At 47.0% G+C, this 44,037-nt stretch carries 36 protein-coding genes, 1 tRNA gene and 1 pseudogene; 24 read left to right on the forward strand and 14 right to left on the reverse strand.

The genetic code is table 11. The annotated features are described in order from the left end of the window. From B3K42_RS13720 to B3K42_RS03470, 6 genes and pseudogenes are all read left to right on the forward strand, one after another. Positions 1-129, forward strand: a pseudogene (locus B3K42_RS13720) (group II intron reverse transcriptase/maturase); the annotation flags it as partial. Positions 130-1,025: 896 nt separating this feature from the next. Continuing rightward, complete coding sequence (locus B3K42_RS03450; RefSeq protein WP_292596859.1) at positions 1,026-2,675, forward strand: ABC transporter substrate-binding protein; 1,650 nt, start codon at positions 1,026-1,028, stop codon at positions 2,673-2,675. A 110-nt stretch (positions 2,676-2,785) separates the two neighbouring features. Next, positions 2,786-3,766, forward strand: coding sequence for an ABC transporter permease (locus B3K42_RS03455; RefSeq protein ID WP_110990865.1), 981 nt, complete (start codon positions 2,786-2,788; stop codon positions 3,764-3,766). After that, positions 3,766-4,743 (forward strand): ABC transporter permease, encoded by a 978-nt coding sequence (locus B3K42_RS03460; protein WP_110990864.1) that lies wholly within the window; start codon positions 3,766-3,768, stop codon positions 4,741-4,743. Before B3K42_RS03455 ends, B3K42_RS03460 begins: the two co-directional genes overlap by 1 nt. Before the next feature lie 5 nt (positions 4,744-4,748). Continuing rightward, a complete protein-coding gene (locus B3K42_RS03465) occupies positions 4,749-5,735 on the forward strand; it encodes an ABC transporter ATP-binding protein (RefSeq protein WP_292596862.1) in 987 nt (328 codons plus the stop codon). Then, positions 5,732-6,700 carry an ABC transporter ATP-binding protein gene (locus B3K42_RS03470; RefSeq protein WP_292596864.1) on the forward strand — a complete coding sequence of 323 codons (969 nt, stop codon included), beginning with the start codon at positions 5,732-5,734 and terminating at the stop codon, positions 6,698-6,700. The genes B3K42_RS03465 and B3K42_RS03470 overlap by 4 nt, the downstream gene beginning before the upstream one ends. 182 nt (positions 6,701-6,882) lie before the next feature. On the opposite strand, the gene B3K42_RS03475 is transcribed toward B3K42_RS03470, so the two are convergent. Continuing rightward, positions 6,883-8,997: a tetratricopeptide repeat protein gene (locus B3K42_RS03475; RefSeq protein ID WP_292596865.1), complete on the reverse strand. Its 2,115-nt coding sequence runs from the start codon at positions 8,995-8,997 to the stop codon at positions 6,883-6,885. A 595-nt stretch (positions 8,998-9,592) separates the two neighbouring features. Here B3K42_RS03475 and B3K42_RS03480 point away from each other — a divergent pair. From B3K42_RS03480 to B3K42_RS03515, 8 genes are all read left to right on the forward strand, one after another. After that, positions 9,593-10,591: a LacI family DNA-binding transcriptional regulator gene (locus B3K42_RS03480; RefSeq protein ID WP_292596867.1), complete on the forward strand. Its 999-nt coding sequence runs from the start codon at positions 9,593-9,595 to the stop codon at positions 10,589-10,591. Continuing rightward, a complete protein-coding gene (locus tag B3K42_RS03485) occupies positions 10,591-11,268 on the forward strand; it encodes a hypothetical protein (RefSeq protein WP_292596869.1) in 678 nt (225 codons plus the stop codon). The genes B3K42_RS03480 and B3K42_RS03485 overlap by 1 nt, the downstream gene beginning before the upstream one ends. A gap of 15 nt (positions 11,269-11,283) precedes the next feature. Next, entirely contained in the window at positions 11,284-12,516 is a 1,233-nt protein-coding gene (locus tag B3K42_RS03490; protein WP_292596872.1) for an ABC transporter substrate-binding protein, read from the forward strand. A 62-nt stretch (positions 12,517-12,578) separates the two neighbouring features. Beyond that, positions 12,579-13,460 (forward strand): carbohydrate ABC transporter permease, encoded by an 882-nt coding sequence (locus tag B3K42_RS03495; RefSeq protein ID WP_292596874.1) that lies wholly within the window; start codon positions 12,579-12,581, stop codon positions 13,458-13,460. Between the two features lie 2 nt (positions 13,461-13,462). Beyond that, positions 13,463-14,317 carry a carbohydrate ABC transporter permease gene (locus tag B3K42_RS03500; protein WP_292596875.1) on the forward strand — a complete coding sequence of 285 codons (855 nt, stop codon included), beginning with the start codon at positions 13,463-13,465 and terminating at the stop codon, positions 14,315-14,317. 16 nt (positions 14,318-14,333) lie between these two features. Continuing rightward, complete coding sequence (locus tag B3K42_RS03505) at positions 14,334-15,662, forward strand: FAD-dependent oxidoreductase (protein ID WP_292596877.1); 1,329 nt, start codon at positions 14,334-14,336, stop codon at positions 15,660-15,662. Beyond that, positions 15,659-17,080, forward strand: coding sequence for a DUF4127 family protein (locus tag B3K42_RS03510; protein WP_292596879.1), 1,422 nt, complete (start codon positions 15,659-15,661; stop codon positions 17,078-17,080). The genes B3K42_RS03505 and B3K42_RS03510 overlap by 4 nt, the downstream gene beginning before the upstream one ends. A gap of 39 nt (positions 17,081-17,119) precedes the next feature. Then, on the forward strand, positions 17,120-18,154 hold the full coding sequence (locus tag B3K42_RS03515; RefSeq protein ID WP_292596881.1) for a Gfo/Idh/MocA family protein: 1,035 nt from the start codon (positions 17,120-17,122) through the stop codon (positions 18,152-18,154). Between the two features lie 491 nt (positions 18,155-18,645). Here the strand turns inward: B3K42_RS03515 and B3K42_RS03520 are convergent, their stop codons facing one another. Then, positions 18,646-18,867: a hypothetical protein gene (locus B3K42_RS03520; RefSeq protein ID WP_110991303.1), complete on the reverse strand. Its 222-nt coding sequence runs from the start codon at positions 18,865-18,867 to the stop codon at positions 18,646-18,648. 422 nt (positions 18,868-19,289) lie between these two features. On the opposite strand from B3K42_RS03520, the gene B3K42_RS03525 reads away from it, so the two are divergent. The 4 genes from B3K42_RS03525 (at position 19,290) to B3K42_RS03540 (ending at position 22,205) form a co-directional block, all read left to right on the forward strand. Continuing rightward, on the forward strand, positions 19,290-20,498 hold the full coding sequence (locus B3K42_RS03525) for a GNAT family N-acetyltransferase (protein WP_292596883.1): 1,209 nt from the start codon (positions 19,290-19,292) through the stop codon (positions 20,496-20,498). 37 nt (positions 20,499-20,535) lie between these two features. Further along, positions 20,536-21,048 (forward strand): GrpB family protein, encoded by a 513-nt coding sequence (locus tag B3K42_RS03530; RefSeq protein ID WP_110991034.1) that lies wholly within the window; start codon positions 20,536-20,538, stop codon positions 21,046-21,048. 471 nt (positions 21,049-21,519) lie between these two features. After that, entirely contained in the window at positions 21,520-21,951 is a 432-nt protein-coding gene (locus B3K42_RS03535) for a hypothetical protein (protein ID WP_110991035.1), read from the forward strand. A gap of 71 nt (positions 21,952-22,022) precedes the next feature. Further along, positions 22,023-22,205: a hypothetical protein gene (locus B3K42_RS03540; RefSeq protein ID WP_146227071.1), complete on the forward strand. Its 183-nt coding sequence runs from the start codon at positions 22,023-22,025 to the stop codon at positions 22,203-22,205. Positions 22,206-22,373: 168 nt separating this feature from the next. On the opposite strand, the gene B3K42_RS03545 is transcribed toward B3K42_RS03540, so the two are convergent. Further along, on the reverse strand, positions 22,374-24,560 hold the full coding sequence (locus B3K42_RS03545; protein ID WP_292596887.1) for a site-specific DNA-methyltransferase: 2,187 nt from the start codon (positions 24,558-24,560) through the stop codon (positions 22,374-22,376). A 112-nt stretch (positions 24,561-24,672) separates the two neighbouring features. Beyond that, positions 24,673-27,321, reverse strand: a complete 2,649-nt coding sequence (locus B3K42_RS03550; protein WP_292596889.1) for a DEAD/DEAH box helicase family protein — start codon at positions 27,319-27,321, stop codon at positions 24,673-24,675. 560 nt (positions 27,322-27,881) lie between these two features. Here B3K42_RS03550 and B3K42_RS03555 point away from each other — a divergent pair. After that, positions 27,882-29,435, forward strand: coding sequence for an SUMF1/EgtB/PvdO family nonheme iron enzyme (locus B3K42_RS03555; protein ID WP_292596893.1), 1,554 nt, complete (start codon positions 27,882-27,884; stop codon positions 29,433-29,435). Positions 29,436-29,648: 213 nt separating this feature from the next. Here the strand turns inward: B3K42_RS03555 and B3K42_RS03560 are convergent. Together B3K42_RS03560 and B3K42_RS03565 are read right to left on the reverse strand one after the other, a co-directional pair. Further along, positions 29,649-29,724 (reverse strand) — tRNA-Pro (locus B3K42_RS03560). A gap of 91 nt (positions 29,725-29,815) precedes the next feature. Next, the gene (locus B3K42_RS03565) at positions 29,816-30,280 is read right to left on the reverse strand and encodes a hypothetical protein (protein WP_292596895.1); all 465 of its coding nucleotides are present in this window, start codon (positions 30,278-30,280) and stop codon (positions 29,816-29,818) included. Positions 30,281-30,550: 270 nt separating this feature from the next. Between B3K42_RS03565 and B3K42_RS03570 the strand changes: the two genes are divergently transcribed. Continuing rightward, positions 30,551-30,922, forward strand: a complete 372-nt coding sequence (locus B3K42_RS03570) for a NifB/NifX family molybdenum-iron cluster-binding protein (protein WP_292596897.1) — start codon at positions 30,551-30,553, stop codon at positions 30,920-30,922. A 21-nt stretch (positions 30,923-30,943) separates the two neighbouring features. Continuing rightward, entirely contained in the window at positions 30,944-31,306 is a 363-nt protein-coding gene (locus tag B3K42_RS03575) for a PadR family transcriptional regulator (protein ID WP_110991041.1), read from the forward strand. A gap of 19 nt (positions 31,307-31,325) precedes the next feature. Here B3K42_RS03575 and B3K42_RS03580 read toward each other — a convergent pair whose 3' ends face one another. Genes B3K42_RS03580 through B3K42_RS03590 form a run of 3 tightly spaced genes read right to left on the reverse strand, consistent with a single transcriptional unit; the run spans position 31,326 to position 33,994 of the window. After that, positions 31,326-32,315, reverse strand: a complete 990-nt coding sequence (locus B3K42_RS03580; RefSeq protein ID WP_110991042.1) for a 1-aminocyclopropane-1-carboxylate deaminase/D-cysteine desulfhydrase — start codon at positions 32,313-32,315, stop codon at positions 31,326-31,328. Next, positions 32,293-33,555: a M48 family metallopeptidase gene (locus tag B3K42_RS03585; protein WP_292596900.1), complete on the reverse strand. Its 1,263-nt coding sequence runs from the start codon at positions 33,553-33,555 to the stop codon at positions 32,293-32,295. The genes B3K42_RS03580 and B3K42_RS03585 overlap by 23 nt, the downstream gene beginning before the upstream one ends. After that, positions 33,548-33,994 carry a hypothetical protein gene (locus B3K42_RS03590; protein WP_110991043.1) on the reverse strand — a complete coding sequence of 149 codons (447 nt, stop codon included), beginning with the start codon at positions 33,992-33,994 and terminating at the stop codon, positions 33,548-33,550. Before B3K42_RS03590 ends, B3K42_RS03585 begins: the two co-directional genes overlap by 8 nt. A 176-nt stretch (positions 33,995-34,170) precedes the next feature. Between B3K42_RS03590 and B3K42_RS03595 the strand changes: the two genes are divergently transcribed. Next, positions 34,171-35,493: a mechanosensitive ion channel family protein gene (locus tag B3K42_RS03595; protein ID WP_292596903.1), complete on the forward strand. Its 1,323-nt coding sequence runs from the start codon at positions 34,171-34,173 to the stop codon at positions 35,491-35,493. Between the two features lie 15 nt (positions 35,494-35,508). Here B3K42_RS03595 and B3K42_RS03600 read toward each other — a convergent pair whose 3' ends face one another. The 5 genes from B3K42_RS03600 to B3K42_RS03620 form a co-directional block, all read right to left on the reverse strand. Beyond that, positions 35,509-36,252: an ABC transporter permease gene (locus B3K42_RS03600; RefSeq protein ID WP_110991045.1), complete on the reverse strand. Its 744-nt coding sequence runs from the start codon at positions 36,250-36,252 to the stop codon at positions 35,509-35,511. Further along, positions 36,233-37,330, reverse strand: coding sequence for an ABC transporter ATP-binding protein (locus B3K42_RS03605; protein WP_110991046.1), 1,098 nt, complete (start codon positions 37,328-37,330; stop codon positions 36,233-36,235). Before B3K42_RS03605 ends, B3K42_RS03600 begins: the two co-directional genes overlap by 20 nt. Further along, entirely contained in the window at positions 37,323-38,510 is a 1,188-nt protein-coding gene (locus B3K42_RS03610) for an ABC transporter permease (RefSeq protein ID WP_292596905.1), read from the reverse strand. The genes B3K42_RS03605 and B3K42_RS03610 overlap by 8 nt, the downstream gene beginning before the upstream one ends. Next, positions 38,503-39,408 (reverse strand): glycine betaine ABC transporter substrate-binding protein OsmF, encoded by a 906-nt coding sequence (osmF, locus tag B3K42_RS03615; RefSeq protein WP_292596907.1) that lies wholly within the window; start codon positions 39,406-39,408, stop codon positions 38,503-38,505. Before osmF ends, B3K42_RS03610 begins: the two co-directional genes overlap by 8 nt. Before the next feature lie 200 nt (positions 39,409-39,608). Further along, a complete protein-coding gene (locus B3K42_RS03620; protein WP_349680951.1) occupies positions 39,609-41,006 on the reverse strand; it encodes a mercuric reductase in 1,398 nt (465 codons plus the stop codon). 426 nt (positions 41,007-41,432) lie between these two features. Between B3K42_RS03620 and B3K42_RS03625 the strand changes: the two genes are divergently transcribed. After that, positions 41,433-42,413 carry a 4Fe-4S dicluster domain-containing protein gene (locus B3K42_RS03625; protein ID WP_292596911.1) on the forward strand — a complete coding sequence of 327 codons (981 nt, stop codon included), beginning with the start codon at positions 41,433-41,435 and terminating at the stop codon, positions 42,411-42,413. 126 nt (positions 42,414-42,539) lie between these two features. Then, on the forward strand, positions 42,540-43,379 hold the full coding sequence (locus B3K42_RS03630; protein ID WP_292596913.1) for a mechanosensitive ion channel family protein: 840 nt from the start codon (positions 42,540-42,542) through the stop codon (positions 43,377-43,379). The last annotated feature ends 658 nt before the right edge of the window (positions 43,380-44,037 follow it).

Here is a 44,037-nt window from a genome sequence, read left to right on the forward strand (position 1 = left end):
TGGGTAAGAAACAAGTACAAGAAAAGGAGAGGCCTCACAAAAGCGGGTAAATGGCTCCAAGCTCTTGCTCGCAGGGAGCCTCATCTATTTGTACACTGGACAATGGGGATATTCTATATGGCTGGATAATGGGAGCCGGATGAATCGAGAGGTTCAAGTCCGGTTCTGAGAGAGCCTGGGGGTGAAACCCCCCTGGGCTACTCACCGGTTGGTGGCCGGAAAGAGCAAAGGAACAGTTCCAAGCTGCAAGTTGTCAGTTGCAAGAATGCGAACCAAACTCACAATGCAAGAACTGGATTCTGAAACAAGTTCACGACGGGATGCGGCGTTTTCGACCATTACTCTCAATCGTGTTAAGAAGGGTGCCCAATCTGAGCTACAGGCTCTAAGCCTAAGAATGACGACTGGCTACTCCCTCTACCCTCATTCTATACTCTCTCTCTTATGACAATACACGAGAATGACGGAATTAAGAGTAGGGTATCGAGTACGGGGTCTGGGGTCTGGCGAACAGAAGCAACTGGCACATTAACAATTATAAGTGTTACTGATGAAATTATCCCGATAGTGGCTTTTCGAAGACTTCTTGTATCATTATCACGAAGAGGCTTTTCGGAAGTGCCTCGCTTCGTCATCCCGTAGAGCCTGCCCTGAAGTGCTCCTGTTAAGGGTTCCTATATGGGATCTGGTTCATGATCTCGATAACGGACAACGATAATCAATCTCGTCCTCTCGGTGAGCACAGCGAACTCTCGACAATGCTCTTTCTCGACTCGTCTTATTGAAGGATCGAGATGCTAAAACAATTTCAGATGACGGCATTTGTCGTTTTCTTACTCTAGGCAACTTGGAACAGACAACTTGCAACTGCTCTTCGAAGGACTGGTTCATGATCTGATGCGGTCAACGAAGGACGGCTCTTCAAAGCATGGCGCTGCATCTGAAGGGCTATGTTTGACTTTGGAATTTGACACCTTACTGTCTATAATAATGATGTGTCAAAATCTGTAAAAGGGGTGAAACTCATGAAAAAGGTTCTTGTAATCTTGACTATTGTTTCACTAGTGATTTCAGCGAGTCTATTCGCCGCCGAGATCAAGAGAGGAGGTACCCTTAGAATTACCTCGATCAAACAGGGGATTCTGATCGAGAACTTCAACCCCTTCTCGCCGAACACCAATGAGATGGCAATTGGTGGTTTCTACGAGACTCTCATATACTTCAACCCGATGACGGGAAGGATCATGAACTGGCTTGCAGAAAGCTATGACTGGTCCGACGACCTTCTGGAGCTGACTTTCAATCTGAGAGAGGGAGTTTTGTGGAATGACGGGATGCTCTTCACGGAGAAAGACGTTCTATTCACAGTCGGACTGGGGAAAGACAACAGGGCATTAGACGTCGCAAATCTCTGGTCAACGGGAGTCACCGGAGTTCGATCTGACGAGCCGATGACTGTGACTTTCACATTTTCATCTGTAGACACAACTATCATCCAGAGATTCTCGAGTCTCTTCATAGTTCCCGAGCACATCTGGTCGAAAGTCGATGATCCTCTAACCTGGATCGGCGAAGGAATTCCCGTAGGCACCGGACCATTTATTCTGAAGGAAGGCTCATTCAGCGAACAATCGTTTAGTGTGGTCAGAAATCCAAATTACTGGCAAATTGGTGAAGACGGCAAACCTCTTCCTTACATAGACGAAGTCCTGACACTAACTACAACCAACGAGCAGGTTTCTCTAAGACTCGCCAGGGGCGAATTCGACTGGGCGGGCTACTTTGTTGCCAATATCGATGAGGTATTCGTAAAGGCCGACCCCGAGCACTTCAAATACTGGCTCCCCGAAGGGAACCTGGTCTTCTTGAATCTTAACAATCTTAAGTGGCCATTCGATAGCTACAATTTGAGGGCGGCTATAGCCGCAGCGATAGACCCATTCGAGATAACCAGGATAATGGCCAGTGGAGCTGTCCCCGCCTCGTTAGCCGGTGTAAAGGCAAGTTACCTTAGGCTGGCCGAGAAGGGTCTCAGTGAATACGGCATAGAATACGATCCAGACTACGCAAGATATCTCATTGAAAATGAAGGCTACAAGCTTAATAGAAGTGGAATTTACGAGAAGGATGGCAAGGCTCTCTCACTGAATCTCTATGTGCCTACAGGCTGGACCGACTGGATAATGGGAGCCGAAGAGGTTGCAAGGCAACTGAAAGAGGTCGGAATCGAGGCTATCGTTACTCTCGCCGCTTGGCCTTCTCCTTACAAAGACATGATGTTCAACGGAAACTACGAAATACTTTTCGGAATCTCCGTCACTGGAACCAGCCCTTATTACCAGTTCGACAACTGGGTACATTCCAAGCATTGGGCGCCAATAGGAGAAAACGCGGGCAATTACTACGGAATGCGTTACAAAAACGACAAGATCGACGAACTGCTCGATAGTTATAAGAAGCAGACAGATCCACAAGCCCAGGATGAGATAATGGAAGAGGTTATAACGATCTTCCTGAGAGATCTTCCCTCCGTACCTATGTTCTTCAACCCCGTTTGGTTCGAGTACAGCACAAGGAATTTCGTTGGCTGGCCGAGTGCAGAGAACCCATACGCAGAGCCAAGACCGACCGGGATGGACAAGATGCCGATCTTGCTTTCTGTACACCTGAGGTAGTTTTTTTGTGCAACCTCGCGGGCGGCAGTTGCCCGCGAGGTTCATCCACATTCACGAGAGGGGGTAAGGAAGGCTGCTTCCCGCATAAGGAAGAAGCTTTCTGAACAGTATTGGCTTACTTCGCAAGAAAGATCGGACTGTTGCTATTTGCCCTGTTTGTTGCAATTACTCTTAATTTTTTCATTCCGAGAATGATGCCCGGTGATCCTGCACAGGATCTGATCGACAAGATGCAAGGTATTCCTCTGGAATCGCTCGAAGCAATTAGGGCTGCCTTTGGTGTCGATTCTACCGACCCGCTGCTTCTCCAATACGGAAAGTATCTTCTCAACCTCCTAAAGGGCGATCTGGGAATATCTATCTCCAGATTCCCGACTCCAGTTTGGAGAGTCTTGCAGGTCGCCGTTCCCTGGACCGTTGGGCTTATGGGTACGGCAACGATCATCAGTTTCTTTCTGGGCACAGTGATTGGAGTAGGCGTTGCATGGAAACGCAACACGAAACTCGCTTCCTTTACTGTCGGGCTCTTCATTTTCGTGCGTTCCTTCCCGTATTTTTGGCTCGGGTTGCTTCTTATATATTTTCTGGCTTTCAGACTGCCTGTATTTCCCCTAGGAAATGCCTATACGCCTCAGCTTCAGAGGGGAACAATGGAATTTTATCTTTCCGTTCTCAAGCACGCCATACTTCCGGCTCTGACTATCGTAATCTCGTCGATGGGCGCATGGATACTCACTATGAGGAACAACATGATCAACGTACTGGCCGAAGACTACATCACAGTTGCCGAAGCTAAGGGACTCCCACTGAGTAGGATAAAGACTCTCTACGCTGCAAAAAATGCCATACTGCCATCTATAACGGGTTTTGCGATGTCTCTGGGATTTGTCGTTGGAGGAGGTTTATTGACTGAAATGGTATTTGCCTACCCGGGAGTGGGACTGATGCTTTATCAGGCAGTTCAAAGCAAGGATTATCCTCTAATGCAGGCTATTTTCCTTTTCATCTCTGTGGCCGTTCTCGTCGCAAATTTCATCGCGGATATCGCTATTCTGATTCTCGATCCCCGTGTCCGGGACGGTGGCAGGTGATGTTAAGAGACACTTTTTCTCTCTTCGTAGAGAATCGAAAGGCCTTGTTCGGGCTTATGATACTCGTCTTTTTCTCCGGAGTTGCGATCTTCGCCCCGCTTATCGCTCCTTACGATCCAAAGACGAACAAGGTCGATGTCCTCAGGATAGTAGACGAAGAGATGGGCAGAACCACAACGGTTGAAAGGGAGCAGATCGATGAGTTCACAGAACGAAGAGTCTACACTCAGTCGATCACGACCACATATGAAAAAGTCACAACGAAACTCCCGCTAAATGCCAGGCCTTCAGGACAGCATTTGCTGGGGACGACAAAGGCCGGGCAGGATCTCTTCTCTCAGATGGTTTACGGGACGAGAATCACGCTTTCCGTAGGGCTTGTAACTGGACTGTTCACTACGGTTCTTGCCCTCACACTTGCGCTTGTAGCCGGATATTTCGGGGGCGTTGTGGATGACATCATATCTCTGTTTACGAACGTTTTCCTCGTTATCCCAAGTCTCCCCCTGATGATCGTCATTGCCGCATACATAACCGTAAAGGGAGTAATCCCGATAGTCCTTATACTTGGACTCACCAGCTGGCCCTGGCCTACGAGAATACTACGTTCTCAGGTCGTCAGTCTCAAGAACAGAGATTTCGTAAGAGTATCCAGAATTCTTGGTGAGAAACCGCTATACATAGTATTCAGGGAGATACTACCGAATATGATCTCACTGGTAATGGCGTCCTTCTTCACATCGACGATGGCAGCAATCATGGGAGAGGCTACCCTTGAGTTCTTGGGATTGGGCAATGTATCGATAGTGAGCTGGGGAACAATCCTTTACTGGGCCCAGAACAGCGGAGCTCTGCTGTCGGGAGCATGGTGGTGGTTCCTTCCTCCAGGTATCTGCATAGCCTTGATCGGCACTTCCTTTGCGCTCATGAACTTTGCCATCGACGAGATTTCAAATCCCAAGCTTAGAAAGAGATGATTCAGTTGGAAAGACTCGAGAAGACTCAATTACTTCAATGCAAGAATCTAGTAGCGGGTTACAGGATCAAAAGCGGCTTCGTCCACGCTGTGGACGACGTCTCATTTGACCTGGATAGAGGTGGCTTCCTCGGCATAGCGGGTGAATCGGGATGTGGAAAATCAACGCTGGCATATGCAATTATGCGGCTTCTCAAAGACAACGCTACAATCGAAGGCGGAAGCCTCTTGTTCAAAGGCATCGATCTAGTGGGACTTAGCGAAGAACAGATGAAGAAGATACGCTGGGTAGATATTTCGATGGCCTTTCAATCAGCCATGAATGCGCTCAATCCAGTTCTTTCAGTCGGTGAGCAGCTAACTGATGTTATACACGCTCACGAAGAAGTTACACAGTCCGACGCTCGCGAGAGGGCGATTGAAGTACTGAAACTGGTAGATATTTCCACGGACAGATTCAACTCTTACCCACATCAGCTTTCGGGTGGAATGAAACAGAGGGTCATGATAGCGATGGCCTTGATTCTGGACCCCGAGTTGATCATAATGGACGAGCCGACGACAGCGCTGGATGTTGTAGTGCAGCGAACGATAATCGAGAAGATACAGGAACTGAGGAAGGCTCTGGGCTTCTCAGTTATATTCATCACTCACGATCTCTCTTTACTCGTGGAGATCAGTGATACTTTGGCAATAATGTATGCGGGCAAGATAGTGGAGTATGGAGCCTCCGAATCTCTTTTCAATCGGCCTCTGCACCCATACACGAGAGGGCTTATGAACTCCTTCCCATCCCTCACAGGTAAGATAAAACGGATGGGCGGTATCGAGGGAAAGCCTCCCGATCTTTTGAAGCCGCCTGAGGGCTGTAGATTTCACCCTCGTTGTCCGCAGGCAATGCCTATTTGCAGAGAGTCCTGTCCCGTTTTGGAGAGAATAGACGATCGCCATAGTGTCGCTTGTTTTCTTCACAAAGGAGCTGAGATCCTGTGAACGAGAATATCCTGGTTCTTGAAGGAGTCAACAAACACTTTCCCCTGAACTCTTTCAGAATGCGTGGAAAGGTTGTTCATGCTATGGACGACGTTTCTTTTTCTCTGCGAAAAGGAGAAGTGCTCGCGATAGTTGGAGAGTCCGGCAGCGGAAAAACCACAACGGCAAACGTAATAAGCAGGATCTACAGACAAACGGCAGGCAGAGTGGCGTTTGAAGGAAGAGAATTAAGCGGCACCATGTCACGAAAAGAAGAGCTGAAACATCACAAGAGGGTCCAAATGATATTTCAGGACCCTTTCGGGGCCTTGAATCCGACCAGAACGGTTGGCGGAATTATGGAACGGCCCTTCATTATTCACAGGATTGCGAAAGAAAAGAGATCGGTACAGGAAATGGTAGACAACATCCTCGTTCAGGTAGGCCTTGAGCCACCCGAGCAGTTCACTCGGAAGTTTCCTCATGAACTATCTGGCGGTCAGAGACAAAGGGTAAATATCGCCAGAGCCTTCTCTGTCGAGCCCGACCTTATTCTGGCTGATGAGCCCACTTCAATGCTCGACGTATCAAACAGGATGAGCATTATGAACATGATGCTGAACCTCAAAGAACGACATGGAGTATCTTTCATATACATAACTCATGATCTAGCAGGCGCCCGTTATATGAGCGACAGGATAATCGTTATGTATGCCGGCATGATCATGGAGATCGGTCCTGTAGAAGAGGTAATAAACAACTCTTTTCATCCGTACACGAGACTGTTGAAGTCTGCTGCTCCCTCTCCTGAAATTGGACTCAAGCGGAATCCGCTGACAACCGGAGGAGACATCCCCTCGCTGATCGATCCGCCAGGTGGCTGCCGTTTCCATCCACGTTGCCCGTTCGCCAAAGAGGCGTGTTATCTCGAGATACCGCCAATGAAGAAAATCGGTGAGAATCACTATGCAAGGTGCATTCTCTAGTCCAGGTATGTCTCTTTTTTTCTTTGGTGACTCCATTTTTAACATTGATGAAACAAAGACCGAATTCCTTCTATTGATTCTGAGCTGCAAACGATGGAAATCTCCACGAGTCCTTTGAGAGAAGCAAAGGCCAGCCGGTGCAGGCTCTTACCGGCCAAGCAAACCGAGCAGGAGTGCCCTGCTCAGTCGGGTATCCTGCGAGACTTTAGCCAGTTGTATGCCTTCGGACTGGATTCCCAGATCCTACGATAGTCTAGGGCATACATCAAAGCTTCCCGCTCTTCGTCTCTGTCCAGGGATTCTTCGAACTTTTCGGGTCCGATCTCTCTGTAAAGCATCTCAACAATTTCAGGATTCATTTTTGTTGCGCGAAGAAGGTACAAATTGGCATCCTGCTTTCTGTTTCTTATAATGCTAATGAACGCACGCCCCATTAGAAAATCTACGTCTTCCTCTCTAGAATGGCGTTCTAGCAACTTCTCGGCTTTCATGAAGTTTTTCTGTCTGAATAAGCTGTTAAGAAGGCCGTGCTTTGCGTGCACTCTGTCTTCCCGGTCTATATCGAGTAGCATTTCATAGATTTCTATCGCTCGCGCCTGGTCACCTACTCTAATTCTCAGAAAGTCAGCATAGTCAACTAGTAGATCCAGCAGGGGCCTGTTGTTCATACGATCATACTCGAGCGAGTAAGACTCCGATTCAATTTCATCTAATAGATTTTCCACTTTTGAATAACCGGCTTCCAGAGTGTATTGGCATTGATTGTTTAAACCTATCTCAGAGTAACTATTAGCCAGCATTGAGTAGAGTTGAAATTCGTATGGGTCTCTCTCAAGTGCGTTCTCCATCCGAACAACCCTTTCAGAATTATCACGTATAGAAGCGAGTCTCATCAATTTGTAATTTCCTGGTGGGAGGTTGTACTCGATTGTGGGAGAATCCCCGGAATGCAGAACGGTTAAGCCGGGAAGAAGTGCTTCTCTTTCCTCAAGAATGATCTTGTGTAGATACTTTGTTGAATGATAGGCCTTTTCAAGAAGAGGAGCGATTTTCATGCTCAACGATAGATCTATCGGGAGTACCGGTGGAGCTTTCGAATCGGAAAGAAATCGATCATAACGCTTCCGATCAGACTTCGAAAGCATTTCTTGAAGAGCTGTTGCTCTGGATGAGTAGCCCGCCTTCTGTGCAACAAGAGCCACAGCTAACTTGGTATTTGAGTCGGTTTTCAGTTCAGTAACAAATGTGATCAGATCCTCGAGGGGTTTAGACTTGGGGAGAAGTTCACTTTCGAGGAGGACAGAGCACAATCCGCACACTATATCTGTCACTTCTTTCTTTTCCTTGCTTCCCAGAAGCATTCTAAGAAAATTCAGAATCGGTCTTCCTGAATGAGAGAAATCTGTATTACGCACAATTTCGCCAATAATCATTGTAAGAGAATCGTCAACGATCGAATTCTTTGCAATGATATACAGAGGGCTGATCTGGTCTTCACTCCACTCAAGCAGATTTTCTGCGACAGCGGCGGTGTTCCTCCTTATTTGCTGATCCTCATTCGCCAGAAGACATACAAGTGCAAGTGCAGACGCACCATATCCTGCCATCGACCCGGCAGGAGTATCTTCGAAAATATATTGCAGGAGAGGAACTTCCACATCTTTGTTCAGACCAAGGGCATAGTGCGCCATCACAGGCTCAATAAGCCCGAACACAACATCGGAATAAGGATTCACGTACTGCAAGTAGAACCTTGGACAGTATTTCGCCAGCCTCACTGCTTCATACTCAAGTTCTTTCTGTTCAGCATCTTCAATCTCCGAATCAATTTTCCCAGTATGATGAAGGAAATATGAAAGCACGCTGAGACCTGCAAGATAATACCATCGGGCCATTTCAGGTCCTCTGAATTCATTTACCCCCATTGCTTCGTAGACTGACTCTTCAACATCTAAACCCGCAGAAGCCTTATCAGGCAAATTATTCAGATTCTCATGTCGGAGCTTGTTGCCAATACTGACGATCTCTTTCGCCGCAGCGAACCTCGTGTCGAATGGTGTGGTTTCGTCCCAGATAAAAACACTCCAGTAGTAAAGTACAAAGAATTCGCTCTCCTTAACGATTTCATAGTCCAGAGCAAATACTTCGGACAAGAGCTTCGAAAGTTTATCGAAAGTGCCCGAACAAGACTCGTTCAGAAGCTTCTCGCGATCAAAATCAGGTCCAGTGTATTCTATACCCATCTCCAAGAGATCCCGAAGATAGACAATTCTACTCTTCTGATAGTTACTCCACATAATGCCCTCCTTTGTTGCGCGATCTTAGAGGATCAACCAAGCTTTAAATGCAACTTTAGTTTATTGCAAGCTGTTCACAAGAACCTCCCAACAAGTATGATATCCAAATCTTCAAGACAAGACGCCATTATTGGCATTATCGCACACTTCATTTCTATTCATAGAATTTGAGCTGAGCCCTTTATCAATTGGGAACTAAATTTAGTAGACATTCGTTATTCACAGTTATTAGTAGCCTTTGGCAATTAGGTGAATACGCTGGAGATTTGAACCTGTAATGCAATAAAGAGCATCAGGGACGCATACACCTAAAGAAAACCGAGTTTTGAGACACTATACAGAGAGGTGCCTTGTAATCCTTCTGGTCAACGCATTTCGATTGCTTTGCATCTTTTGCACAAACCAATTTCCCTTCCTTGCAACGAAATCTTGAGAATATCCACAGTAATCACAAATAACAAGGAATAGGCGGCGGAAGGGTTCTCTGAAGGAATTCTTTGACATTAGTTTATTTTTCCCGCAATTGATAGAATGACTTGAAGTTTCCAAGTTTGCATAATTTGCATAAGACATTCAATCAATGGAGGTAATTACTGTGGCGACTCTAAGAGAGATCTCTGAAGCGTCTGGCGTATCCATTTCGACCGTATCAAGAGTACTTAACAATGACGGACGAATCAGCGAAGCCACAAAGAAGAAGGTCTTGAGAATTGCAAAGAAGCTCGGATACTCAGGTGAGATAGCCAATTGGCCTGGGAGTAAGGTTGTCATGTTCTTTGTTAGCAATCCTCACAGATCAATCGAAAGCGACGAATTCTTCTCTGGAGTCCAGCGAGGAATATTGAGAGGAGCTGGAGGGTCGGATATTCACTGCCTGGTTCAGTCAATTAGAAGCAGAAAGAGCTTCGATGAATCGCTTATTCCACTTGATCTTGTCGAAGGCTTGATCGTTGGAGGCATCCCCATGCCTGACGATCTAAAAACGTTCCTATCGGCGGTAAAGATTCCGGTAGTCTTAATAGGCAAATATGCAGGTCTGGAATACTTAGCTTCTGTAAACAATGACAATGCGAGAGGTGGCTATCTCGCCGCAAATGAGATTATCAAACATGACTACTCCTCAATTACCATTATCACAGGACCAAGAAACGTCTCGACATTCGCCGACAGACTGGAAGGCTTCTTCAAATGTTTGAGCGAAAACAGCTTCCCATTTGACCAGGTGAAAATTATTGAATGCAACTCCTTCGAAGAGAGAGACGGAAGACAAGCCATCGAAAGTCATTCCATAACACCGGGAAAGAAGGAAGTCATTTTCTGCACGACCGATTGGCTTGCAAAAGGTGTGATCGAGGCTCTGCAAGAAAGGAAGGTCTCTATTCCTTCAGAGATAGGCGTTATTGGATTTGGAGGACTAGATTTCTGCAAAATGATCTCACCAAGAATAACTACCGTCGCACTGAATCCCTATCTTCTTGGAAGAATCGCCGTAACCCTGCTTCAGGAATTGATGGATGGCAATTCCGAATCAAAGGGAGTTGTGTTTGTGGAACCGTTCTTGATGGAAGGTGAAACTCTAAGGGGGGAGAAGTAATGCATTTCAGAGAGCTAATGGGTTCTAAAGACAGACTCTTGGTAGTCAGTCTTCCCGAAAACAGTCTCGAGTACGCAAGAGCTGCCGTTGAGAACGGGGCCGACGCAATTAAGCTTCACATAAATGTGAAGCACAGAGTAACGGGAAAGGCTCATGTTACATGGACCGATGTTAGAGAGACGGTGAAGTACATTTATTCCACTCTTGGCTGCTGCATGGGAATCGTTCCAGGAGCGGAGGCAATGGCGTCAGAAGATGAGTTAAGGGAAATGGGTGAATTCGGTCTGAGTTTCTTTGATGTCTATGTCGACTACGCCCCGCTCTACATTTTGAAAAACGATCTCTGCAAGATGCTTGCTCTTAATCATACATATTGCAGATCGATGGCCTCACATCTAAGAAGATCGGGGGCAGATGCGGTAGAGATATCGATCATCGACCCAAAAGACTACGGGAAAGACCTTTCTTTGGAGGACCTTCTCAAATACCTGGAAGTACTAGAGCTTTCAGGACTGCCTTCCTTTATCCCGACCCAAAAAAGGATTACCGTTGACGATGCAGACAGAATTCTCAGTCTTGGCTTCAAGGGCCTGATAATCGGCCCAATAGTAACTGGAACCGATATAGGAAGTTTTTCGCGGACTGTCAGGGAGTTCAGCGAGATTGCCAGAGAATGACAAGGAGGTGTGGCAATGAAAAAATGGTTATTGATTATGATCATCTGTCTTGCTCTGGGTTTCACAGCTCTTGGCAAGACGAAGGTCACAGTTTGGTTTGCAGGTACACCGGAGGCCTTGATGGAGGCCGTGGACGATCGACTAGTTCCTGCCTTTGAGAAAGGCAACCCTGATATTGAACTCGCTGTAGAGTACATACCGTGGGGCGAGCTTTCCACGAAACTGACCACCGCCTTTGCTGGCGGCATAGGACCCGACATATTCATGCATGGTCAGGCCGCCATTGCAGGATTTGCGGAAACGGGTGTAATAATGAGCATCGACAGCCTCATCGACAAGCTCGAGGATCCAGAGGATTTTGGGGGTACTCTGAGTGTTGGTCTTTACCGAGGCAAGAACTTTATGGTTCCAGTGTTCGGCTCTGGCAGACTTCTCGCCTACAGGGAAGACTTCTTCGTTGAGAGCGGTCTCGACCCCGATGAACCGCCGTTAACCTGGGAACAGCTAAGAGCCTATGCCGAGGCACTGACGATTTATGAGTCGGGAAGGCTAGTTAGGGCAGGTTTGGACATTCCTGTATCGGGGATTGATCTTCAGCAAGTATGGACAGGCTTCCTCATTGCGAACAACGGCGCTCTCTTCGACAACGACTTCAATCCGACATTCAATGACCAGTCCGGAGTGGAGGCTCTAGAATATTACGTAGACCTGATACGGGAGGCCAAGGTCGCCTCTGAATACGGTCTTACCCCGGTCGGAAATCTTGCGCCGATTGCGGCGGGCACAGCGGCGATCTGTTTCATGAACAACGAATCTCTCGCTGCCATCAAGGAATACAGCCCGGACGTTTACTCCAAGATTCGCCTCTCTTTCCCACCTGCAAGATACGAGAGAGCCGGTTTCTACTCCTTCGCGGGCTTCATAGTTTCGAACAGCACAAAGAATCTGGAAGCAACTGCAAAGGCTCTTACCTTTTTGACATCAAAAGAAGGACTAATAGAAATTAACACAGCTCTTGGCAGTTTGCCACCAAGACAGTCCGGTGTCGAGGCTGAGTACATAGCGAATGATCCAAATTTGATGAAATTTGTAGAAGGCTCGAAATACGCCTACGGAAATCCTAATGTTCCTTTCTGGGTTCAAGCAAGAGATATTATCTCTAAGTATCTCGAACGAGCAATTATGGGAGTCATTACTCCGAAAGACGCGCTAGATGGCGCAGCTGAGGAGATAAGCAAACTTAAGTAATTTTACAAAGGCCGGCTTCCCCTCACGGATCGGCCGGCCATTTGTCTTCTAAGAGGTGGCGCGTGAGCAGTGCGGGGAAACTCAAGAGGCGAATAACAGTAACAGCCTTGATCTTCATTGCACCGGTGCTTGTTTACAACTTTATCTTCAAAATAGTCCCGATCTTTGTCTCTCTCTTTCTGAGTCTAACAAAATTCTCGGGTTTTGGAGACGCCAGGTTCATTGGCCTTGAAAATTACCTTCGGATATTTGGTGACTCGGAGTTCTGGAGAGCGGTTCTTGTGACTTTTCAATTCTCAATTGAAGTCCTGCCTCTAAACATGCTGATTTCTCTGCTGCTCGCCTTGCTCGTCAACAGCGCTCTGAAGGGAATGGGAGTTTTCAGGGCAATTTACTACCTCCCGGTTATTACTCCTATGGTTGCGGCAAGTATGATCTGGATCTGGCTCTATGATCCTCAAATCGGCATATTGAATTTCCTTCTCTCACTTTTCAACATACCGCCTGTGAATTTTCTCAGAAATCCAAGCACTGCGCTTCATTCAATTGTTGCTATGAGGATATGGAGAGGAGCAGGCTGGAATATGCTTATCTATCTAGCCGGTCTTCAGGGAATTTCAAGAAATCTCTATGAGGCAGCAGCGATCGATGGAGCCTCGTCAGTTCGAAGATTCTTCAGGATCACTCTTCCTCTGCTAAGACCGGTTCATGTCTATGTACTGATTGTCGGTATTATCAGCACTCTTCAGTCCTTCACGGAGATGTACGTCATGACAGGAGGGGGTCCGCTGCAGTCTACGACAACGGTCGGACTTCTTATTTACAGAGCAGCTTTCGACTACATGGATATGGGCTATGCGAGCGCGATGTCGTTCGTTCTTGGGATAATAATTATGACCCTGTCCGTTGTCAGCTTCCGATCACGTCAGCAGAAGGAGGCTTAAGAATGAAGAAAAACAAGCTGAGAACTTTATTACTGCTTTCGCTTGCCGCAGTCATATTCGGGTCGCCTTTCTTCTGGATGGTTATCTCCTCGCTAAAACCGAATGCGGAGCTATTCGCCTGGCCGCCTACATTCATACCAAAGACAGTAACTTTGGAACACTATCAATCGGCACTTACCGCCAGAGGCTTCAGCAACTATTTTCTAAACAGCGCCATAGTATCACTGATTTCGATGGCGTTTAATCTGGTGTTCTGCTCTCTTGCAGGCTATGCCTTTGCCAGACTTGATTTCCCCTTGAAGAACGTCCTATTCGTAGTTCTCTTGAGTACCATGATGATACCCGTTCAGGTGACCCTGGTTCCAACTTTCTTGATGGTGAAATCATTCCCTCTCGTGGGTGGGAATGATATTCTGGGAAGGGGAGGCACCGGTCTTCTCAACACGTACGCTGGTCTCGTTATCCCCCACATAATGACTGTTTTCGGGGTTTTCATTATGAGGCAGTTCTATATGCAGTTTCCAAAGGAGCTTTCAGAGGCTGCCAGAATAGATGGTGCCTCCGAACTCGGAATCTTTAGAAAGATCTTTCTTCCACTGGGAAGGCCTGCGATGTCTGCCCTTGCAATTTTCACATTCACTCAAGCTTGGGATGATTTTCTCTGGCCCCTTGTGGTTACAAGCGACAGATCTATGAGGACTCTGCAGCTTGGGCTGGAAGTGTTCAAGAACAGGTACACTGCTGATTGGGGCCCTCTGATGGCCGCGACGACGGTTTCAGTTCTACCCGTCATTATTGTTTTTCTCGTTTTTCAAAGATACTTCACAGATACCGCTTTGAGCTCCGGAATCAAATAGACTGGGAAGTGAAGAGATGGATTTAGTTTACGATGTTGTAGTTGTTGGCGGTGGCGTGGCTGGTGTATCGGCAGCCATTGCAGCCTCCAGAATTGGAGCTAGAGTGCTCCTTCTGGAGAAAGACATGTCATTTGGAGGGGTACTGACTACCGCTTTGGTAAATCCGATGATGACCTTTCATTCACCTGCGAGACAGGTGATTGGTGGAATAGGTCAAGAGATGATCGATAGGCTCGTTTCAGTACAAGGAAGTTATGGTCACATAGATGATCCCATAGGTTTTGTGAAGTCGATCACACCATTCGATCCCGAGAAAATGAAATCATCACTAATTGAACTGCTTGTAGAGGAAGGTGTAGACTTTCTGTTCAACTCACTTGTCGCAAGTGTATCAAGAGAGGGGGACTCTATTTCAACAATAACAACTGAAAGCACTGGCGAGAAGAACAGAGTTAATGCAGAGGTTTTCATCGATTCAACGGGTGGGGGAAATCTTTCTATTCGTGCAGGAGCTTATTACAACATTGGAGACGGTAGCCCTTCCAGCTGCCAGCCAATGACACTGGTGATGAGAATTGGAGGCGTTAATCGAGAAGAGATTGTTTCTTATGTCAATGGAAACAGAGATGATTTTGTTATAGATGAGCATACCGACCTGAGCTATTTGGGAATTGCCGGTTTCTTCAGCTTCATGAATAGAATTGACGATTATGGAATATCCTTCAAAAGAGACAGGCTTCTGTTCTTCGAGATCCCCTATCATCCCGGTCAGATATTTATGAACACAACGAGATATCCTGGTTATGCAAACACGAGCAAAGAGCTTACTAAGGCTCAAAGCAATGGAAACATAGATGTTTGGAGATTCATGAATTTTCTTAAGAAAGAGATTCCTGGATTTGAAAACTCATTCCTGATTCAAACAGGCTGTCACATTGGAGTTAGAGAGACTACTCACATCGTTGGGGATTACGTTCTGAAAACGAATGACTTGATCGATAGAAAACCTTTTGATGACAGTATCGCCGTTGGATCATATCCGATCGATATTCATTTGCCCAGTTCGGCAGAGTTGAAGACGATCTCAATTCCTTACCCCGGCGAATACCATATTCCAATGCGTTCGCTAATCCCAAAGGGCTTAGAAAATGTCATTCTTGCCGGGAGAGCAATCAGTGCAGATCATACGGCCTTTTCCGCAGTCAGAACCAGCCCTCTTGCAACCGCAACCGGCATGGCTGCAGGTATTACTGCAGCACTCGCTGTGAAACACAGAAGACTTGTCAGAGATGTGAACATCGACCTGATACAGAGCGAGATCGTTGAGATGGGAGGGATCCTTTGAAAACAGTAGTTGTTCCAATGGATGATAGACCCCCAAACTACCAACTGGTTTCCAAGATAGCAGATCTGAATTGTCTGGAGATCGAATTGCCCGATAAGAACCTGCTCGGAAGATATTTGAGGCCGGGAAATTGCGAGGAACTGGCCCGATGGATGCTTTCAAGAGAGGCGGACAGATTCATAGTCTCCGTCGATATGCTTTCTTATGGCGGTCTAATAGCCTCAAGAGAAGATGAAATCAGTGCGAGAACAGCTATCGACAGACTTAGCTCGGTGAGAGAACTGAGGAGAAGATTCCCAAATGCCGAAATTTTCCTTTCATCAATTGTCAGAAGAGCATCTGTCTCCGTTTCATCGGCCGGCTCGAAGGAACTTTGGACGATGCTCAACAACTATCTATGGCTCTCAGGCAATGAAAGAATCAAAGAAGCCGAGGCCGTAGAAGAGGAACTACCCAGAGGATTTGTCGGCAGATATCGTGAACTCCGCTTGAGAAATCACGAGGTAAATAAGGAATGTCTGAAGCTTGTTAAAGCAGGTTGTGCAGATCTTCTAGTATTAGCTCAAGAAGACACTTTTCAGCATGGCCCTCAGGAGAGAGAACTGGCTATTCTTGAAGATATGGCGAAAGACCATGTCATAGACGACCGCGTGTTCATACATAACGGCGCAGATGAAGTGATTCAGGAGATGCTTTCTTACAGACGAGACCAAGAGTACCCCGTCGAAGTCATTTATGACTCACCAGAAACAAGAGAAAAAATCATGGATTTCGAGGACAGAGAGTTTGGGAAGAACGTAGAATCTCATATGAAGCTTCTTGGGATGCGGCAGTCTTCCGGTTCTTCAACCGGGATTCTGGTTGCTGGCACAAAAATAGACGATTCGATTGAAGCTCTCAAAAACCTAAGTAAGCGGAAGCAGAGGGTCTTCATACTAGACGTTTTCTGTGCGAACGGTTCTAATCCTTCCTTTGTTGATACTTACCTGGGTTTGGATCTGAAGAACATCTGGGGATACTCTGCCTGGAATACAGCTTCAAACAGTCTGGGAACTCTTCTTTCTCTGGCCGCCACTTCCAGCTCTTGTGAAGTGGAAAAGAAGGTTTTTGCCGAGTTTTACATCTCTCGGCTTCTTGACGACCATCTTTACCAGGGTGTTCTCAGAAACACTCTGGAGAGAATGGTCGATGAATCCGGTGGCGACATATACAAAGTCAGCAAATCCAAGGGACTCTTTGAAGACTTCAGAGACAATCTCTTTATGCCTAAAGCAGAAGAGTTCCTTGATAGATTCATTCGTGGGAGGAAACTTGACATTTTCGATTTCTCCTCTTCAGAGAATCGAATATCGATTGAGAAATTCATCCTCCCGTGGGACAGAACTTTTGAATGCGAAATAGAAGTTGTGATTCGCTGAACGAAATCTTGTCTAATCCTAGTGAAGGGGGTATCTCCAGTGAAAAAGAAAGTGGCAATTGTAGGAGCAGGTGTTTGGGGAAGAACTCATGCATTTCTATATAAGGAACATCCAGAGGTTGAACTGGTGGGCATTTGCGATCAGAACGTAGAGAGAGCCGAAAAGTTCGCTGATGAATTCAGCATCCCACGAGTCTTTCCAGACCATAGAACAATGCTGAATGGGCTTGACTTTGACGCAGTATCGATTGTCACTCCGGATTTCGCTCATGGTGAGATTGTGGTAGACTGCGCAAATGCTAGAAAGGATATCCTCATCGAGAAACCAATTGCAACAACAAGAGAGGACCTCATCAGGATATCTGAGGCGGTGAGCGAGAACAACGTAAGGATAATGACCGATCTCCACAATCGATGGAGCCCTCCCTTTGCAATCGCCAAGCAGATGCTTGATGATGGTGAGCTCGGCAGCCCTGTCAGCGCCTATTTCAGGTTGAATGACGTTCTTTGGGTCGCAACAGATATGCTCCCATGGTCGAGCAAATCATCTATTCTATGGTTTTTGGGTAGCCATTCGGTAGATACATTAAGATGGTTTTTCGGCGAGGAAATCGAAACTGTTTACTCTGTCAGTTCTTCAGGTGTCCTTAAAAATCTGGGGCTTGATACAACCGACATATATCAGACAATTCTGACCTTCAGAAACGGTTGTATAGCGTCGATGGAGAACAGCTGGATAACGCCCAACACAAATCCTTGCGTAAACGACATAAAATTCAACTTCACGGGCAGTAAAGGAATGGTGAACCTTGATCTAAGCAACAACCAGATGATTGAGTGCTTCACTCAGAACGAGAGCAAGCATCCTGATGTGCTGGTAAACCATTTTGTCCACGGCAAGGCGAAAGGCTTTGCATATGAGAGTATTCGACATTTCATCGATTGTCTGGTGACTGGAGAAGAGTTCCTCATAAAGCTGGATGACGCCATCAACACCTCGCTTGTCGTTCTTTCGATTCTCGAGTCTGCCGAGAAGCGTATTCCAGTCAAGGTTGAATACTTCAATTCAGACTGAGAAAGCAATGCCCCGGCATCAGCTTTTCGGTGAACCTAATTCCATAGTTCAACATTCTACAAACGGGCAGATTATTCGGGTCTTTGGGGGTCTTTGGTGACCGGGGGGTCTTTGGTCACTCTACGTTGGTTAGTGTCAGTGGCAAGAACTAGAGATTGAAAGTCAAAAAGGATGTTGGTACTCCTTGACTGCCGGTTCTTCAAGACCCAGGATAACCCTTTCGAGACGTTGCGGTCTGAAGCAAAGACATTTGTTTAGAACCGTCTTCGGCTATTGTTGGACGAAAGTCCGACGTCTTGAACCGGCATGAAACGCGTGAAAATCCTTTAGATTTCCACTTTCAACACTTCTGCCCGGTTCTTGATCTCTGAGTACAACTGTAATGCACCACAAGAAAACAAGCTCAAGATGACGATGCGTACTTGATAGAGTAGTGGTAAGGATATGGAGATCGATTTCGAGGGTTTTCGTCAGCTGTCAGGTAAAGCTAACTAGCCTTTCTTAACCGGCAAGAACAGAAGCACACAGCCTACCGCTATTGAGACAACACCTGCCCAAATTGGAATCTGCACCGTTTCTTTTTCCTTCAAACTAATCTCTGCTCCACCGAGATCGACAGTGTGAGTATCTTTAGTGTATGTAACCGCTCCGTACACTAAGCCCAGGACGCCGGCCACGATGATTACAATTCCGATAATCTTAACTACATTCATAAGATCCCCTCCGATATTGCCATCAGGCAATTGTCGAGCTGTATTATCTTTGCATGAATGTTTTGTTGGTCAAGACACTAATAGCTTCCTTAACAATTCACTCATATATATATTATATCCTTATAACCTACATACTGTGTGTCTTTTGAATACCCTCGCGCCAGTATTAACTGAAAATCTCGTCCTCTAGCTCGGAAAGCTCAGCAAGCTAAGGTCGTATCGGGATTTCATCAGTATTCTCAAGGATTCTGAAAGAGGTTCCTCATCTTATGGATAAAATCATATGTATTCCAAGGTAACGGTTTACAAAGGTAAGATAATCTCTTGGTTCCAATTCTCATGCGGGAAGCCAGCAGTATGGCAAATACCAGTGAGGGCATGGAATGATGATCTGGTATCATTGTTGGAGAAAGAGGTGCTTGATGGAGATAAGGAGAATCGACAGCTCATACAAGGATAGGATAATCGAGATCTTCCTGATGTCATTCGAATACTTCGAACCGGAAGAGAGCGAGTTCTTCTTCTCAGATCCTTCCCTATGGGAGTATGTCTGGGGTGCATTCGACGAAGAGAAGTTGGTTGCTGCATACATAAGCTACAAGTATCTCGCGAAAATCCGCACCAAACCTTTTGAATGCAGGTACGTCGAGGCGGTTGCCACACTGCCCGAATATCGCAGAAGGGGTATAACAAAAGCAATCCTCTTGAGGGATATACAGGAGACTCTGAAAAGCGGAGTAAATATTATTATGCTCGATCCTTTCAAGCATGACTTCTACGTAAGGCTGGGGTTCGGGCTTGGCTTCGAGAGCCTTGAACTAACCTTCGATTTCTCTCTTCTTTCAGATGAACTGGAAGACGACAATCTCAAACTAGTTTCCGGTAAGCTACTAAACAATGAAGAGATGAAAACGTTGATTGAAGAGGCCCGGAAAGTCCTTTGGGAAACCTCTCGCTACACCGAGGCGCTGGAAATTGCCGCTTGCAGTCAGGAGATATTCCACAAGAAGGAGCTGTTTGGAGTCGTAGCCATCGACGACAAAGGCTCACCTCACGGAATGATGGTCTACAGTAAGAAGGAGAGAAAGATGCTTATAGAGAGCTTCTCCTTCCTCGATCTTGCAGGATTATTCGCGCTGAAGAGATTCATACTAAATCATAGGGATCAGATTGCAACTTTCGAAATGAGGAGAATGCCGCCAGATTTTCCAATAGAACTCTTCTTCCATTCGAGATGGCAGGCTGGAAAAGAGCTCAAGATGATAGATGCCTCATCAAGAATGGTAAGAATCCTTCATCCGCTTCCAGTCATTTCGAAGCTCATGGATAGGTCCGTTCGCGGAAACGTTGTTTTGAAGGTAAAAGACGAACTACTCTCCCAGAATAACTGTAAAATCCTGGTAGGAAACGGAAAAGCAGAGATAACTGAAGCAACAGAGGATTTCCAGATAGCGATTTCGGACCTCGTTCCGCTTTTGACAGGGAGGCTTTCGGCCACCAGGCTTTGGAGACTTGGAAAGCTTCAGGCAAGCTCGTGGGAGAACATCCCCTGGGGAATCTCTGAAGTTCCGGAGAAGGTTAGCATTCTCGAATCGATCTTCCCCGAAATCATAACGCATAACGCTTTGTAAGACACTTCCAGCTAATTCATTTGGAGAGGCGATCTGAATGAGAGGAAAGCCGGTAATAGTAGAAGAATACAGTGCTGCTTGGCCTAGATTGTTCAAGGAGGAAGCCGAGCGGATTTCTTCCTCACTAAATGAGCTACAGAAGACGATAGAACATATAGGAAGCACGGCCGTCCCGGGGCTTCAGGCAAAACCGGTAATCGACATTATGATTGGCGTATCATCTCTTGAACAAGCCGACTCCTGCGTGCCATCCATTGAAAGAACGGGCTATCTTTACAGCCCCGAGCACGAGGATTCAATGCCAGAAAGAAGATACCTTGAAAGATCCGGCAGTGAAATTTACTACCACGTACACATGGTCGTTTTTGGAAGCAAGTTTTGGAAAGAGCACATCTTTTTCAGGAACTATTTGCGCGAAAACCCAGAGGCCGTACAACAATACGCTGAGCTCAAGAAGGAGCTCGCCGAAGAATTCAGAGACAACAGAGAAGCTTATACAAAAGGCAAGGCTGAGTTCATCCAGGAGATACTGAAACGGCAGAAAGATTGACGTCAGGTTCCCGCCTGCTGAATGGCATAGGATTGCGTTCGCCCGTTAAATAAGAAGACCCGCTCTCGTTACTAGCTGATGGATCGTATGCCTCTTTCGGACTTGCCTCCACAACACTCTTGTACGCTTCGCAAGAAACACCTGACAACTATTTTCACGAAAGACGACCAATTCACCGGTCGATAATACGAGAATCTCCAAAGTATGGAGGTCACTTTCCTGGATTGATTTACATGATTAGTCATAGGAAAACTCCGGGTATTCCCCCAATTCTTTCAAGAGCAACTTCTTTGGCTTTCAAGAATCCAGCGAACTTTACGCTAATGTTAAAAATGGAGTCCCCGAAAACATTAGAGATCACCCTGCACTTTACTTCGAGGCACTTCGTAACTGCGGTTACGCCACAGACCCTATGTACGAAGATAAGTGTAGGAACGTTATGCGCAGTCTACCAGACTGGGGAGAGTGAACATGGACGCAATTTCTTTGATAGTGTACGGTGCAATAATCCTCGCTTCTGCAACGGTGGTCGTAATTGCTTTGAAGAAGAACGGAGCAATCACTGATCTTTTGGTTGGAGGAGTAACGGTTTCCGTAAAAGCAGCAGAAGCGATCTTGAAGAGGTTCGACAAAGATCCAGAAACGATGTCTCCAACAGACAAGATAATGAGATACGCGGTCATTGCCGTCTCTTCAATAGAGCAGCAGTATAAGGGAATCAAAACGAAGATGAAGAACGAAGGCAAGGACGTTACAGAAATGAACGCGGAGATGAAAGAGGCAGCGATAAGACTGCTGGAGAACCTAGCGGCTATCGACGAATACTCACTCACAGATCAGGACAAAGCCTCCCTGGGTGACATAGTAGAGGCGGCACTGGAGATGTTTATAAACAAGAGATGAAGAACGTTTCAGGGATTCGCCTAACGCTTCCCGACTTTCAAGGGAAAGACTTCACCTACGAGGTGTACCCTGTGTATGAGAAAGACTGGTTCTCCCTCAACATTGCACTAGACGCTGCTGACTTCATAGCGACGGCAGCAATCGAAGTGAAGCCGCCTGTGTGTTTTCATATAGGAATTGCTAAGAAGTGGCAATACCTGTTCGATTTCAAACGCTATTTTGACCTGCTTATAGGATTTGAGTTTCGCTTTTAACACCTCCTTTTCCCGAAGATGACCCTCCCGCGTTGGGAGGGTCATTCTTCATTTGCAGAACGAAGCGCGGTCGAAAATTTGCGTTTTTTGAAATGCAAACACCGAGCTCTCCGGCCACCATGCAGCGCAGCAAACCTGCGGTCAGGTGAGCGATTTGTTATACCGTTCTTATTTTATCTCTATTTCTACTACGTGTGAGGTATCCACACCCAGAATATCCACTACTTTTACCATAGCTTTGTATTTACCGTTTTTTTCGTAAGTATGCGGTGTGGTAACGAGTTCAATCTTCTGATTCTTCTTTGTACGGAACGACTGCCATATATTTTCAAAAATATAGTTGCCTGTCCAGACTTCGCTTACCTCGCCGTCTTCCTTAATCTGAATGATTTCTTTTTTATCCTCGTAATCAAAATCCACTGACCAGTAATCGATCCAATCCACCCAGTTTTTAGTGAGAACTTCCCGTTGTAAAATGCCGTTTTGGTCTTTGGTAAGTTTTGTGATCTGCCCGTTTTCGATTACCACTTTGGATCTGCCCTTTTTAAGCGTCTTTTCCAGCTCTTCCAGATCATCCTGCGTGTAATAGGTGGTGAAATTGGTCAGTTCGATTTGAACGGTTTTGCCTTTAATATGCGGCTTGGCCTGCACATAAGCCACGTCGTAAAACTTTACCTGTCCTTTTTCCACAGCCCGTTTGTCAAAGGCTTCTCTGGGGATGTAGCGCAGGCGGATGTCCACGCCCTTTTGCCTTAATTCGTCTTTGATATAGGGCACCAGACCCATCTCAAACTCAAAGCCTAGAATATCGACTTGGGTAATCTGATTCTGGCGGCACTCTTCAAAAACCTCTTCCACCAGCGTTTTGGTGACGGGCACGGAAAGCGGTCCCACATGCACAAAGCGCCCCGCTTTTTTGCCGTGCAGGTATTTGTGCCCCTGCACCCCCTGGGCGGAATAACCTTCCAAAATCAGATTGATGTATTTTTCGTATTTGGCATCCTGTAGGGGCGATTCATGAATCGCCCCTATGTTTTTTGCATTATACATTCCCATGAAGAACTGCCGTTCGTATTTGCCAAGATTTAAAACCTCAAAGGCGCGGTAGGGCTTGCCGTCTTTTTTCAATTCCCGCTGCACTTGAATCATGCGCTTGCGGGTGGTGTGAACGGCAAATCTGCCCAAATCGCAGGCGACCCACTTTCTGCCTAACTTTTCCGCCACCGCCGCGGTGGTGCCGCTGCCGCAGAAAAAATCGGCAACCAGATCGCCCTCGTTACTGCTTGCTTTGATGATGCGCTCCAAAAGGGCTTCGGGCTTTTGGGTGGGGTAGTCTAACCTTTCTAATGCTTGAGAGTTCACTTCATTTATGTCTAACCATACATCAGATATAGGCTCTCCTTTTGCTTCGTCAAGATATCTTATCAAACCAATTTTTCCTGATGGATAATCATAAATGAGACCTTTTTTCCGAAATTCTTCAATCGATTTTTCTGAATAAGTGCCAATTGTATCTATTCTGAATAACCTTCCTGATTCGTCTGGTTTAAACTTTGAATCAATATATTTTTTATCATATTCTTTAAATTGTGGATTCCAAATATAATTATCATCTTTTGTATAAAATAGAATTGAATCTGATGACCGTGCAAATTGACTTGCAATTGCTTTGGCACCCCTCGGTGGTTGTCTTTTCCATCTCAAATCATTTTTGTAAGATGTTATGCCAAATAAATCATCTAATATTAATTTCAAAAAATGTGTGAGCCTCCAATCACAATGCACATAAATACTCCCGTCCTCTGCCAGCAGTTGGTGCATCAGTTTCAGCCGTTCATACATCATGGAAAGGTAGGATGAAATACCGCGTCCCCAGGTGTCGCGGTAGGCGATCTCTTCGATAATGGACTGTTGTTTGGTCACATCCTCGTCGTTCACGGTGATGTTGTAAGAAAAGTCCGCGCCGACGGCAAAGGGCGGGTCGATGTAAATCAGTTTCAGACCGCCCTGTTTTTCAATCTCTTCCCGCATGGGGCCGTTCACCAGAGAAGAAAGAATCAGTTTGTTGTCGCCCCAGATGAGTTTGTTGGTCCAGCCCTTGAGCTGCCTGCCCGTGGTGTCAAACAGGGTCGCCTGCTGCGGTTCAACTTCCTTGCGAGGTTCGTCAATATGTTCGATGGAATGAAAGGGCAGAACTGCGTTGGTCACGGTTTCATTGCGCCCGTTCCAGAACAGGAAAAAGTCCTCATCGTCGGCGTAGAGTTTGTAAATGTATTCCTTGGGCAGGGGTTTGCCCTGTTTTACCAATTCAATGATTTCGTGTTTTTCAGATTCAGTCATATTCAATTCTGTCATGTTTTTGCCCTCTTTTCTTTACGTTGTTCACATACCCTTGATGCTCTCTAAGGTCAAATCCTAGACAGCAGAGAGCACAAAGCAGGCGCAACGTTCACAAAGGTTATTCCCTTCATATCCCGAATAATTGAGCAATATTCCCAAATGTTCTTAGATCTCTTTGATGCTTTTCCCATACCTCTTGCTTTATGTACAACGGAACATATCGATTTTCATTCTGCGCGTCGTTGACATCTTTACACCAAATCTGCAAGCGCTTGATTTTACGTACGTCATCCAGATCTTCCCTTCCCTTGGTTTCGGCGATGAAAATTTCGCTTTCGCTTTTCTTAATCAGGAAATCGGGGAAAAACTCATGAATATTGCCGTCTTCGCCCTGGTATTCGATTTTAAATCCCAACGACTGATAATTTTTGGCAAAAGAAATGATATCCGAGCAATTTTCCAGAAACGCGGCAAATTCCAGTTCAAACTGACTGTCACCAATGATTTTATTAAATACGCTCTTCTGCGGCACCAGATAGGGCTGATTGTCCGCCACGAGCGGTTTGGCTTTACGCAGGGAAATATAGTTTCTTATTTGCGCAGAACCCATGTCTTTTATGGTCAAATCGTCTATCGCCTTCTTGAAAGCGCCGTAGATTGTCTGCTTTGCTTCCACTTCGGAAAGGTTCCGCAAGATATTCGCGGCTTCAAGGTTTGCGGATCTATCGAACAACTTGTAGCGAATAAACTGTTCCACTTTGGGATAGAGAATGTTGAACCCGCTCACTAGACGACTTTCCTTTAGGATGGCTTGCGTGAAAAATCCAACCACATGCCGCCAGTCAGGCAGAGTATCCTTAAACTCTATTTTATGAGAGAAATCACCGTCAATATCTGTAAAGATGATTTCTTTTAATTCACTTTCGCTAAACTGTTTCAGGGCAATCGGTTTGATATTCATAGCATCAACTTGAATGTCCTCCAAATTCTTATAATCCCTGTAGATGCGGGGCGACAGCACGGGCATGGGGATATCCAGTTTATCAAGATCCTTCTTGTCATTGTCTTTGTCAATTTCCACAATAATCGGGTTTCTAGATCTGCTCGCCTCACCCATAGCGCGGTAACTGAATTCCACGCCTTCGGTCTTGATGGATTCAACAAATTCGATAAAGGCAGGAGTGCCAACTACAACAAGTTCCTCTTTTACATCCATGCCAAACATCTTTCGTAAACCTCTGCCCAGGGTCTGTTCGGGCAGAATTTTAGCGGGCGAACCATAAGGGCGCAAACCGACAATGGTCGTCACATTACGCACGTCCCAGCCTTCCCGCAGCATCATCACCGAAACCACGGCTTTGTAAGGCGACGTGTCCTCATCCACGGCGTCCGCTGCTTTGCGCAGTTGTTCCAGTTCCTCCTTGTCCCGTTTGGATGCCGCACTTTCCGATATTTCACCACTCTTTTTGGTATGGATGAGCAAAACGGAATCCTTGAATTCAGGATAATTGGCTTCGAGATAATCTTTGGTCTGATTGGCTTCTTTTGTGTCTAGCGTCATCACAAACAGGATGGGCGTTTTAGCACTTTTCAGTTCTTCAAACTGTTTTTTCCACTCGATGTAACCAAGATGGATATAGTCTTTATAACGCTCCACAAACTGGAATGACGTCTTTTCATGCAACTTTGCCCGCGACGCTTCATCCGGCAAAACAGGCGATTTAACAATATTCTGTTTGATGGCTTCCACTAACGGATAATCGCACACGGTTTGCACAAAAATAGCGCCATTGCTGTGTTTGGGAGTGGCTGTGTCGTCAATTTGCAGGGAGATGCTCCTTTCCTGTTTCAATTTCAAATGATTGTTGATGTCTTCGATGCTCTTAAACCACTGCATGTTTTCATCGTGAATATGATGCGCCTCGTCATTCATCACCACCAGGTCTTTGATTTTACTGCTGCGCAGCACTTTTCCCAAATCCATGCCTTTGGACGTGTCCGCGTCGGGCAATGGCTTTTTGCCTAAAAATTCCTCTTCCAGTGAAGGTTCCCTGTCTTTATTCAGATACACACGGTGAATGTTGGTCAAAAACAAGTTGCCTTCTTCGGTAATCGGTTTCAATTCATCCTGAATGTGCAGGGTCAGGTGAAAATCGTTCTGCCAGTCTCGGTCGAAATAATCGTTTTCAGGTATAAGCGGATCTTCTCTAAAAATTTTGAAGTCATTGAAATCTTTAAGCAGGCGATTTAATACGATGATGTTCGGGGCGATGATGAGAAAATTTCGGGAAAGATCGGATTCGGCTTCGTAAAGCTTATGGAAATAAGACCAGACCAAGGCAAGGCTCAACACCTTGGTTTTTCCCGAGCCCGTTGCCATTTTAATCACATATCGAGGCCAGGTTTCAGGAAACATACCTGTGCTTACTCTACCCGATGAGTCGAACCGCATCAGGTCAGATTTGTCTCTGGCTTTTGCTACTTCATACAGGTAAATAATTGACTCAATGGCTTCCCGCTGGGCAAAATAGTATTGAAATACATGTTCGTTTTTCTTATGCCCATCGGGTTTAAACCAGAATTGCAACAAGGCTTTTGTGGTGTCGGAAGCTCCCGAATAATCGCTATCACGCCATTCTTTTACCGCCTGCCTGATCTTATAGACCAAAGGCGGAATTAGTTGCTCGTAGGCTTTTTCCTCTAAATCTTCCTGCGACGGTGCCCATCGGATTCCCGGGTCAAGTATTTGAAAAGGATTCTGGTGAAATTCATTCATCTGTTAGTCCACCTCTTGTCGTTTGTTCATTTTTCAGAATTTGTTCGGTGAAACGAGATCGGTTACTTCCCGCCGCGAGCATAACACTAAAGGAAGTCCTCAATCTGTTTAAGTGCCTCCAACAATCGTGGTGAGCTACGTGCGACTTCGCGAGAAAAGCCTCCAAAAAATTAGTGGTGGTCTCACTGGACTAATCAAAAAATGCAACTTGGTTCACTTGAATGTTATCACAAGAGATGAAGCAAACAGAAATCATTAAGGCTATTTTGATCTCATCCATGATATTTGATTCGTCAACGATGTGACGTTGATGAATTTGCGTTTTCTATCGAAATACGTATAATCATATTGGCAAAAACCGCGTTCGCACAAAACGCGATAATCTCAGAGCATTCCTTTCTAATTTTGATGCCAATGTAACAAGTGGTATATTGATCGTATGAGAGCATTTCACAGCTTGCCGTATGTTGCCTAAGATTTCACGAGCTTACTCCGAGTGTGAGGCCTCAATTGTAGAGGTAGCTTATGACACATAATGATTTACAAAAAGGGGTGAGCATATGAGAAAGATCCTGTTGCTGCTACTGCTGGTGGCAAGTTTCACTGTGTTGCTCTGTACGGGAACTCCCGGATATGTTGCGATAAACTCTTCAGATGGAGTAAAGATCCTCGTGTATGGTGTCCACCTAGGAACGGTTTCGGGAGGACAGCTTATACTTTCACTCACACCAGGAACATACAGACTTACCGCTCAGAAGGAAGGCTATGAAGACGAAAGCGTTTTCGTAACTGTTCAGTCTGGCAGATCGACATCTGTGAATGTTGAATTGACTCAATCTAAGGTCATTCAAGAAGACATTTCTACGGAACAGAAGGTTTCTCTGGGGCAGAAGACAGGTACCATAAACATATACAGCGTCCCTTTCCCTTCGGCGAAGGTATCCATAAACGGAGTCAGCTATGGAGAGACAGATATAAAACTCACGAATTTTCCTCTAGGAAAGTTAACGGTAAAAGCGGAATCCGGCGGCAGGATTCTTCAGAACGTCTTCACGCTCGAAGCTAATGAAACCATTTATCTCCAGGCGAACTTCGTTGAAGGAAAGATATTCCGGCTATTCAATGTTAGTTTTGACTTTCCAGAGAATGTTGAAGTGACTATAGATGGGAACATCACAAAGACGAACGAGTCTGTGGTCTTGATCGGTCCGGATCACCGTGTAGAGATGAAGGCGACCGATCTATCGCGCTATGAACCTTTAAGTGTTAAGCAAATAACATTAACGGGTGATGGCTCTTATGAACTGATCCCAGATTTTTCAGAGGAATACATCGATCACATCTCCACTATTCCTCCCGGAGAGCTTGTTCTTGTAGAAAAAGGCAGTTTCACGATGGGAGATACTTGGGGCGATGGAGAACTGTTTGAAACACCTGCACACAAAGTAACCTTCACGTACGACTTCTACATAGGAAAGTATGAGACATCATTCGAAGAATACGATGATTTCTGTGAAGCCACAGGTAAAAGCAGTCCAGACGATAAAAATTGGGAAAGGGAACAAAGACCTGTAATAAACGTCAGCTGGTGGGACGCCATAGCTTACTGCAACTGGCTTAGTGAGAAAGAGAATCTTCCAAGAGCGTATGACGATGAGGGAAATCTGCTGGACGAAGATGGAAGTATAACAACCGATCCGTCGGAGGTGGTCGGATACAGATTGCCGACGGAAGCAGAGTGGGAATACGCAGCGAGGGGAGGAAACAAGAGTAAAGGGTATAAGTATGCTGGGAGTAACAGCGTGGATGATGTGGCCTGGTATGACCCTAATTCTGGAGGAATGACACAAGAAGTTGGTTGGAAGGCTTCTAACGAGCTGGGGATCTACGATATGTCTGGTAACGTATGGGAGTGGTGTTCCGATATGTATGGAAATTACTCCAGTTCTGCACAGACGAATCCGTATAATAACAGTGGTTCTTTCCCAATGGTACGTGGCGGCTGCTGGCAAAGCGATGCGAAGTTCACGCGGGTAGCGTTTCGCTTCTACTTATACCCGCCGGGTTACACGTACAGCGGCCTCGGTTTCCGTATCGCAAGGACAGTGAATTAATTACCCTACCCAAAGGGTAGCACCATGAAATAAGATTATCTGACGCGCTTCGTGGAGGTTATACTCCATGTTCTGTTTGCAATCCTTACTATGTTGACTGGCCGCCTTACTTCTGGAAGGAGTAGCAATACATTCAAGAAAAGAAAAAGCGCGACCTAAGTCGCGTCTTTCCCTTATAATGGTGCTCTCCGCTATCATCGCGGTGCTAACAGGTGGTCGGGGCGACTGGACTTGAACCAGCGACCTTCTGCGCCCCATGCAGACACGCTTCCAACTGCGCTACGCCCCGTACTCGAAGATTCTATCACAGTTGGGATAACCTTTCAAGAGCAGAACGACGCCCACGGCAACTTTCAGACAATGAAAATTGGCTCTGCAGGCTACTCCCTGACCTCGAAGGTTAGGAAGTCGATCTCGATGCCACCATTGTCGGAATCATTCAATCTGAAGTCGTAGAATCCAGCATCCCAGGGAGCGGTGAATATTTTCAAACCATCTGTCATGCCACCGACGTAAGAATACTGAATGTCATGCAGATCGTTTTTGGACTCGCTTCCATGTGGAATATCCGAGGGAATGATTCCGATCCAGGCGTAAGACCCGAGTCCCGAAGTTCCGAAGAAATAGAGATTGATCTCTTCACCGGGAACGAAACAGACTTTGTTGAGGCCCATATACTCAGATTCCAGGGGCAGTTCATCGTCTGCAACGTATACCAGACTCTCGATTTCATCGAGATAGAATTCGTAGATTGAACCGTCCTTCAAAGTAATAACCAGCAATCCATTCGCAAGCACCGTAACACACAATGCCGCAATCACGAGAATAGCCAGAGCCTTTTTCATGCCGCACCTCCTCTGTGCTAACTCTCTCGCAACTGTTCAAACGGAAGGCGGCAGTTTCATACCTCCCTCAACAACCTTTGCGCTTCACCACCAATCAGCAAATCGTGATTTCAAAGCCAGAATTGATTCTCATTTGCTTTCAAAACCACTGAACAAAATTCTCCCTCGCGAAAGAGTGACAACAGGTCATAGATGCCAATGAGGTCAGAGTCTAGTGTAATTCAGATGCTATAATATATGTTATATGAATATAGGTAAGGAGGTAGTTTCGTGAAAATCGCTATTCCAACAATTGATAATAACGGTCTCAAATCCAGGATTTCGGAGCATTTCGGTCATTCTCCGTTCTTTGCATTCGTAACTGTTGAGAACAACGAGATTGTCTCTCACGAAATCGAAACAAACCCTTTTGAACAGCACGAGCCGGGCGAGATTCCAGGTTACGTGAAGAGTAAAGGCGCCGATGTGATAATAACAAGAGGAATGGGCGGCCGGGCAAGACAGTTCTTCGAAACTCTGGGCGTACATGCCATTACCGGTGCCAGTGGGACCGTCGAAGAGCTAGTAAGAACCTACATTGAAGGCGAACTTTCCAGTGTTGAATACGAGCCCGAAGACCGCGGAAAGTTCCACGAACACTAGGAAACTATAGCGGAGACTATCATGAGAAATATGAGGGGAAGACGGATGGGAATGGGCAGGTCATGGATCGAGCTGTATCTGCTTCTTCTTATCGCCGAAAAACCCGCTCATGGTTATGAGCTTTCCTCCAGGATCAACGACTTCGAGATCCCGATCTTCGGTGTCGGTCAGATGGGAAGTCTTTATCGTGTGCTGAGCAGTCTAGAAGAGATGGGGCTTATAACCTCCGAATGGGACACAGAGAACACAGGCCCGGCAAAGAAGAACTACAAGATTACGACGGCCGGCCTCGAATACCTGAAAGCATCGGAGATCAAAATAAAGAGATTCAGGGAGAACGTCGACAAGTTTCTGGCAAGGCTGAACGACCTGAACAAAATATAAAGCCCTGAGGTGCAGGGCTTTACTCTATGTAAGCAGCCGGATTGTCGAACAGCTTGAACAGCCCGCCAGTGTGAATAAAAACGACTCTCTTTCCCGCGAATCTTTCCTTTGAGATCTGAAGCATTCCTCTGAAGGCCTTTGCCGTATAGACGGGGTCAAGGAAGAAGGCTCGCTCCCTCGCAAGACTCTTGATAAGCTCTGTATCCTCTTCCGAAGGCACGGCATAAGCGGGTCCCGAGAAGTCGTCGACTATCTCGATCTCTCCGTCGTCTATCGATACATCTATTCCGTACTCCTTCATTTCCCCGATCAGTCTCTTTGTCTTTTCCACGAAGAGCGTGGAAGGATCCTTCGTTACGTTAATCCCTATGACTCGGGTGTTATAACCTAGCGTCCTGAGTCCAGCCAGAATTCCCGCATAGGTTCCAGCGCTGCCGACCGCTGTGAAGACGGCTTCAACATGATCGAGATTTATCTGGCCCGAGAGCTCTTTGACGGCATCCACATATCCCCTTGCGCCAAGCGCGTTTGAGCCGCCCTCGGGGATCAGGTAGACTCTCCTGCCCTTTTTCTCGTATTCTTCCTTTTTTGTGGCGAAGATCTCATCTATTCTCGAGTACTCCTCCTTGGTCACATAATGGATGTCACTTCCCACCATGGTATCTAGAAGGACGTTCCCTTGAGGAATCTCCATCGGCCTTCCCCTGAGGAAGAGAACCGGCTGCATTCCAAGCGATCTCGCCGCCATCGCAGTCGCCCTGCAGTGATTCGACTGAATGCCCCCGCAGGTGAAAACCGTATCTGCTTTCTTTTCCAGAGCATCTTTTAGAAGATACTCGAGCTTCCTGATCTTGTTTCCGCTCGTGATGAAGCCGGTCAACTCATCATGCTTGCAGAAGAGTTCGAATGGAAGATCCAGGTACTCTTCGATCCATTCAAGCCTGTTCACGGGCGTAATACCGTTAATGAACTTCAGTTTCAAGTTCTCACCCCCTACTCTTTCTTTCATCTATATTAGAGACTATTCCGTTCAGCTTTTCAATTCGCTCCCAAGATGGCGGATGCGAGTAATATAGTGCTGCATACAAAGGATGCGGGCTGAGGTTAGACAAATTAGATACAGATAGGTTCTTCAAAGCTCTTATCATCGGTTGTGGATTACCGGTAATCTGCGCCGCATACCTGCCGGCCTCAAATTCCCACTTCCTGCTTATGAACGAGTCTATCCAGCCAAGGACCGTGAAGATAGAAGACAGGAAGATCCCCGCATAAAGCAGAATCGTGTATTTCTCTGAGATTCCGAAGATACCGGTAACGGTGTCGCTTTCGACGATCAGCCATAGAAGAAATACGGCGAAAACCGTAACCGCGTTAGATAAGAACATCCCCTTGAGTATGTGTTTACGCTTGAAGTGACCGGCCTCATGGGCGAAGATCGCCTCTATCTCTTCAGGAGAATGCTTCTCGAGGAGGCTGTCGTACAGAACAATTCTCTTTGCCCTTCCGATGCCCGTGAAAAAGGCATTCGTGTGGCCGGTTTTTCTCGATGCATCCATAACGAGGATCGACTTGACGGCGAAACCAGATCTCTCGGCAATCGCTCCAATCCTTTTCATAAGGTCCTCATCTTCTAGAGGCTTCAGCTTGTAGAAGAGAGGAAGAATGATTGTAGGGAAGATCAGCTGGGTGAGCAACTCAAATGCAATTACTCCGATAAGCAAGTAGACCCACCAGTACGTGAACGAGTCGATAGCGAGAAGCGCAAGATACATGAGCGGAATTCCGATTGCCGCAACCAGAAGCAGCCCTTTCAATTTATCTACAATAAACGTTTTTGGTGTCGTCCGATTGAAGCCATATCTGTTCTCCAAAACGAATGTCGAGTAAATCGAAAAGGGGAGAGAGATTGCGAAGGAAATCGCGGCGATCAAGGTGAAAAAGATGAGGCCGCGAATCGCAAAACCCTCCGCCAATTTCGTCGAAAAAGATTCGATTGCCCTGAATACCCAGAAGATCCCCATACTCAGTGCTATAAGATTCACGACAAAAGAGACCATAGTAATAATTCCCTTGGCTCTCGTATATTCCACAGACTTTTCGATGAGATCTTCGTTGAAGACATCTCGCAAGTTATCTGGAAGTGAGACCTTAGAAAGCTTCGCATTTCTATAGTTGAGGGACAACAAAAAGAGCTCGAAGAAAGCGATTACATAGACAACGAGAAGAAAGATTGTCTCAAAGCTAGTCATCAACTTCTCTCTCTCTCAAATACTCTTCGACCTCGTCCTTATCAAGTTTCCGGATCTGCCCTTCAACCACCGGCCTGAATTCCTCTGTTTCGTGAAGCGCTTCTCCCAGAGGGCATCTCTTCTCAGGGTTCTCCATCAGGTAGTTCATCAGCCCGTCTTTGTCCTTGAAAATCTTGTAGAAGACCTTCGCTCCATCTGTGAGTTCGTAGATGCCGCAAGGTCCATTGAATAGCGCTTCGGCTGCCCGGAGGTAAAGCATTGCGTCATTGAAAGAACTGAGGGAGGATCCGGGACCGTGTCTTTCCCGTTCATCGTCCTCCATGCAAATCGCCCTGCCACAAGTGGAGCAGATATATTGAACATGGTTCGTCAGGCAATCTTCGGGGTTCTTTAGCGGCGTCGCCCTGTTATCACTAGAGTAGCATTCGGGACATTTCAACTCACTCACCTCCAATATACTATTTTACGACATTGTGGCGATCTCTGTAACCCTCTGTTCCGGTGAATCTGTAACTAAATTTCCATTGACTCGTCCATCCGGTCAGATTTTAGAAACCGTAGTACAAGTAGCCCTTATATGCCGGTGATGTTATTATTGTCTCTGGAGGCGATCAAGTGGTAGACATCTTTGCCGGGTGGTTTTCAGCACTGGGAATTAATGAGACTTTCGACATAGTTCTGGCCAACATCGCGGTCGGGATAATCATGTTTGCGGTGGCCTTTCTCTCCAAGCTCATCTTCGAGAAGGTTCTAATAAAGCCTATAGAGCTTATAGTGAGGAGGTCTGCATTCAAGTGGGACGATCTTCTTGTCAAGCACAAACTGCTCAACAAGATTGCCCTTATGATACCTGCCATAGTAATCGCTCTATTCGCTCCTGCATTCCCCTCGATAAGTGACGTGATCTACCGGCTGGTTACAACGTATCTGATATTCATTGCGGCTGTCGTCATTGACGCCTTCCTCGACGTCTTCACAAGCGCCTACCAGTCTCTCGAAACCTCCAGAGATACGCCGATAAAGAGCTATATGACCGTGGTGAAACTAATGGTGTATATCATAGCCGGTGTCATTGCGGTATCCGTACTGACCGGAATCTCTCCATGGGGTATTCTGAGTGGGATCGGAGCAATGACGGCCGTTCTTCTGGTAGTGTTCAGAGATTCGCTGCTGGGACTGGTCGCCAGCATCCAGATTTCTAAGAACAACCTTGTGAGCATCGGGGACTGGATAGAGGTTCCGAGATACCAGGCCGATGGCGATGTGATCGACATTACCCTTACGACGATAAGAATTCAGAACTGGGACAAGACGATAACTACAGTCCCTTCTTACGCTATAATTTCCGAATCTTTCAAGAACTGGAAGGGGATGTTTCAGGCCGGCGGAAGGCGAATCAAGAGATCCGTCTTCATTGACACCTCTTCCGTCCGCTTTCTAGATGACGAACTTTATGATCGGCTGTACAAGATCCAGATTCTAAGACCTTATCTCGAAAGCAGAAAGAAAGAGATCGAGGAGTTCAACAGAAGGAACGAAGTAGACGTAACCGAACCGGTAAACGGCAGAAGGATGACGAACATCGGGACTTTCAGGGCATACCTGACCGCTTACCTCAGGAATCATCCCGGGACGAACAAAGACCTTATCATGATGGTCAGACAGTTGCAACCGACCGATACCGGCCTCCCTCTGGAGATATACGCCTTTAGCAGGGACACATCATGGGTTAACTACGAATCTCTGCAGTCCGACATTTTTGATCACATCTTTGCCACATTGCCCCACTTCGACTTGAGGATATTCCAGAATCCTTCGGGAAACGACCTGAGGGCGATGGGAGATCTTCTTGTTGGCAAGAGGCAAGGGCATGAACAGGATAACTCGGAGGAGCTCTCTACGGAAAGCCGACAGCTGAACGCCGAACAGGATACCTGATTCAAAAAGCAAACCCTACGCCGTAGAAATCGTTTTCTCTATATTTCCGAGTAACGCATCGGCCGAAAATGCAAGAAGTGCCGCCGGAATGGCTCCTTCAAGAACAAAGGCGGGGTTCTCCGCGACAAGCCCCGCAATGATAGGCGACCCGAGGCCACCGGCCCCAATGGTTGCCCCCACAGTCGCCGTCCCGATATTGATAACAACAGATATCCGAATTCCCGACATAATAACCTTTAGCGCGAGAGGAAGCTCGATCTTGAAGAGAACCTGCCAGGAAGACATCCCCATTCCGTATGCAGCTTCACGCACTTCGGAGGGGATATTCTCGATGCCGGTTATCGTGTTCCTTAAGATAGGTAGAAGTCCATACAGGAGCAGAGCCGCAACCGTAGGCTTGAACCCGAATCCGAGAAGAGGAACCGCAAGGGCGAGCACCGCAACGGGAGGGAAGGTCTGTCCGAGAGAGCTAAGATTGGAAACGAGAGGCAAGTACTGCCTACCCATCGGACGTGTTACCAGCACTCCTACCGAGATGCCGATAATCGTGGCAAGTCCGCTTGAGACGATGACCATCCAGAGATGTTCGGCCACTAGCTCCAACAAAGTCCTTCTTGGATGAAGAACCTGCTTCTCTCCGGGAAAGAGCCATCTTAGAAAGCTCTCCCAGAGAGCCATGTTGGATATGATCAGAATGAACGCCAGAAGAAATATCCCAAGAACTATCCAGGAAATGACTCTACTCTTCTTCTCTGTCACTCTTGGTCAACTCCTGAATTCTGGATAAACTTATCTGGCCAAGAAAACGGCCAGATCTCTCAACGACCGGCAGAGCCATAGTTCCGCTTTCAAGCATTCTAGAAAGCGCCTCTTTTACTGAGCTGTCGGGGCTCAAAATCTCTTCCTCCAGCATCTCAGTCAGAGCTTCTCTGAGAGGAAGCTCCCTGCTGGAATGAGAAACATCTACCCATCCGATGAGTTTCTTCTTCTCGTCCAGTGCCCAGACGAATTCCTCTTTTGTGACACCCAGCTGCTCCCAGCCGCCGTTAACGTCTATCGTTTCGCTTTTCTCTATATACTCAAGAACGGGAATTCTCGAGAGCCTCTTCAGAGCCCTGTCGGAGCCCATAAAATCATGCACGAACTTCTCTACCGGCCTTGCGAGAATCTCTTCGGGAGTATCGAACTGTAGAATCCTTCCCCCTTTCATAACGGCTATTTTATCTGCCAGTCTTATCGCCTCGTCTATATCGTGAGTCACGAAGACGATCGTCTTGTGAAGTTCCTCCTGAATTCTGGCAAACTCGTCCTGGAGCCTCACCCTAGTTAATGGATCCACCGCTCCGAAGGGCTCATCCATCAGTATTATCGGGGGATCTGCGGCAAGAGCCCTCGCAACCCCTACCCTCTGGGCCTCGCCGCCTGAGAGTTCCTTTGGGAGTTTCTTTGCATAAGATTTCGGCTCAAGCCCTACAAGCTCAAGCAGTTCAGCGATTCTTCTATCTATCTTCGATCTCTCCCACTTCAGCAGTTTCGGCACGGTCGCGATGTTGTCCTTCACGGACATATGCGGAAACAGCCCCACGTTCTGGATAACGTAACCTATTCCTCTCCTGAGCTGCCTAATATCCATCTCAGTTACATCGCTTCCGTCTATCAGAATCCTTCCGGCAGTCGGTCTGATTATACGGTTTATCATCTTGAGAGTCGTTGTCTTCCCGCATCCAGACGGCCCGATGAGAACTGTAAGTTCTCTCGAAGGAATCTCGAACGTGATATCTTTTACAGCTACGGTCTCTTCATCGTATTCTTTTGTAACTTTCTCGAATCTAATCATCGGCTCCCTCCGAAACAAGCCCTCTGGGCGTCAGAATAGCTATCAGCAACTGCATAAGAGAATCGACTATCAGCGCGAGAGCCACGATAGGCAACGCCCCTAGCAGTACTAGATCCATTGCTGCCTGACCAAGCCCTTGAAAGACGAAAACACCAAGGCCCCCTGCTCCAATGAGAGCGGCCATCGTAGTATTGCCCACCGCCTGAACGGCCGCCGTTCTCACGCCAGCAAGGACAACCGGCAGCGAAATCGGAATCTCGACCTTTCCGAGAACCTGAATTCTGCTCATTCCCATCGCCCTGGCAGCCTCCACGGTATCTGTGGGAATAACCTTCAGGCTTGAATAGGTGTTTCTGACTATGGGGAGAAGCGAATACAGGACAAGAGCTATCATGGCCGGAGCCCAACCCACACCAGTTATTCCCATCTCTCTCAGAAATGGCAGACTGTGTGAAAGGTAGGATAGCGGAGCTATTAGCAAGCCGAACAGAGCTATACTTGGGATCGTCTGTATAAAGTTCACGACAGCAAACACGGGTCTTTCGATCTTTGGAGACCTGTTGGCAACAACCCCGAGCGGCACTCCGATGAGCACTCCAGCGAGAACTGCTCCCCCTGCAATTACGAGATGCCTGATAGTCTCTTCAAGAAATCTGTTGCTCCTGTTTGCGTACTCCTTCATGATCGCGAGCTCCTCGAGATGGCCGGAGCCAAGCACCATGAGAAACGAGGCAATAGGAATCAATACAAGAAGCGCGGAGAGAACCTTTTTATCTTTAAGCCTTCTTCTGGCGGCGAAGACAACTACATAGCCTGCCAAAAGAAGAACCCACAAACCGGTAGAAGGGGAGACCCTTGCAAAGGGGCCTACATCTGAAGCTATAGAGGCGGCATGTCTTCCGGCCAGAAAAAAGCCTAAGACGGGGGCAATCCCTCCCAAAAGGCCCATGAAGAAGCTGAATCCTGCGTAGGACAGAAACAGGACAGCAAATGAGGCCACTACCAGAAGAGAGAGGCCCGCACTCGAAAAGCTGCCTAAAGCTACAGGTAAAGCCTCCGAGATTCTTGTCTCCTTAACTGAAAGGAATCCAGGAATCACGAGAGACAACAACATGATGGCCATTCCTAGAATGGCCATCATATCTCTTCGTCTGGAAATCAGCGTCATAACTCTAGTCAATCAGAGATTTCGATATAAGAAACTGTTCGGCGACATCCCCAGCATCTAAACCTTCTATCGCTATCGAAGCATTTAGCATCTGTAGCGTCTCGAGATCTAGAGCCTCGAAAACTGGTCTTAGGAGCTCCTCGATTTCCGGATAGGCTTCATGTATCTCCTTTCTGACGATCGGAGCGGGTTCATAAACGGGCTGTACGCCTTTGGTGTCTTCAAGAACAACCAGTCTGAGAGCCGAGAGTGCGCCGTCCGTACCGTATGCCATAGCGAGATTGACCCCGTCTATGTTCTGTGCGGCGGCTCTGATCGTCTGAGCGGTGTTTCCGCCGGAGAAGGCAAGAAGCTGATCGTTTGAAAGCTCAAAACCATATGCCTCCTGGAAGGCGGGCATCGCGTCGGGCCTCGTCAGGAACTCTTCGGAAGCGGCCAGCTTAATGAAGCCGCCGCGATTCAGGTAAGACGCAAGGTCTTCGAGGGTCTTTATTCCCTCACTGTCGGAAAGATCCTTTCTGATCGCCAGAGCCCAGGTATTGTTCGCAGGAGCGGGAGTAAGCCAGACGAGACCGTTCCTTTCCAGATCCAGGGCCTTCACTGTCTCATATCCCGACTTCGCGTTCTTCCATACCGTGGGATCTGTGTTATCAAAGAAGAAGCCTCCGTTTCCGGTGTACTCGGGGTAGATATCGATCTCACCGGCGATGATCGCCTTTCTGATGACACTTGTCGTACCGAATTCTGTCTTGTCATTTACCTCGAAACCGTTCTTTTCCAGAACGATGACAATCATCTGACCGAGCAGCGCTCCTTCAGTATCTATCTTCGACGCCACCGTAATCGGCCCCTTCAGTGCTAAACCAACTGCAGTTATCAATAATAGCGCTATTAGCATAATTCTCTTCATAATAAACAACCTCCATTGTTTGCATTGCCGATAATTATACTCAATTTAATTGTACACTATCATCGAAAATTTTCAATGCGTCGATGCCTCTGTAGATTCGTCTGAATTTGGTAGCGAGCTAAGGCGCATTCGCGAAATCTGCTGTCCACTCATTGTCGAAAAGCTCAAGAAAGAGTCCAGGCGAGTATTCACATAGCCGCTCAGCTATCCAGCGTCATGAAAAGATTGTTCAGTGATTCCACTAGCGTCGGGTGTGCGAAAACCCCTTCTCTCAGCGAAGTGTAAGGAAGACCGCCCATCATTGCTATCTGAATTGCAGACATAATCTCGCCGCCCTCCACTCCCAGAATCGCGGCTCCAATTATCTGATCTGTTTTGGAATCGACAAGCGCCTTCATCATTCCCCTGGTCTCATCCGTTTCGATTGCCCGCGCCACCCTATCAAAAGGCAGCTTTGCCACGCGAAAGTCACGTCCCTGACTCGAAGCTTCTTTCTCGGAGAGGCCGATTCTCCCAAGCTGGGGATCTATGAATACGACATACGGTACAAACCTCTCTTCAATCGTCGAGTTTCCTCCGTTCAAGAGATTCTGCTTCAATATCCTGAAGTCGTCGTAGGAAATGTGCGTGAAGGCCGGTCCGCCTTTGACATCGCCTATCGCGTACACGCCCTTCGAAGTGGTCTCCAGTTTACTGTTAACCCTTATGAAGCCTCTCTCGTCGATCTCAATCCCGTTCTTTTCGAGATTCAAGTCAGGAGTGTTGGGCAACCTGCCGACTGCAAGCAAGAGGTGGCTCCCGGCCACCGTCATCTCCTTCTCAGAAGATTGCAGTGTAAGGCTGATTTTGTTACCTCCTACGCTGTCGACTTCAAGCGGTTCGGTATCTAAAAGGACCTCAATACCTTCGTCCCTCATGATTTCCAAAATCATACCGGCAATATCCTCGTCTTCACGAGAGAGCAGCTGCTTATCCCTCTGAATAATAGTGACCTTGCTTCCAAAGCGCCTGAACATCTGCCCGAACTCCAGACCCACATAGCCGCCACCAACTATTATCAGGTGTTCTGGAAGCTCGTGCAGTTCCATTATCGACGTCGAGTCATGTGCTACCACATTATCCCGACCCTTTATCTCAGGCCTTGCCGGTCTCGTTCCGGTGTTTATCACAATAGTATCTGCTTCAAGGAACTCCGTCCTTCCGTTCAGAAGCGTGACTTCGAGCTGTCTTTCCCTGACGAAACGTGCGCTGCCCTCTATCAATGAAAGGTTTGGAGAATCGAGGATCCTTTTCTTGCTACCTTCTCTGAAGCTCTCGACAACCTGCTTTTTTCGTTGGACAACTCTTTCCAGATCAAGCGAGAACTCCCCGGCATGAACTCCGAAATCTCCTGCGCGCCTAACCAGATGCGCTATTCTTGCACTGGCTATCATGGTCTTTGTCGGGGTACATCCTTCGTTAATGCACGTACCTCCAACTGCCTTTCTCTCGATAAGGGCTACCTTCCATCCTGCCTCTGCAAGCGATAGCGACAGAGGAGTGCCGCCCTGACCGGAACCAATTACTATTGCATCGAATTTTCTTCTGCCATCCTTCATTTCATCACCATCCTGATGTTCAATCATGGGCATCTCAAGCTTCTCGATCATTTGCCGAACTCTCTATGGAAATCAAAAAACGCGACTCTGCTTATCTGCCTCTGTGAGATGAATGTGCGAAAGATCTAGAGGGGAGAGCAGTCCTGTTCTGCTTCCTTAACTGAAGCACCGAGCGGCCGACAATACGTCCAAAAACAAAGACTGTGCCCGTTCTTATGAAGAAAAGGGAATACCCCGAGCACCTTTCAAGTATAGCATCGGGCAAATCGAAACAAATCCAAGAAAAAGTATGAATCGGGTTGTTAACTCCCCGAAGCCAGCACCATGTTTCGCCTTTCTTTACAACCCCCGTCAGTGGTGGAGGATGTCTCCTCAGCCCACACCTAGTATAATTGTAAGATCCAACATAGGTCGGTGATGAACTAAATGGCCAGATATGATGAGCGCGACACCATGTTTGCCCGGATGAACTACGAAGTCGACTCTCCGGAGTACTGTGACTACTACTCCAGGCATCCCGAGTTGAAAGAGCTTGATGACGAACTGCGCGGCAAGCCGGATCTGTGCGACGCAAGAGCTCCGTCTTACGATCCGATTGGAGCTTCGGAAGTTCGTTCGAATTTCTCCCTCATAGAAGAACTTAGGTCTCTATGCGAGGGCAAACCGTCAACCGACAAACTCCATGTTGAACCATCGAGCATTAGGGATCTGATCAAACTAATAGCCCGCGATTCTGGGGCAGATCTCGTAGGTGTGGCGGAAATGAAACCGGAGTTCTATTACAGTTACAGGGGAAGGCATAGAGAGCACTACGGAGAGGAAATAAGCGAACTGCTTCCTTATGGAATCGTTTTCGCGGTTGAGATAAAGAGAGAAATGATCGATACAGCTCCGGCGATGACCGCAATGGTCGAGAGCTCCAGAACATATCTGAAGGCCGCCACGATAGGACTAGGCATTTCCTATTTTGTCCACAGCCTGGGATATTCTGCAAGGAATCATATGGATGGCAATTATCTCGCAATTCTCCCTCTTGTGGCGGCTGCCGCAGGACTTGGCGTTTTCGGGAGACACGGCCTTCTTATCTCTGACAGGTTCGGCCCAAGAATCAAGCTCGGACTTGTAACTACGGACTTGACTTTGAGATGCAGCCAAGCAATCAGTGTTGACCTTGAGAGATTCTGCGGCAATTGCGGGCTCTGCTCGAAAGAGTGCCCCACTTCCGCAATACCAGGCAATGGACGCGAGCTCGTCAACGGTAACAAAAGATGGAGAATCAACCACGAGCTCTGCTACTCCTATTGGAGATCGAATGGTACCGATTGCGGTATCTGCATGAGGGTCTGCCCCTTTTCGAAAGGAATCGGCTTTTCCCAATTTACGAAATCACATGACAAAACGCGTTGATTCTGAAATTCTCAGCTGCTTTATCCAGCGTTTTCAGGCCAGAGAGAAGCTTCGGCCATCATCGAATTTGGCTTTTCGAGGGATCTATGTAACAATAAACATATAAGACTATTAGGAGGGATTACCATGAATGAAGTAATTAGCACAATCATCGACTGGGCCATCAGAATAGGGATCAGCATAGTTATCCTACTGGTTGCAAAATGGCTTGCGGGTCTCTTCTACAAAGCATTCATGAAATTCGCTGAGAAGACATCCGTTGCCTCCACTCAATATCAGAAGACCATGAGAACGCTTTTCAATCTGGCGTTCTATGCGCTGGCAGCCTTCTTAATCATCTCGGTTCTCTTCAAGAACCTCGCTCCCATTCTAGCCGGTCTCGGAGTATCCGGTATCATTGTAGGTCTCGCAGTCAAAGAGCCTCTAGACAATTTCATCTGCGGAATTCTCATAATGCTCAACAAACTCATCTACGAAGGGGAGGCTGTCGATATCGGCGGAACCTCAGGCGGAGTTCAGGAGATAAAACTGAATCATGTGCTAATCAAAACCTGGGACGGGAAGCTCGTTACCATACCAAGCAGGAACGTCTGGGCCGCCACTATAGTACACTTTTGGCCAGAGAACATTAGAAGAAACGATCTCACGGTAGGCGTTTCGTACTCCAGCGACCTGAACAAAGTGATGAAGATACTCGAGGAGTCTGTCAACTCTTATGAAAATCTATATGTAGACGACAATCATAAGCCCATGATCCAGTTCACCGGTTACGGCGCCTCTTCGATCGACTTCGTCGTAAGGTTCTGGGTGGAGAGACCGAACTTCATAGCCTCCAGCACCGAACTGGCAAAGATCATAAAATCAAGGTTCGACGATAACGATATAGAGATCCCGTTCACTCAGGTCGATCTTCACATAAAAGACGGCCCCACAGAAGGCATAAAGCTGGCAAAGATGGAGAGCTGACCAAGCCCGCTTCGCGGGGAAAGAGCCGCTTAACGCTTGAGAAAACACGCTGGTCGCTGTGAAGAACCGTCCTTGGACCTTCATCCAAAATCATTGACAGTTTAATGACGCAAGGCGCCGAAAACCATCGGCGGACGCAAGGCTGGCAAAGATCCTTTAAAGAAGTGAGGCCGACTTCGTCGGGAAGTGATGCTGGTGCTTTCGCCACGAACAAAGCGAAGAACCGCCTACCGATCTTCTTCATCAGTCATCCCATTCAGAATCATATTCTTCTTGTAGGGGCGAACGGCTGTTCGCCCGAAGAGTGGGAAGCCCTCTCACAGACGCAAAGCCCGCTTCTTTTGCAAACAGCCGCTTGGCTAGAAAACGCTGAACGCTGAATAATTACGTTGTCCGTCCGCGTTACTCCGTTCTCCGAGAACATCAAAACCAGATCCCGGATCAAGACTGGGATGACCAATAGCAAGAGCCCCAAACAGAAGCATTTTGGGGCAGGTTCATTGGGACAGGCTCATCAGGGCAGGCTCCACGGGATAACTGCAGAGTAAATCGTTTTTTTCCGGTGAGTAGCCCAGGGGGATTTCACCCCCAGGCTCTCTCAGAACCGGACTTGAACCTCTCGATTCATCCGGCTCCCATTATCCAGCCATATAGAATA

Source organism: Mesotoga sp. UBA6090 (assembly GCF_002435945.1).
In the GTDB taxonomy this organism is placed as follows: domain Bacteria; phylum Thermotogota; class Thermotogae; order Petrotogales; family Kosmotogaceae; genus Mesotoga.

Coding starts and splice junctions, on each gene's coding strand:
- B3K42_RS03460 (WP_110990864.1), top strand. CDS start 3,766: ATGTTAAGAGACACTTTTTCTCTCTTCGTAGAGAATCGAAAGGCCTTG.
- B3K42_RS03565 (WP_292596895.1), bottom strand. CDS start 30,280: ATGAAAAAGGCTCTGGCTATTCTCGTGATTGCGGCATTGTGTGTTACG.
- B3K42_RS03450 (WP_292596859.1), top strand. CDS start 1,026: ATGAAAAAGGTTCTTGTAATCTTGACTATTGTTTCACTAGTGATTTCA.
- osmF (WP_292596907.1), bottom strand. CDS start 39,408: ATGAAGAGAATTATGCTAATAGCGCTATTATTGATAACTGCAGTTGGT.
- B3K42_RS03500 (WP_292596875.1), top strand. CDS start 13,463: ATGAAGAAAAACAAGCTGAGAACTTTATTACTGCTTTCGCTTGCCGCA.
- B3K42_RS03575 (WP_110991041.1), top strand. CDS start 30,944: ATGAGAAATATGAGGGGAAGACGGATGGGAATGGGCAGGTCATGGATC.
- B3K42_RS03585 (WP_292596900.1), bottom strand. CDS start 33,555: ATGACTAGCTTTGAGACAATCTTTCTTCTCGTTGTCTATGTAATCGCT.
- B3K42_RS03505 (WP_292596877.1), top strand. CDS start 14,334: ATGGATTTAGTTTACGATGTTGTAGTTGTTGGCGGTGGCGTGGCTGGT.
- B3K42_RS03525 (WP_292596883.1), top strand. CDS start 19,290: ATGGAGATAAGGAGAATCGACAGCTCATACAAGGATAGGATAATCGAG.
- B3K42_RS03580 (WP_110991042.1), bottom strand. CDS start 32,315: ATGAAAGAAAGAGTAGGGGGTGAGAACTTGAAACTGAAGTTCATTAAC.
- B3K42_RS03490 (WP_292596872.1), top strand. CDS start 11,284: ATGAAAAAATGGTTATTGATTATGATCATCTGTCTTGCTCTGGGTTTC.
- B3K42_RS03550 (WP_292596889.1), bottom strand. CDS start 27,321: ATGAATGAATTTCACCAGAATCCTTTTCAAATACTTGACCCGGGAATC.
- B3K42_RS03555 (WP_292596893.1), top strand. CDS start 27,882: ATGAGAAAGATCCTGTTGCTGCTACTGCTGGTGGCAAGTTTCACTGTG.
- B3K42_RS03520 (WP_110991303.1), bottom strand. CDS start 18,867: ATGAATGTAGTTAAGATTATCGGAATTGTAATCATCGTGGCCGGCGTC.
- B3K42_RS03625 (WP_292596911.1), top strand. CDS start 41,433: ATGGCCAGATATGATGAGCGCGACACCATGTTTGCCCGGATGAACTAC.
- B3K42_RS03475 (WP_292596865.1), bottom strand. CDS start 8,997: ATGTGGAGTAACTATCAGAAGAGTAGAATTGTCTATCTTCGGGATCTC.
- B3K42_RS03605 (WP_110991046.1), bottom strand. CDS start 37,330: ATGATTAGATTCGAGAAAGTTACAAAAGAATACGATGAAGAGACCGTA.
- B3K42_RS03630 (WP_292596913.1), top strand. CDS start 42,540: ATGAATGAAGTAATTAGCACAATCATCGACTGGGCCATCAGAATAGGG.
- B3K42_RS03485 (WP_292596869.1), top strand. CDS start 10,591: ATGCATTTCAGAGAGCTAATGGGTTCTAAAGACAGACTCTTGGTAGTC.
- B3K42_RS03535 (WP_110991035.1), top strand. CDS start 21,520: ATGGACGCAATTTCTTTGATAGTGTACGGTGCAATAATCCTCGCTTCT.
- B3K42_RS03545 (WP_292596887.1), bottom strand. CDS start 24,560: ATGACAGAATTGAATATGACTGAATCTGAAAAACACGAAATCATTGAA.
- B3K42_RS03620 (WP_349680951.1), bottom strand. CDS start 41,006: ATGAAGGATGGCAGAAGAAAATTCGATGCAATAGTAATTGGTTCCGGT.
- B3K42_RS03530 (WP_110991034.1), top strand. CDS start 20,536: ATGAGAGGAAAGCCGGTAATAGTAGAAGAATACAGTGCTGCTTGGCCT.